The sequence below is a fragment of the Candidatus Baltobacteraceae bacterium genome, from assembly GCA_036488875.1.
Lineage (GTDB): Bacteria > Vulcanimicrobiota > Vulcanimicrobiia > Vulcanimicrobiales > Vulcanimicrobiaceae > JAFAHZ01.
In genome coordinates this window covers 229873-285842 of record DASXGW010000002.1, presented here as the reverse complement: position 1 = coordinate 285842, position 55970 = coordinate 229873, and the positions used below count along the sequence as shown (strand labels likewise).

Genomic DNA, 55970 nt, shown 5'->3' with positions numbered 1-55970 from the left:
CAAGCGCAAGGGGCCCCCAAAAAATGCGCAGCATTTTTTGGGGATGTAGCTCAGTTGGTAGAGCAACGCCTTTGCAAGGCGAAGGTCAGGGGTTCGAGTCCCCTCATCTCCACCACGTCGTTTTGGGAGCGATCGAGTTACCGATGAAGCGTCACGCGTTGTTCGGTTTGGTTTTGGCGGCCCTCGCCGGCTGTGGGGGATCTTCGGGTATGCCGCTTCCGCCGCACCCGAACGCGACGCACGTCAATCGGTCCACCGCTTCGCCAATCCAGCACGTCGTGATTCTCATTCAAGAGAATCGCAGCTTCGACAACCTCTTTGCGACGTATCCGGGCGCGGACGGCGCGACGCACGGGAAGATGAAGACTGCTAGCGGCGTCGTTACGGTTCCCTTGACCAAGGGCCCGTTGGTGTCGCGCGACGTCAACCACCTTCACGCTGCCTTCCTGACCGAATATGACGGCAAGAAGATGGACGGCTTTGGCCTGGTAAACTTTGCCTGCATCGGCTGCGGAAAGACCGGAACGAACGCATATACGTACGTGGATCCAAGCCAAATCAAGCCGTATTGGACGCTGGCGCAGCAATACGTGCTGGCCGATCATTTATTTCAAACGCAGAGCAGCGGAAGCTTCACGGCGCACCAGGATCTGATTCGAGGCAACACCCACCTCAATGCCAGTGCCGCCGTCATCGATCTCACGTCGTCGGATCCCGCAGGCTGCGACGCGAAGGACCCGGCTACCACAACAGCGTTGATTTACAAGAAGACGAAAAACGTCGTTACGAAAGTTGGACCGTTCCCGTGCTTCACCTGGCCCACGCTTCGAGATTTGCTCGATGCTAAAAGCGTGTCGTGGAAGTACTACGTCGAGCCGATCTGCTGCGACGGCGGCCCAATCTGGAATGCCTTCGAGGCCATTCATGCGGTTCGGTACGGCCCGGAATGGGGCACCAACGTTTCGATGCCGGAAACCAACGTGTTCTCCGACATAACGAAGGGGCAGCTGCCGGCCGTATCGTGGGTCATTCCTAAGGTGGGCAACTCGGATCACCCCGGCTCACCGCCAGATCACGGACCCGCATGGGTTGCCCAAGTCGCCAACGCGATCGGGCATTCGCCGTACTGGAAATCCACGGCGATAATCGTCGTCTGGGATGATTGGGGCGGCCAGTTCGATCACGTCCCTCCACCGCAAAAGTACTACGACGGTTTGGGCTTCAGGGTTCCGATGCTGGTGATCTCGCCTTACGCGCGTAAGAGCTACGTCTCGCACACGCAGTACGAGTTCGGAAGCATCCTACGGTTCGTCGAGGACAACTGGGGCTTGGGACATCTCAACACGACCGATGTCGGCGTCAGCAGCATCGACGACGTCTTCAACTTCTCGCAAAAGCCGCGCGCCTTCAAGACGATTCCGGCTCCGCAGTCGCTCGAGTTCTTTCTGCACGAACCGATTTCGACCGAGCCCGTCGACACAGAGTAACCGGCCGCACGCTTCGCGAAACCCCTTCCATGACCCAGCAACTTCGCGTCGCCCTCCTCGCGCTGTTCCTCGGCGCCACGGCGCTGGTCGGCTTTAACTACGTCGCGCAGCGCGATCGGGTCAACCAAAGCAACGTGCCGGGAATCGACCCCGGCAACCCCTTGGCGCAGTTCGGCATCGAGAGCGCCGAGCACAAGGCCTACGTTGCGGCGCGCATTCGCAACGTGGAGTATCAAACCGTGATGCTCGAAACCGGCGTTCTGACCGTCATGGTGTTTCTGTGGCTGCTGATGCCGGTGTTTACGCGCGAGGCGCGGGAGAGCAAGTAGGCCGGCGAAAGGGCGCGAAGCGCCAGCTTCGTATATCGTGATGGTGAAAACGCTGGCTAGCTCACTCGCCGTCTGCGCCGCACTGATCGTTGCCGGCTGCGCGCGCTCGGTGACCGGGACAAACGCGGACGGACCGGTGCTTCCCACGGTCGCAAGCCCAAATCCGTCGCCGATCAAGCATATCGTGATTCTGATCCAAGAGAATCGCAGCTTCGACGACTTCTTCGCGACGTTTCGGGGTGCCGACGGCGCCACGCACGGGAAGATGAAGACCGCCACGGGCGTGGTTACGGTGCCACTGGTCAAAGGCGATTTACTCACCCGTGATGTGGCTCACGTCCACGCGACATTCGTCAAAGAGTACGACGGCGGCAAAATGGACGGTTTCGCGAATGCCAACGCGGGCAGCAATCGTGGCCAGATCGGCCAATACGTCTATCGATACGTCGACCCCGAGCAGATACAGCCGTATTGGGCGATGGCCAAACAATACGTGCTGGCCGATCACATGTTCCAGACGCAGTCCAGCGGCAGTTTCACGGCCCATCAGGACCTCGTTGCCGGGGGAACGGCGATCGGCAAGTGGGCAAGCGTGATCGACGATCCGATTCCCTCGAACCCTCCATGGGGTTGCGACGCCTCCGCGCACACGGCAACGAATCTCATTAACGTCAAGCGTGAGGTCGAACGGGGCGCCGGGCCATTCCCGTGCTTCAAGTGGAAGACGCTGGCGAATCTCATCGACCGCGCGGGACTGACGTGGAGATATTACACGCCGAACGTTTGCTGTGCGGGAGGCGCGCTTTGGAATGCGTTCGACGCGATCGATGCCGTACGGTATTCAGACGAATGGAAAGACAACGTCATCTCGCCGCCGAGCGGCGTCTTCGCGGTTGCGCGCCGCGGCATGCTGCCGTCGGTCACGTGGGTCGTTCCGCAAGTGCACGACTCCGATCACCCTGGCGGAGGTCCCGATACCGGCCCGCAGTGGGTCGCCCGCGTCGTCGACGCCATCGGTGAAGGTCCGCATTGGAACTCAACGGCGATTATCGTCGTATGGGACGATTGGGGCGGACTGTTCGACCACGTCCCGCCGCCGCAGCTCGATTATCAAGGGTTAGGGTTTCGCGTGCCGATGCTCGTCATCTCGCCGTATGCGAAGAAAGGCTACGTCTCGCACACGCAGTACGAGTTCGGGAGTATCTTGAGGTTCGTCGAGAACACGTTTTCGCTCGGCTCGTTGTACGCGACCGACGCGCGCGCTACGAGCATTGCGGATTGCTTCGACTTTCATCAAGCTCCCCGTAAGTTCGTTCCGATCGCGGCCAAGCTTCCGCAGGCGTATTTTGAACGCGAACCGATATCAAACGAGCCCGTCGACGATCAATAGGCGGGGGAGGCGTGCCGAGTGCATGTGGCGATGGGGCGACGGGGACATTTCTAGCCTGAGGCCGTAGTATCGGGCACGATGAGACGCTTGCTTGCAGTCGCGGGGCTAATGCTATCGAGCTGCTCGGGCAGTTTCGGACCCGCGCCGCTGCGCGGCGTCGCCGACGCGTCGCATGCGACGAGCTATAAGCGGGTGCATGCCTTTGCCGCCCCGCCCGATGGCTCGCAGCCGTTAGCCGGACTCACGACGCTTAACGGAAGACTTTACGGCACTACCTCGCACGGGGGCTACAACTATGGCGTGGCCTTCGCAATCGACGGAAATGGAACGCACGAAAGCATCGTGCACAAGTTCGGATCGGTGTACGACGGCGCGGCGCCCGAAGCTGCTCTCGTTGTATACAAAGGGGCGCTGTATGGCACGACGGCGGCGGGCGGCGCCAACGGGAAAGGATCCGTCTTTGCCATCGATTCGACTGGAGCAGAGCATGTCGTGTACAGCTTTAAGGGTGGAAAAGACGGATACGATCCACTTGGCCGCCTGACGGTCTATGGTGGCGAATTGTACGGCACGACGTATTTCGGCGGCGCAAAGAATAAGGGAACCGTTTTTAGCGTGACCTTGGGCGGCACGGAACGCGTGCGCCATAGCTTCACCGGAGCGCCCGATGGCGCAAATCCCAAAGCCGGGCTAATCGTCGTTAAAGGCCTACTCTACGGCACGACGCAAGGCGGTGGTAACCAAACGCGTGGCTTCGGAACCGTCTTCAGCATCACGAGCGGTGGGAAAGAGCGCGTCGTCTACGCGTTCAAACCGATTTACGACGGCGGAGATCCTATCGGCGATCTCATTTATGTCGACGCTGCTTTTTACGGTACGACCTATAACGGTGGAATGAACAACGACGGAACCATTTACCGCTTGACACCTTCGGGGAAGGAAAGCCTACTTTACAAGTTCGCAAGCGGTAAGGACGGAGCCAATCCGGCCGCGGGCCTCGTCAACGTCCACGGCGTGTTGTATGGCACAACCGTCAACGGCGGTGCGCATCAACAGGGTATCGTGTTCAAAGTCACGCTAAAAGGAAACGAAGCAGTCGTCCACGCTTTTGCAGGTGGAACCGACGGAGCGTGGCCCTTTTCCACGTTAACGCTGTTAAGCGGCAAACTCTACGGCACCACGCAGAACGGCGGCGGATGCAGCGCGTACGGCAACGGCTGCGGAACGATCTTTTCTCTCGCGCCCTAGTGTAGGACGCGCACGGCCGCCGGAGTCACCGCCCCTGAATCGCGACACGCCTCCAACGTAGCATCGAAGATCACGCCGATGCCGCAGCGCGACGTGAACATTCCACGGTTGTCGTGGTGAACGTGGGGAACGAACGCATACTCCTGGTTCGTGCCCTCGGGATGACGCCCAGCGATATACTTGATAAAGTATTTCGCGCGGGCGAACCGATACGGACCTTGCGCCTCGCCGCCGCAGCTTCGATCTAGATCGTCTTCGTGCGGGTTGGTATCGGCTTCGCCCATCAAGTACGTGACGCTGCGTTTGACGTAGCGCGCCTCGAGTTGTGCCGGCGTTCCGGTGACGTAACGGGGTGCGCCCCGCAAGCCGTAACGCCACTGGTCGAAATCGGCGCAGTTGTGCGGCGGGAACGGTCTCCAATCCGTAAAGTACAAATACGACGATGGGTTCGAGATAATGAGTCGCACCGGTACGCGCGAGCCGGGGTCGAGTTGCGGAGCTTTACCGACGATTGCGTATCGTTGGACGATCTGTCCGCCGGCCGAATGGCCCGCGATGACGATGTCGCGCATGTGTGGAAAGCGCCGGCTGTCGGACAAACGAGCGACGATCGCATCGAAGACGTCGTACGTACTGATGGGCGCCGGCGCGATCGCGTCAGAACCACCCGGCCACCGGCCGCTCCAGCGCAGCGTGTTCGCCGGAAGCGGACGCCCAGCGATATCCTTTGGTTCGACAAACTGCGGTGCGATGACGAGCGTGCGATCGAGCCGGTGTGCGGCCGCGGCGGCGATGATACCGGTATCGTAGTAGTAGTCGGCGTCGCGCAGTACGCCATGCACGATGATCAGCGCGCGCGTGGCGCCGGCGCTGCCGTCGAGCGAGCCGTTGCTAAAATACAGCGCGTAGCCGCTCCCTTGCGGCGTTCGCACGAGAAACTGCCGGTTCGCCAGTTTTCCGTAGTGATCGGGCTGCGGCGTCGTGGAGACCGGCACCGGGACGACGAGCGAGCTTGCGAGTAGGGCTACGAGCACGCGTGTGAACATCGAGCTTAATAACACCCGTTGATGCCGGCTTTATAGAAACGCACGAGTTCCTTTGGATGAGATCTCGCGCAATACCCCTTGAAGCCGTCGACGGCGAGTTGGGTCTTGTGGGGTGCGGTAAAGGTCCACTCGATTTCCTCGACGAGGTTACCGGAATGCAGCTCGTAGTAGTCCGTAGCGAAGTTGGCGATGTGCTTGCACGCCTGCGAGCCCCCTTTCGTCGCGATGCCCGCGATCAGCGTTCCTCCGGCGCCTAAGAAACCTTGAAGCTTCGTGCTCGTGCAGTAGGACCAGACCGTCTTGCCGACGAGATCGATGCCGGTCCGGTTGTCGATGCGAAGGGTGAACGTCTGAGGTCCTTGCGACTTCGCAATCGTTCCGCCACCACCACCGCAGCCACTCGTGGAGATATAAAGGACGGCCGCCTCGGGGTCGACATTGGTGCAGACGCCCGTGTAGGGGACCGAGGTCGATCGGACCTTCGCTTGCGAGAAGATCCCGCCCGTCGTCTCGTAGTTCGCCGAAAAGTAGATGGATTTGCCGGCTGCGACATCGCGCAGCCGGACGTCGAAGGCCGCCAGAGTCAGACAGCCCGACGCGACACCGACAATTTCAATCGTCGTGCCCGGCTTGACGTCTCGAGCGGCCATTGTTGGAACGCAATAGCCGCCGAGCTCGCCCTGTTGGAACGTCTTCGCTGTGGAGTTGTAAACCCAGAACCGAACGCTCGACTCTGGGGTGCGCTGCGTCCGGTCGACTGACGGCACCGCGAACGAGGGGGTTTCATGTGCGGCTGGGCCGCTGCAAGCTGACGGCGCGGCTAGGATAACGAGTACAAAAAAGCGACCGAGGTTCAAACGCATGCGATGCCTCCTCGCCGGAACGTCGACGGATTGCGCTTTGTTGCGGCGGTTGAGTTGGCCTGCGATGTTGTCGTTTGGTCGGCGTGTCAGTCGGCAGGCAAGCATGCTCGCTCGCCAATTGGGAAGCGGTGGATGCAACCAGGGGATGGCTCGGTGGCGACGGAACTTTGAAGGTCATAGCCGGGAGTTTTATTGGAGGGACATATTGGACCGCCGCCGTTTTATCATTACGGGATTTTCTGCTGCCGCGATCGCGGCGTGTTCGTCCACCGCCGGACGTTTCGGGCCATCGCTCATTACGCAGGGCGAAGAGATACTACTCCCCAACGGAAAGAAATCGTTTCTGCTCAACGTGGAGTACGTCACGACAACGTTCTCCGGCGGCTACAAGCTGCGTGGGCGCACCTATGGCGACATGGCCAATCCCAACACGACGGTTGGGCCGTCCTGGACGGTGAAGCCGGGCGACACGCTTAACGTTCGTATGGTCAACAAACTTCCGCCGAATCCAAAGGTTACGCAAGGCCCCCCGCAACTCGTTCCGCAGCCGCAGAACATGATGGAGGCCATGGACCCCGACTTTCACGGGCCGCATCGGCCCGCGACTGCGCTCAACGCGATGAACAATCCTCACGATTTCAATACGACAAACCTGCACGTTCACGGACTTCAGACGGTCCCGCACCTTTTCGAACCGCTTGGGACGAGCAACCCAAACGCCGAGATGATCGCGATCGAGCCGGGCCAAACTTACGACTACAGCTTCCCGATCCCCAAGGATCACCCGAGCGGCCTGCACTGGTATCATCCGCATCACCACGGATCGACCGACGTGCAAGTGAGCAACGGAATGGCCGGGCTGATTTACGTTCGCGGGCCAATCGATGAGGTACCGGAGATTGCGGCCGCACGCGACATCACGCTCGTCGTGCAAACGCTGGACGTCAACCCCGTGAGGGGGAAGCGCAAGACGTATTCTCGCGATTACATCGCCTATCGAGCCCCGAAAAACGGCGGTTACTTCCTGTCGACGAAATTTACGATGATGACCGTTACCGCGCTCGAAAGGAATCGGTCAACGGGTAACATCGAGGTCATTCAAGCGGGCGGCAACGCGGGGCGATACTGGGTCGATAACCGCGCTAAGGGAGGCGCCACGTACACGCCGGTGGACCCAGCTCCCACGTTTTACGTTTCGCCGGGCGAGGTAGTCCGGTTGCGCTTTCTCAACGGAACAAACTATCTGACCCTGCCCTTGATCTTGCCCGGTTTCGAAAGCTGGCTTATTGGGTTCGACGGCGTCAATCTTCTAAAGCCCCAAAGTAAAGACATGAGCGGCAAGGGCACGACGGTGGTTACCCACGAGAATCTCCTGACCGCCCCGATGATGATCGCGAGCTCGGGCAACCGTGTCGAGTTTCTGTTCAAGGCGCCTGCCGACCCCGGAACGTACACGTTTGCGTCGATGGCGAACGAGGGTCTCTATTTTAGGTTAATCCCCAAGCTGAACTTCGCACGTTTCGTGGTTCGAGGGAACGCCGTAGATATGAGCATCCCGAAGAAGCTCCCGAAGCCGTCGCGCGAGTATCCCCTCATTCCCCAGAGCCGCGTTCGCGAGTATCGCAAGTTCGTCTTTGCAGAGCAGCTCAATCGAACCGATCTGCTCTTCGGCGTGGCGTTCACGATTAACGGAAAACTCTACGATGAGATGGACATCGAAAGCGCGCCGAAGGTCGGAAGTTGCGAGCAGTGGCGCATCGAGAACGCGCACGACGAAATCCACCCGTTCCACTTGCACGAAAACTCGTTTCAAGTGATCGCGATCAACGATCAGCCCGTCGATCCCCCGGAGATCTGGGATACGTTCATGGTGCCGCCCGCAAACGGCGGCGTTAACGGGAGTATTACAATTCGCGTTCGATTCAAACAGTGGTACGGCAAGACCGTCTGGCACTGCCACGTGCTGCCCCACGAAGACACGGGCATGATGCAGAACATCTTGATGGTCTAGCGATCGAATCCGGTAAAAAAAAGAGCCTTGCCAAGCAAGGTTCTTTTAATGGTGGGCCATCCTGGGTTCGAACCAGGACCTCATGCTTATCAAGCACGACGGTACGCGATTTCGGCCCTTATTTTGCAGGGGTTTTCTTGCGAGCAGTCCAGTCTGACCCCTCATTTGACCCCTCAAGCGACTGAGGACGCCGTCTTTGGGAGGGCTGGACTACGGCGTGACTGACCCGCCGCAAAGAGGAACCGAGGTCGCTACAGCCGCACGCCTCCGCCAATGGAGTTAGACCAGGGTGTTATCGTTGGTGGCTTTGCCCACGCTTACGAGGCGAGAATCATCCCCCATTCGGGAACGTCTGTAGTTCGTACGATTGAAGCCGCGACGGGAGTAGACCCGGACGCCGTCGTTCAAGTGGAAGTTACGACTGACGATGGCAAAGCCTGGAAGCGTGGATTTACCGGGCGTTGGAGCACGGGGGCGCCTTGCATTTTTACTACGCCGAATCGCCACGTCATGGGCGTCAGGGTTCGCGGTGTAGGCTACGTGCTCGACGTTCGTAATCCTGAGGACGTGTCGGAGTTGCCGGCGTTGCCGCTAACTTGTGCAGCGTCCGACGTTGTCGGTGGCAAAATGTTTCTCGCCGACGAAACGGACGTGTGTGCCTTCGACGGCACCAATATCCTTTGGATCTCCGATCGCGTTTCGTTAGACGGCATTCGCGATCTCAGCTACTCGAACGGGATCGTTCGTGGAATGGCCTGGGTTCCCAAAGGCGGCAGCCACGAGGAGTTGGGTCCTAATACTCCGTTTGAAATTGACGCGACGACGGGGGAGGCGAAGGGCGGCCTCATCGGGTTCTTCCGCCCGGCGTGAGTCCACGAGCGCCTAAATGCAATCCGAGATATTCGATCAGATGATGGACGAGCGCAGCGAGAATATGCGCGGGGTCGATACGCAGCGCAACGTCGATACGGCGCTGCGAAAAGCCGACAGTTCCATCACCAAGATGGTCTGTCGCGGACATGCGGCTTTCTGACGAAGTTTTGACCCCGCGTTTGACCCCTGAGCGGGTCAAGAATGAGAAAACCTCCGAGCACGCCGGAGGTTTGTTTTTCATCAAATGGTGGGCCATCCTGGGTTCGAACCAGGGACCTCATGCTTATCAAGCATGCGCTCTAACCAACTGAGCTAATGGCCCGGGGCGCGGAACGAAGGCTGGATTATAGCATATTCGCGGGGCGGAGTCCTCTTGGCCGCCTCAGATGAGCGCGATCCACTTTTTCATGATCTCGTCTTCGTTCTTGAGCTGCTCCATCATGAGGGCTTGGAGCGCCTCATGCTCGCGCAGCATCTCGGCCGACTCCGCCGCCTGGAAGTCGAAGGCGGCGTGCTGCGCGGCGACTTGCGCCTGCTGCTCGGCGGTGAGGTCAGAAGGCGGCGCGCCGGCCGCCGGACGCGCCGCCGCGGCGCGCACCGCTGTGGTGCGATCGCCGCGCGGCGGAAGAAGCGGCGCGCTCATTCGGTGATGCTCTGAATGAACTTCTTGGTGATCGAGTCGTCGGCTTTGCGTTGGGCCATGTCGACGTTGCGAAGCGTGTCGACCTCACGCATGTTTTCGCTGCGCTCGTCCATCATCTGATCGAAGACCTCCGACTGCATCTGCAGTTGCTCTTGATTCTGGATCTCGGACGCGTAGATCCCGAGCTGGAAGCTCTCGTCCTGTGAGTTCAGCGCGTTCATTGCGCCGTTTTCGGCCGCGCCGCCGGCACCGCCGAAGAGTCCGCCGACGGCGTTGCCGAGCAGCCCGGCGCCCGCGCCTTCGAGGATCGGAAGCAAAAATGCCATGGTCTGCCCTCCTATACGGTGGTGGAATCGTCGGAATCGAAGAGGCCGGTGTAGTCGGTCTCCTGACGGTGGTAGCTTTGCGGCTGTGACGGCGCCGGCAACTGCGGCATGGCCGGGGACTGAGATGCTAATGCCTCGGCGGTCTCGGGCAGCTGCGCAGGCGCGGGCCCGGCCGGCGGCGGCACATCCCCGGAGATTTCGTCGTAGTGGCGCATCACGGAATCGGCGTAGCCCAAACGCTGCCCGTCAGGCCATTGCGTCTGCGTGCCCGTCGCAGCCGGACTCCCGGCGTTGTAGGCGCTTAGGGCCTGGCGCACGTTGCCATAGCGGCCGATGAGCTCTTGGAGCATCCCGGCCGCGTAATCGGCATTTGAGGACGGGTCCATGGCCTGGGGCGTCGAGGCGAAGGCGTGCCACCGGTCGTCGATCTGAAACAGCCCGTGACCGTGGCCGCCGTCGCCCACCACGTTCCGGCCGGCATTAGCGCCCGGGCCGCCCGTCTCTTGAGCCGCCACGGCGGCGAGCAAGTCCGGATCGAGTCCGTGCCGCGCCGCGGCGGTGGCGATTTGGGGAGCGTAGGCAACGCCCGCTGCGGCGAGCTGTCCAGCGGTGAGATCGACGTTCATACGCCGCTCTATCCCTCCGACTGCCGTGTTTGACAAGGCCAACGCACGGGCTCTAGAATGTCGGGGTCGTAGTTGAGGGCCCCGCCTCGAGGTGGGGCCCTCATCCTGCGACCGCATTGGTATCATGGACCGCAGTCATAAAGTGGATATCGGCGGGCTTCTCGGGGGCGGGCGCCAGCTTATGGCGATCGACGACGAGGTGCCGATCGAGCCGTTCGAGGGGACCAGCTTTCCCGAACCCGCCCGGGTTCATCTCGAGCTTCGATATGCCGACCGTATTGTGACGATCGAGGGGACGGTCGACGCGGCGGCCCGTGGTCAGTGCGTGTCGTGTCTGGAAGACACGAGCCGGGACGTGCACGTCGACGTCGACGAGCGTCTCGACCCGGTGGCCGGACGCGACGGAGATCCTTTCGGCGAGGGCAACGTCTTGGCCGGTGACCGGCTCGACGTTGCAGACTTGGCGCAGCAAAACGTGCTCAGCGTGCTGCCCATGGGTTTGCGGTGTTCGGAAGAATGCCGCGGTCTGTGCGGGACGTGCGGAGCAAACCTCAACGCGGGCAACTGCCCGTGTATCAACGGAGACTCACGTGGCAAATCTAAAATGGAAGACGCCGCGCAGTAAAACGCGCAGCCGCCGCGCGGCGAACTGGAAGCTCGAACCGGTCACCACGGTCGAATGCCCACAGTGTCATCAACCCAAGCGTCCGCACTTCGCTTGCGAGTCGTGCGGAACGTATGACGGCCGCCAGGTCGTCGAGGTTCGTAACGAGCACGCAGGCCACGACCACGACTAGCGCGCGATGACCCTAACCGGCGTGAAGATCGTCGGCGTCGGACATCACGCGCCGGCCCGCGTCGTGACAAACGAAGATTTGGAACGGTGGCTCGAAACGTCCGACGAGTGGATTACGACTCGCACCGGAATGAAGCGCCGCCATTGGGCGTCCGATCGGGAAGCGACGAGCGATCTCGCGGTCGTCGCCGCGCGCAACGCGCTGGAATACGCCGGGCTCACGCCTCGCGACATCGACTGCTTCATCGTCTGCTCGGTTACGCCGGATTTCTACTTTCCGGCGACCGCGTGCCTGGTCGCCGCGCGATTGGGATCGCGGGACAAACCCGCCTTCGACATTTCGATCGCCTGCAGCGGCTTCATCTACGGCCTGACCGTCGCGTCGGGCCTGATCTGTTCGGGCATCTACCGCCGCGTGATGCTCATCGGTGCCGAAACGCTTTCGAAGATTCTCAATAAGGAAGATCGCTCGACGGCCATCCTGTTCGGTGACGGTGCCGGCGCCGTCGTCCTCGAGCGCTCCGAGGAGAACTCGTTTCTGGCCTCCGAACTCGGCGCCGATGCCACCAAGCCCGACCTGCTCTACGTCGAGGCAAGCGGTTCGCGACATCCGATCGACGGCGCGGCAATCGAAGAGAAACGCAATCTCATTGCCATGCAGGGCCGCGAAGTGTTCAAGGTCGCCGTCAATAAAATGATCGAAGCGACCGGTACCGCGCTGGCTAAAGCCCAGATCACCAAATCCGACGTTGCCTATCTGATCCCGCATCAAGCCAATAAGCGCATTATCGACGCCGCCGCCCACTACTTGCAAATGCCCGAAGAGAAAGTCGTGACGAACATCGCCGAATACGGCAACACGTCGGCTGCGTCGATTCCGATCGCGCTTTCGGAGTTCGTGCGGGCCGGAAAGCTGCGCGACGGCGACGTGATCGTTTTCGTGGCATTCGGCGGCGGGCTTTCGTGGGGTGCCGTCGCGTGGAAATGGCAGGCGGCCGCGTGAACCCTTCGACTTCGCTCGCTACGCTCAGGATGACAAGATGCGAATAGGCGCATTGTTTCCTGGCCAGGGTTCGCAGGTCGTCGGGATGGGCGTCGATGTTGCCGCGCACAATCCGGACTCGCGTGAAGTATTCGAGCGCGCGTCGGGCGTGCTTGGTTACGACGTGCTGAAACTGCAGCGCGAGGGGCCCGAAGAAAAGCTCCGTGAAACGCAATACAGCCAACCCGCGATCTTTACGACCAACGTGGCGCTCTATGCGGCGCTCGGCAACAGCCTGCAGCCGGTCGTCAGCGCCGGACACTCGTTCGGCGAGTTCTGCAGTTTGGTCGCCGCGCGCTCGCTGGAGTTCGAGGACGCGCTCCGCATAGTCGACGAGCGGGGCAAGGCCATGCAAGCCGCAGCGGAACGCGCTCGCGGCGGCATGACCGCCGTTTTGGGATTAGAAGCGCCGGCCGTTCGCGAGATCGTCGAGCAGTCGCGCGGTAAGTCCGGCGGCAGAGTGCAGCTCGCAAACTTCAACTCGCCGACGCAGATCGTCATCAGCGGCGATCTCGATGCGGTGACGGCGGCGTCCGAGGCGATGCTCGCCGGGGGCGCCAAGCGCGTCGTCCCGCTCAACGTCTCCGGGGCTTGGCACAGCGAGCTGATGCAGCCCGCGGTCGAACGCTTCGCCGCCGCGGTTGACGCGGGCACTTTCGCGCTGCCGGAGTTCGACGTCGTTTCCAACGTCGACGCGCACGTGTATCGCGACGTCGAAACGATAAAGGTCAATCTCGTGCGTTCGATCGTTCAAGAAGTGCGTTGGCACGAGACGGCCGAGCGCGTGGTTTCGTACGGTCTCGATCTCATCGTCGAATTCGGTGCGTCCGGTGTGCTCGGTCCATTGATGCGCCGCATGGAGGGCGCTCCCAAAGCTATGGTCGTCAGCGACTTCGCCGGTGTCGAAAAGTTACGCGACGCGATGGGGGCCAAGGTATGAGATTCGAGGGAAAGAGCGCGCTGGTTACCGGAGCGAGCCGCGGAATCGGACGCGCGATCGCCGTGGAGTTCGCGCGGCGCGGGGCCGACGTCGCCCTCGTCGGACGCGACTCGGCCGCGCTGGAAGAAACTGCCGCTCAATGCGCGGCCGAACGCCCGGGAGCAGTGGCGCACATCTTCACCGGCAACGTCACCAACCAGGCGTCCGTCGAGCGCGCGGTTGCTGAGACCCTCGAGCGCTTCGGCCGAGTCGACTTCGCGATCGCCAATGCCGGGCAATCGGTCGACGCATTGTTGCTGCGCCTCAAAGCCGAGACGATCGACCAAATGCTCGACGTCAACTTGAAATCGGCGTTTTATCTTTGCGGCGCGGTCGCAAAACCGATGATGAAGCAGCGCTCGGGGGCGATCGTGCTCGTGACCAGCATCGTCGGAATCATGGGTAATGCCGGACAAGCCGCGTACGCGGCGTCGAAAGCCGGGCTCATCGGCCTCTGCAAGTCCGTCGCAAAGGAGTTGGGTTCGAGGAATATAAGAGTCAACGCCGTTGCACCGGGCCTCATCGAGACCGCTATGACCGAAAAAATGCCCGACGCCGCAAGGGAGTTCTTGATCAAAAATGCCGCTCTCGGCCGGCCGGGAAGACCGGAGGACGTCAGCGGGGCAGTCGCCTTCCTTTGCTCCGATGCCGCAAGCTATATTACGGGGCAGACGCTCGTCGTTGACGGCGGCGTACTGATGTAAACCAGACAAGGAGACGTAATGTCAACCACGTTAGATAAAGTCAAGAAGATCATCGTCGAGCAGCTCGGCGTGGACGAATCCGAGGTAACGCCCGAAGCGTCGATCACCGACGACCTCGGGGCGGATTCGCTCGACCAGGTGGAGCTCGTCATGGCGTTCGAGACCGAGTTCAACATCGATATTCCCGACGAAGAAGCCGAGAAGATCAAAACGGTCGGGGATGCCGTCAAGCGTATCGACGAAGCGACGGCCGGATCGTCGGCGAACGCGTAATTGTTCGATCAGCTCACCGAGCGTTTAGGCGCGATCTTTTCGCGCCTGAGCGGACGAGGAAAGCTTAGCGAAGGCGACGTCAACGAGGCGCTGCGCGAAGTTCGCGTTGCCTTATTGGAGGCGGACGTCTCGCTTGGCGCTGCCAAGTCGTTCGTCGCTCGCGTCAAAGAGAAGGCCATCGGCGCCAACGTTCTGGAGTCGCTGACGCCGGCGCAGACGATCGTCAAGATCGTTCACGAAGAGCTCGTGGATCTGCTCGGCGGAGCCGAGGCGCGGCTGCACTTCTCCGACGCGCCGCCGTCGGTGATCATGCTCGTCGGTTTGCAAGGCTCCGGGAAGACCACGCAGGCTGCCAAGCTCGCGCTGCGTCTGAAAGAGCAGGGACGGCGTACGTTGCTCGTCGCGGCCGACGTCTACCGCCCGGCCGCTATCGACCAGCTGGTGACGCTGGGCAAACAAATCGACCTCCCGGTCTACGAACGCGGGAACCAAGACCCCGTCAAGACGGCACGCGAAGCCGTCGCCGAGGCGCGCCGGCTCGGGCTTTCCACGGTGATCGTCGACACGGCCGGCAGGCTCCACATCGACGACGCGCTCATGGAAGAGCTCGAGCGCATCAAAGCAGCGGTAACGCCGAAGGAAATTCTCCTCGTTGCCGACGCAATGACCGGTCAAGAAGCGACCAACGTCGCCAAAGGCTTCCACGACCGGTTGGGAATCACGGGCGTGATCCTCACCAAGATGGACGGCGACACTCGCGGCGGTGCCGCGCTATCGATTCATGCCGTTACGGGGGCGCCGATCAAGTTCGTCGGCGTCGGTGAAAAGGTCGCGGCGCTCGAGCCGTTCTACCCGGACCGGCTTGCGTCGCGCATTCTCGGTATGGGCGACGTTCTGACGCTCATCGAGAAGACGCAGGGACTCTATTCGGAGGAGCAGGCAAAGCAGCTCGAAGAGAAGCTCCTCAAGCAAAGTTTTACGCTCGACGATTTTCTCGATCAGATGCGGCAGATGCGCAAGCTCGGGTCGATGACCGACGTCTTGAAGATGGTGCCCGGTCTCTCGCGGGCGCTTCCCAAAGACTTCGAGATCCCCGAGAAAGACATCAAGAGGATCGAAGCGATCATTTGCTCGATGACGCGGCGCGAACGCCGCCATCCCGACATGCTCAACGGTTCGCGCCGCAAGCGCATTGCGTTGGGCTCGGGTACGCAAGTTTCCGACGTGAACCGGCTCGTCAAACAGTTCGAGCAGTCACGTCAGTTAATGAAGCAGCTCGGGGGCGGCAAGAAAAAACGTTTCTTGCCCAAACTGCCCGCCGGAATGCTTCGGCCATAATCACCCAACACCAGAAAGTACATCATGGTTAAGATCAGACTGCGCCGCATGGGCGCAAAGAAACAACCGACGTACCGCTTCGTCGTTGCCGACGCACGTGCACCGCGCGACGGACGGTTCATCGAAATTCTCGGACACTACAACCCGCGCACCGAGCCCAAGACGATCGTCGTCGATGAGGGCAAAGCCAAAGAATGGCTCTCCAAGGGCGCGCAGCCGTCGACGACGGTTCGCCGGCTTTTCGCTGAAAAAGGCATCATGGACCGCGGTCCGATTTCCACGGCCAAGCGCAAGCCTAAGAGCGAAAAGGCGGGTTCGTAATGAGCGCGTTCGACGACGAATTCGGCCTCTTCGGGGAAGGCTCGGACGAGTTCGAGCGTCGACCGACGTTAGGCGCTCGCAAGATCGCTTCGGGCGAAACCGTCATCGACGACGTCGAACCGGAAGACGAACAGCCGCGCCGTCAGCCGCGAGGCGATCGGCCGCAGCAGCGCGGACGCGAATACGGCCCCCGCACCAGACCCAAAACCGCTTCGGACGATCCCTGGGCGGGGCATCGCCGCGCGTCCGACTTGCTCGGTTTCGTGGCGCGCAAACTCGTCGCCAAACCCGACGAGATCGCGGTCGAGCTTTTCATGGATGAAGAAAGCAAACCGGTCATCGAACTCGTCGTCGATCCGGAGGATCTCGGCAAGGTCATCGGGCGTAACGGACGCGTCGCGCACGCACTGCGCACGATCGTCCGCGCGACCGCAGAAGGTCGCGTCTCGATCGATATTTTGGACACCGAAGAAGCCGCCGACGGTACGCAGGAGCAAGAAGAAGACGAGCAATGAGCTGCCGGTAGGACGCATTGCCGGCGCGTTCGGTATTGCGGGCGAGCTCAAATGCGATCCGAGCAATGCGGGTCGCATCGTCTTTTCGGCGGGTACGGAGCTGCGGTGCGAGATCGGCGGCGAATCGCGCGTCGTGCGTCTTCGCACGGTTCGCGCGCATAAGGGGCGGCTGCTCGTCACTTTCGAGGGCGTGGCCGATGCCGACGCGGCGGAACGCCTTTCCGGCGCGGTGCTCTACGCTCCGCGCGAGCGCATTCCGCTGGCCGATGGTGAGTATTTCGACGCCGATCTCGTCGGATGCACCGTCGTGGGCGCCGGCGGTCAGACGTACGGCGACGTCGAGCGCGTCGAGCACTATCCGGCTAGCGACATGCTGGTCGTGGGCGGACGCCTGGTCCCAATGGTCGCGGCAATCGTTCGGACGATTGACACGCAAGCACGGCGCATTGTCGTCGATGCGCCGGCCGGACTGCTCGACTAACTAGCTATTGTCGGGGTGAGCGGTAGTGTACGCGGTGACGGCCTTGTCGATCGCCGCTTTGATGTTGTCACCCTTTCCGATCTGGGTATCGAGCACCGCGCCGAAGCACGTGTACACCGAGAGCGTGAAGACGACTTCATGCCCGTGTTTTTGAATGTTTTCTGCTAGGGTACCGCCGGCGATCGTATTGTTGCGACGCGTCCCGCAGATCGAATCAGCCGACGTCGCGACGCTGCTCTTTACCGGGGTGATCGACGCGTTGAAACGGCGCGACATGGCGAAATACAGCTCGTTGGTCGCGTTGGTGAGGTCCGCGGCCGGAACGTTCCCGTTCGGCGCAAGCGGCGCGATGATGACGCCCCGGGCTGGTTTGGCTGAGGCCGGGATCGGGGTCGGCGTGGCGGCACCGCGGCGATGGAAGACCGAATCGACGATCGCACTGATGCCGCCGAGCTTAACCTGAGCGCCGTTGGTGACGGCGGGAGCGGGCGTGTTCGCAGTCGTCGACGCAATGTTCTGCGTGTTGCGGTTCGCATAGGCGATAATGAACGAGCGCGCCTGCAGCGACTGCGAGGCGACGTCGGCCACACTGTTGACCTGCGCGGTTTGGGAGAAGAGCACGATGCCGTCGTTGACGCCGACCAGCTGCTCGACCACCGATGCGGTTTCACCGATTGGGGTCACGTAGCCGCTGATGTAAAACTCCGCGTGCTGCTCACGCGCGTACGTTTGGTAGTCGGCGCGCGCTACGTTCTGCGGAATCGGCAGGACGGTGAGGCCGCCGGCCTGCGCCATGCCCTGCGAGAGAATCTGCGAGATCGCGGCGCCGATCTTTGGATCGGCTCCCGATTGCGTCTCGAACGGGAAGACGAGTACGGTGGGCGTCTGCCCGAAGCCGGGCTTGGGCGCCGCAGAGGCCGCAGGCGACGGTGTGGGACTGGGTTTCGGGGACGGAGCCGCGGCCATCAGCACGAGCGAAGCAACGACGAATAACATCGGGAGAAACCGGCGCACGAGGGTCCTTTCAACGAGGGAGGAGTCGTTCTTCGAACGCTCGCAGCGCGGCGTTCGTTTCCTCCGGCCGCTCGATCATGGCGAAGTGGCCGGCGTCGGCCAGTATTCGCGCTTGCGCACCCGGTACCCGGTCGGCGAACCATTGCGCGAATTTGGGCGGCGTGAGCACGTCGCGGTCGCCCGTCAACGCGAGCAGGGGAACGCGCAGGTCTGCAATGCGCTCGCTCGCGTCAAACGCGTCGCAAGCGCGAAAGTCGCGTGTGGTTTGCGTCTGCCCGACGCGCAACATCGTAGCGACCGACGCGTCGACGAGCTCGGGACTCGGCCGAGCGAAGAACATTGCGGCCAACTCGCGCGCCGCCGCGGGGAAGTCGGACTCGAGCCGTTCGAAAATTGCCGGTGCGACGCGCAGCCGCACGCCCGATCCGATCAGGACCACCGCGCGCACGGCGGCCACGTTCCGAAGCGCAAGCTCCAATGCGATCGCACCGCCCAGAGAGTTCCCGCAAACGACGACCTCGGCGATCTCTCGTTCGCGCAGTTCGGCGTCCACGGCGTCGGCAAACGCGGCGACCGTATCGGGACCTTCGCGGCCGTCGGCATGGCCGGGAAGCGTCGGCGCGAGAGCATTCTGGAAAGCCGCGAGTTGCGCGGCGAAGACGTCGCCGGTGCATCCCGATCCGTGAAGAAACACAAAGCGCACTATCGAGCCTCCGCCGGAATCGCCGGTACGTGGTCCTTGCCGCGCATTGCCGACATCGCCGCGCTATACTCGGCTCCGTACAGAAAGATGCAGCCGATCAGATAAAACCAGAGGAGCAAAACCAGCGGCGCGGAGAGCGCGCCGTAAATATGCGTGAAATCCACGTGCGTCGTGTACTGCGCGAAGGCGAGCTGCACGACCGGCCACGCGATTGCAACGACCGTCGCGCCGCGAAACGCAAAACCCCATGAGACGCCGCGATTGGGAAGCCAGCGGTAGAGCGCGACCGTGACGATGAAAACGAGCGCGATCGATATGAGATATGCGAGAACGTGCGTGAGCCGCGCGGGATCGTTGACGCCGCTTGCGGCAAACAGGATTGCGATAATGACGGGAAGCGATATTGCGGCGATCAGCAACAGTCCCACGAGAGGCAGCATCACGAACGACAGCGCGATGTTGTGCACGAGCGGACGCCCCTTCGGCACGCCGAGCGCGCGGTCGAGGGCGTAGGCAAGTCCCATGAAAAGATTCTTGCCCGACCATAAGAGTACGATCGCCGCGATCGCGCTCGTAATCCCGCGGCTGTAGATATACGAACTGAGATTGGCGGCGACGTAGTCGTGCAGCGCCGGTGCCAGGGTGTCGAAAAATGCCAAGGTGCGATGCTGTGCCGATGGTAAAACCAGCGTCGCGGCGCTCAGCGACAGCACGGTAAGCGGAAACAGCGCGAACAGTGCGTTGAACGCGAGCGCTTGCGCGAGAAAGGCGCAGCCATCGCGGGAAAAACGTATGCCGCCTTCGCGCAACGCGGAAATGAATCGCGCCATTCGATGCGGTATATCGCGCAATGGTGCCGGTATTCCCACCGCCCGCTCCGGTCACGATGCTCGTCGATGGGCGTCCACTACCGGCGTACTTTCGCGCATACGTCGTCGAAGGACGCGTCTTCGCTCCGCTGGAGCCCGTTTTGCTACGGCTGGCCGACCGTGCTTGGATCGAAGGCTCGACGTTAGTGATCGAGCGCGACGGGCGCAGCGTCCGCGTGCTCTTGCCGGGCGGCAAACGCAGTGAGGGCGCGTACGTGGCGGTCGGCCCCCTGGTTCGGCGCCTCGGCGAGGCGGTCGCCTACGACGGTCACCGGCGGGTTCTCGAGGTTTGGACCGAGGCGCCGATGGTCACCGCGCCGACGCCGTTCGACGCAACCACCCCCACGGTTCCCCCGCGCCCGGTCTTTACCCCGCAGCCCGAGGCCACGCCGCGACCGGTCTGGAGCGGGCCGCCGCTCCCCCGCCGAACGCCGCTTCCCGTGGGTAAGAGCCCACCGGCATGTTCGACCACCGCACGATCGTTGCATTAGGAATCATCGCGGTAGACGCCCTCATCGGCCTTGGGGCCGAGTATCTCGTTCGGCGCTTTCGCGCGCTGGCGCCGCTGCGATTCGTCGCATTCGCGTTCGTCTTCGCGATCGGATTGTACGCTGCGTCGTTGACCTTGCAGGACCACCACGTCAATCCGATCACCCACCGCGCATTCGTCGCGCTGCTGATTGCGCTCGCCACGGTGGTCGCGGCGCGAATCGCGGCAAACCTGGTCACTCGGCACAGCCAACGCGCCGCGGGCGCCATCGGCTCGATCACACTCTTCGTCAGCGTCACGGAAACGCTCGTCGCGATCGTCGGGGGCCTCGTCGTCCTGCAGTATCTCGGCATCTCGGTCGCGCCGATCCTCACGGCCTTCGGCATCGGCGGTCTTGCGGTGGCGCTCGCGCTGCAGGATACGCTGGCCAACTTCTTTTCAGGCATTCAGATTGCCGCGTCGCGACAAGTACACGCCGGGGATTTCGTTCGTATCGACGCCGATAACACCGGTACGGTCGTCGATATCAACTGGCGTACCACGGTGCTGCGCGACGCCGACGGCAATCGAATTATCGTTCCGAACCAGAAGCTGGCGCAAGCGATCTTTACCGCCTACCGCTTGCCGTTGCGCGTCCCCATTACCGTTACCCTCGATCGTTCGGCCGACTTCGGGCGCATGAGCGATGCCGCGCGAGAGACGGCGCGCGGCGTCTCGCACGCATCGCCGGAGAAAGAGATCGACGTGCGCTTCAACAAAATCGCGGACGGCGCGATCGACATGGTGGTGACGGTGCCGGCGAGCGACGCGGCGGATCGGCGCCGCATCGGCAGCGAGTTCGCAGAAGCGTTCCTCAAGCGCGTTGCCGGCGACGATCCGAAGGGAGAAAAAGTCAAGGCGGTGGCTACGTAGCCGCCGAAGAGGGGATATCCCTAGGATCCCCGCGCCCCGCCTTTTTTATTAACGTCATGCCGCTAAGCCGGTCATCCGAACTCGAGCAGGTCTCTGAGGAGACGCTGCAAGCGGGATTATGCCCGCGCTTTCACCGTGCGGTGGAGCTCATCGGACGACGTTGGACGGGCGCGGTCATTCGACTGCTCTTGCCGGGGCCCAAGCGCTTCAACGAGTTGCTCAGCGGTATACCGGGGATTTCGGACCGGCTGCTGACCGAGCGGCTGCGCGAGCTCGAAGCCACGCAGATCATCCGGCGCGAGGTGCAATCGGGAGCGCCTATCCGCGTGCTCTACCAGCTGACGCAGCGCGGACGGGAGCTGCAAGAAGCGCTCGACGCGTTAGGGCGCTGGGCGGAACGCTGGATCGAAAGCGACGCTAGCGAGGATCGCTAGAAACCAGGTCCCTCGCTAAGACGAACTCGATACCCGATGCCTGCAGCTGCGGGATCATATCGCGCACCGCTTGCAGCGTCGTCGGACGCGGATGTCCGATCGCGATGGCGCTGCCGTTCTTGCGTGCGATTGCCGCCGCTTCTTTGAGTTGTGCGACCGTGTAGTCGACCGACGCCTGATTATCGAGAAAGACGTCGCGAGACGCCGTTGGAACGCCGCGGCTCTCCGCAACGCGTTCGCCGACCGAGGCCGCGTTCGTGCGCGAGTCAATGAAGAAGAGATGGCCGTGCTTGGCTAAGACGTCGACGACGTCATCCATGACCCGCTCGTCCGCCGACGCTTTACTCCCCTCGTGGTTATTGACGCCGGCTGCAAGCGGAATTTGCGCGAGGTCCGCCTCGACTTGTTGCGCGATTTGCGAGTCGGACATCTCGGTCGTGACTTTTCCGGGTCCCGGATTGAGGCCCGATAACGTCTCCATCGGCAAATGCAGCATAACGCCCTTGCCGGCGCCCGCGGCTTCGGTTGCGATCGTCGACGTGTAATGCACGTCCGGCAGCACCGACATCGTCAGCGGAATGGACAATGCGAGAAAGCCGCGCTCGGTATCGATCCATTGTCCGCAGTCGTCGACGATAAGCGCCAATCTGGGTGCGCCGGCGACCGCATGCGGCGTCGTCGTTGGAAGCGGGGACGGCATCAACGTCGCCGGGGCGCTCGTCGGAACGGTCGTCGCCGGAACGGCCGGCGCGCTTGTCGCCTGCGGGAGCGACGGGGCGGGCGTTACGACCGAGACGCTCTTCGGGTGATGCGCGCGTCGTGGAGCGAGCAGCCACCACCCAAGCGCGATGGCGGCAAGCAAGACAATTGCGAGCGCAATGTAATCGACGCGCTTTTCATCGCGGGCGTTTCTCTTGGGCACGCGGGTGCTTTCTGCACGCGCGCGCAAGAGTCCTGAAATGAATGACGGATCGAACGCGCCGCTCCAAGGGGTCCGCGTCGTCGCCGCGACGACGAACGTGCCCGGACCGATTGCCGCCGCACGTTTGGCCGAGCTGGGCGCGACGGTGTGGAAGGTTGAGCCGATGCGCGGCGATCCGTTGGAGACGGCGGCACCGCAATGGTACGCGCGCCTGCGCGAGCACGTCGACGTCGCGAGGCTGGATCTTTCCGCGTCGCGCGATCGGGACGCGCTGCACGAGCGAATCGCTGCCGCCGACGTGCTGCTTACCGCAATGCGCGCGCGCGCGCTCGAGCGAGCCGGTATAGCAAATGAAACGCTTGCCGGCCGCTATCCCGCGTTGGTGCAGGTCGCCGTCGTCGGCGAAGCCGCACCGCACCGCGACCGCGCCGGACACGATTTGACGTATCAGGCCCGCGCGGGACTCCTGTCGCCGCCCTCGATGCCGCGGACGCTCATCGGCGATTTGGCCGCGGCGGAGCGCGCCGTGTCGGCGACCTTGGCAGCGTTGATCGCGCGCGCCCGCGACGGTCACGGCCGGTATGTCGAAATCGCTATCGTCGATGCGGCCGAGGAGTTTGCCGCGCCGTTGCGCTACGGATTGACGACGGCCGACGGTGCGCTTGGAGGAAGTCTCGCGACGTATCGCGTGTATCGCGCGAGCGACGGCTGGGTGGCCGTGGCGGCGCTCGAGCCGCATTTTATCGAAGGGCTGCGCGAGATACTCGAGATCGACGGGGTCGATGCGGATTCGATCGCGGCGGCAATCGCGCGCCGTCCGGCAAAAGAGTGGGCGCAGTTGGCGCAGGCGCGCGACGTGCCGCTAGCCGAAATTAACGATAGAAGGGAATCGTCAGCGTGAATCTATCCGAAAAAGTGTTTTTGGTCACCGGGGGGAGCTCGGGATTGGGCGCTGCGTGCGTGCGCGAGTTTTCGTCGGCAGGCGCGCGCGTCGTGATCTGCGACGTCAGCGACCGCGGCGAGACCCTGGCAAAGGAACTCGGCAGCTCGGTGCGTTTCGCGCGAACCGACGTGACCGACGAATCCCAAGTCAATGGCGCGATTGCGCTTGCCTTGCGGGAGTTCGGTGGCGTTCACGGAGCGATTAACTGCGCCGGCATCGCGACGGCCGAACGTGCCGTGGGACGCGACGGGCCCCAACCGCTGGATCACTTCACGAAGGTGGTCATGGTGAACTTGATCGGAACGTTCAACGTCGTCCGCCTAGTAGCGGCGGAGATGATGAAGCGTTCGGTCGAGCCGGGTGAGGATCGCGGCGTGATCGTGTGCACCGCGTCGGTGGCGGCATTCGACGGACAGATCGGCCAAGTTGCGTATGCGGCATCGAAGGGCGGAGTGGTCGGCCTGACCTTACCGCTCGCGCGCGAGTTTGCGCAGCAGCAGATCCGAGTCGTCAGCATCGCCCCGGGAATTTTCGACACGCCCATGCTCGCCGGTTTGCCCGAGGCGGCTCGCGAGTCTCTCGGAAAACAGAATCCGTTCCCGTCGCGCTTGGGCAAACCGGCCGAATACGCGGCACTCGCGCGTCACATCGCGGAAAATCAAATGCTCAACGGCGAGGTGATCCGGCTCGACGGCGCCCTGCGCATGGCCCCGAAATAACTCTTTTAAATCTGAGGGTTTCCTAAGAATGCGCGATAGGAGCATGATGGAGGGCGTGCTTAAGAAGAAGCGTGTGAGAACGCTTTTCGGGTTGGCTCTTGCTTTGCTGGTCTGGTTGGCCATAACCCCGCCGTCGCACGCGGTCGCGGCCAAGCCGATGCCGGCCGCGACTCCCATCGCGTTGCCGTCACCGGAGCGCCTGCTGTTTCTGATTCGGCGGCAGTTTCGCTCGCATCGCCCGCCGCCGCCGTACGAGACCTACACGCTGGTTCGCAAACAGACCCTCGACGACGGCTACCCCGATCTGGTCAATAGCTACACGTACCACATCTGGTGCCGTACGAGCGATCGCGCGGCGCTGGGCCGCCGAGTGTATCGCGGATCCGCGCGCGGCCAGCTCGAGTTTTTACGGCCGTCGTTCAACGAGCCGTGGGATCCGGGGCCGCCGACCGCCGATCTGTTAGAGCCGGCGCCGGTTCATCCGCACACCAACCCCGAAACGTTCGTTCCAACTCCCGAGCCGAGCGGGTCGCTGCCTCCCACCATCGCGGTGGTGACGGCGCTCGGCGAGTTCGACTACAAAGTCACGAAGGTAGCGACCGAAGGGAATCTCCTGCACGTGAGTCTGCAGGCACGGCGCGATCCCGATCGCAACCGGTTGCGCGAGCTCTACGTCGATGCGAAGACGCTCGAGCTCCAAGAGGTCGTTGCGACCGACAAGCTCTACGACGAAGGTGAGGGTCACGTCTACGCGATGCTCTTCACAGTGACGCTCGGGTGGATGAACAACATGCCGGTGGTAACGCACATTCACGGTACGCCGACATACGCGCAGGACGCGCAGTATCTGGGCGTGGACGCTACGGTCGACTACGATTTCAACGACATCACGTTTCCCGCGTCGCTTCCGGACTGGTACTTCGACAAGCATTCCTACGCCCAGCACGTCAACGAAGCCCCGAGCTAACGACCGCGCCTTAACTACATCTTGGATATTAGGGGCGCGTTCGGCTTGACGAGGGCCGGATAGGTGTCTTTGAGCTTGTGCAGCTTGGGCAGATCGTTGATTACGATATACTCGTTGTCGGGGTTGTGAACGGCGAAGTCTTGATGATAGCCTTCCGCTGCGTAGAAGCCGGGTAACGCTTCGAGCTTCGTGACGATGGGAGCGTTATAAACGTGTTTGCTTCCGAGCGCTGCGATGTACGACGCCGCTTGCGCGTGCTGCGCCGGCGTGGTGTAGAAAATCTCGGATCGGTATTGCGTGCCTTCGTCTGGTCCTTGCCGGTTGAGCTCGGTGGGATCGTGTGCGACGAGAAAGTAGACGTCGAGCAGTTGTTTGAACGAGATTTGCTTGGGGTCGTAGGTCACTTCAACCGACTCGGCTTGACCCGTCATTCCCGTGCTCACGATCTCGTAGTGCGCGGTGGCAGCGTTGCCGCCCGCATATCCGGCAACGGCCGACGTGACGCCGCGTAAGGACTCGAAGACGGCCTGCATTCCCCAGAAGCACCCGCCCGCCAGGACGACGCGCTGCTCATTGGCGGCACGGGCAGGGGCCGCGGCGGTCGCCGCGAGCAGGCAGGCAAGGAGAAGGGCGATTGGCGATTTCATATCTCAATAACGACCGGAGGGCATCGACCGGATGAGATACGTCCTTCTCTGTTTTCTCGCGGTATGCATTGCAGGCGCCCCGGCGGCGGCGCGCGAGCTTCGCACCTCCGACGTGCGGCGGATCGCGGACGTGGAGCAGCCGGCGATATCGCCCGACGGCTCACGCGTCGCCGCGATCGTCGTGCGCCCCGACTTCGCGCAGAATACGTACCTGCGCGAGCTGCACGTTATCGACACGTCGAACGGAGACGACCGCATTCTCGTCGGCGATGCGGACGTCGCTCTGCCGCGCTGGTCGCCCGACGGCCGGCGCTTGGCATACTTGGACCGCAGCGGCGGACGGATCGCGGTGATGCAGTACGGAACGCCGCCGCGACTACTCGCCCGCGCCGGGGGCGACGCGACCGACTTTGCGTGGCGTCCCGACGGCGGCGCTATCGCCTTTTCCGCATCGGACCAACCGTCGACGCGCGATTACTTCGAACCGGGCGACAACGACTATACGCTATCGGCGCTCGTCCCACCGGTGCACCTGTGGCTCGAGGAAGGCGGCGCGGTGAGGCGGCTCACGCACGGAAGTTGGACGCTCACGCCGACCGATTCGGGAGGAATCTTCACGCCGGCGTTCACGTGGTCGCACGACGGGCGCACGATCGTCTTGGCGCGTCTGCCGAACACATTTAGCGGCGACGACGAGCGCTCGACGCTCTACACGCTCGACGTCGCCTCGGGCCGGCTCTCGAAGCTGACGTCGCATCCCGCGGTGGAGATGGCGCCGCAGTTTTCACCCGACGGCAGGCATCTGACGTACTCGTATCCGCGCGGCGGTAATTTCTTGGCGCTCAATACCGTTCGCATACGCGATGGCGCCGCGGACGTCGACGCGACGCGGGGTTTCGATCGCGACATTGGTGGAACGGTCTGGATGCCCGACGGGCACTCCCTGCTCGCGTGCGGCAACGACGAAACGCACTCGCGCATGTATCACTTCGTGATGGGCGCGACTCCCGCGCGCGTCGACCTGGGGGATCTCGAGCTCACGTGTGACGCGTATCAGAGCAGCACCTTCGATGCGGGAATCGCGGCCACCGTTTCCAAGCGGGGAGCGGTCGCCTTCGTCGCGACGACGGCGCGCAGCTTACGCGAACTCTACTACCTGCCGTCGCTGGGCGCGCGTCCGCGGCGTTTGACGAACTACAACGCGTTTTTCGAACGCTTGACCTTGGGGCGCATTCAAAGCGTAACGTGGACCTCGTCGGATGGATACCAAGAGTTCGGCGTCGTCCATTTTCCGCCAAACGCCGTGGCGGGGCGAAAGTATCCGGTCGTCATCGACATTCACGGTGGTCCCGGCCTCGCGGAAATCCAGAGCGCGGCGGGCAAATCGTACGGCGGCGATTGGCCGATCGAGCAGCTCATCGCGGCTCGCGGATACGTGGTCTTCGCGCCGAACTATCGCGGCAGCGACGATACCGGAAATGCCTTTTTGCTGGCGATCGTCGGCGATTCCGTGCGCGGGCCGGCGGCGGACATTCTCACCGGGCTGGCCGCCGTCAACGCACTGCCGCAGGCGGACACCTCGCGCGTCGGCGTGAGCGGATGGTCCTACGGCGGATTGCTCACTTCGTGGCTCATCACGCACGACCGGCGGTGGAAGGCAGCCGTCTCCGGGGCGGCGGTAAACGTCGAGGCGCAAGAGTACGATCTTTCGGTCTCCAACGTGCAAGATCGATATTACCAAAACGGCGTCTCACCGTATGTCGGCGACGGCATGAAGCAGTACGTCGACGTTTCGCCGTTGACGTACGCGCAAGACGTTACGACGCCTACGTTGATTTGGGGAACGACGGGTGACCCCGTGGTGCCCGTCACGCAGTCGTACGCGTTCTATCACGCTCTGCACGACAATCGCGTCCCGGTGAAGTTCGTCGTGTTCGACGCCCCCACGCACGGCCCGAACGCGCCCCGGACTACCGAGGAACTCACCAACCTCTGGCTCGACTGGCTGGACCGCTACTTGCACGGCACTAACGAAAGGTAGCCGGGCAGGCGAGAGGAAGCTTAGAGCGTGCAAACGGCGCGTGTTCTATGCGTCGGGGGTAACGACGCCGACTTCGAGGTCTTGGCCCATGCGCTGCGCGGCGCGGGCAATACCGAGGTCCGCAAAGGTGCGCCCGACGAAGCGCTGGCGGCAATCGCCGCGCGCACTATCGAGCTGATTCTGCTGGACCTGTCGCTTCCCAGCGCCGACGTCGTGCGGGTGCTGCAGTCGGCTGCGCCCGGCGGCGGAGCCCGCAGCCGCGTGCCGGCGATCGTTATGGCGCCCGCTGGGATGGAACAGCGTATCGAGACCTGTCTCCAGCACGGTGCGGAAGACTTTTTGACGACACCTCTGGACGCCGCTCGCAGCTTGCAGATCACGCGCCGCATATCGCTGTGCTTGCAGCGGCGCTGGCTGCGCGAGGCCACGGTCCGCATGCAAACGCGCGGACCCGCACGGCTCGACGAAACGGCGGTGATCGAACTCTACACCAACGCGTCGAGCCGGTTCGTTCCGCGGGAGTTTCTGGAGCATCTCGGGCGCAAGGCGATCACCGACGTGCGGCTGGGCGATCACGTCGAGCGCGAGATGACGATCCTTTTTACCGACATCCGCGACTTCACGGCCTTATCCGAGACGCTGACGCCGCAGCAAAACTTCGACTTCCTCAACTCGTATCTGCGTCACGTGACCCCGATCGTGCGCGCGCGCCACGGTTTCGTCGATAAGTACATCGGCGATGCGATCATGGCGCTCTTTCCCCGCAGTCCCGCCGACGCTCTGCAGGCAGCCGTCGAACTGCAGCGCCAGGTCGAGCTGTATAACTTAGGGCGGCGCAGCGCCGGATACGCGCCGATCGAGATCGGCATCGGCGTGCACCGCGGAACGCTAATCCTGGGGACGGTCGGTGAAGAAGAGCGTATGCAAACGACGGTGATCTCCGACGCGGTCAACGTCGCGTCGCGAATCGAAGGACTCACCAAAGCATACGGCGTTTCGCTGCTCGTCAGCGGACCCGTCATCGAAGGCATCGAGCCGGAGCAACGCCGCGGACATCGCTTACGCAATCTCGGCGAAGTCAAAGCCAAGGGGAAGACGCGCAGCGTCGAGATCTTCGAATGCTACGACAACGACCAGGAGTCGCTACGCGCGCACAAAGATCGAACGGCCGAGGCATTCGCGGCCGGCATGATCGAGTTTCGCCGCGGCATGTTCCTCACCGCAGGCAAGATCTTTGCGCGCATCGCGCAGCTCGATCCATCCGATAACGTCGCGGCCCACTTCCGGGACAGCTGCGCGCTCACGGAGATGCGCAAACTGCCCCCGGGCCACTTCGACGGCGCCGAACGGATCGTGGTAACCTAACCCTCAGGTCGGGCGCGAGCTTCCGCGCAACCCGATCAGACCGATCAATCCCAGCAGGCCGAGAAGCCCCCAGGAGCCGCCGCCGCCGCCACCGCCCGTCGCCGTGCTGGAAGTCGACGTTTCCAGCGGAGTTGCGGTGGCCGTGGCGAGCGGGTTGACGGTTTCCGTGGGATTGGCGTTTCCCATCGAGCCGGCCGTCGACGTCGCCATCGGGTTGACCGTCGCGGTATCCATCGGATTCGCGCTGGGCGTCGTCGTCGCATACGGCGGCATCGTTGCGGCCTGCGCTCCCACTTGTTGTGGAAGAAGGGCAAGGGAGATTGCAAAGGCAGCCACCGCGGCACACGGTACCAACAACGTCAGACGCGTCATGCCACGCTTTCTTCCCTGAGGAGGGGCGAATTAATCGGATCGCCTGCTTCCTTGAAGGAATGCCCGTTTGCTTTCCGGCAAGACAGCGCGCGTGTCCGGACCAGCGAAAGTCGTCGCCGCAGCTACCGGTGTATATGCCGTGGTGTTTTCGGTGTTGGCGGCGGACCGCTACGCAACGTACCACGCGGGCGCGGACCTGGGGTTGTTCGCACAGTCGATCGACACCGCGTTCCACGGCTTCCACAATACGTTCGAAAACGGGAGCCATTTCGCGTACCATTTCTCGCCGATTTTATATCTGTGCGCACCGCTGTTATGGGCGGCGCGCTCCGCGGTCGTTCTCGGAGTTCTACAGGCCGTGGCGACGTCGCTCGTTGCCCCGGCGCTCTACCTGATCGCGCGCCGCCGCACCAGCGAGCGTAATGCCGCGGGCCTGGCGTGCATCGCGCTCATCTACCCGCCGCTCCAGGGCGTCACGTTCACCGACTTCCACGAGGTTGCGTTCGCGCCGGCGGCAATTGCGTGGCTGCTGTGGGCGCTCGACGCGCGACGCTTTTCCTTGGCGTACGTCTTTCTGGCCGTCGTTCTATCGATCAAAGAAGATCAGCCGCCGGCGATGGCCTTTCTCGGGATCGCGGCCATCGCGTACTTCTGGAAACCCCGCGAACGCGCGGGCGTCGCTTTCGGGATCGTCGCGATCGCCGCATCGACGGCGTGTTTCGCCGCATATTTCTTTCTCGTGCGACCATTGGCCGGGGCGACGACCGCGTGGCATCCGCAGCATTTTTACGACTGGATCGGTTACTCGCAAGCGTTACCGCTCGACCGGCAGATCGCGGGACGGCTCACGTACCTGCTCGAAGCGTTCGTGCCGCTGGCGTTGCTCCCGTTTCGTTCCCGAGTCCTCATCTTGTCAGTGCCGGGGTTTGTCGAAGTCTTTGCTTCGCGAGAACCGTTAACGTACACCATGGGGCAGCACTACGCTGCCGTGTGGGTTCCCTACGTGCTAGCGGCGTTCGTCATCGCGGGCGCACGCGTGCTCGCGCCGGGGGGTAAGGGTATCGCGTGGGTGCGCAGCAGCGCGGTTTTATGTGCTATCGTTTCGGTGTTTTTCAGCCCGCTGCATCTGGGTCACTTCTTGCGGATGCCGCAGCCGCAGGACGCGGCCACCAACGCACTCATCGGGCGGCTTCCCCGCGACGCAGCAGTTGGAACGTACGACGAGATCTACGCACATCTCGGACTCTTTCCGAGCGCTCGCGTCGGTATCGCCGGGACGCCCGAGTACGTTCTCATGGATAGCCGGTACGTATCGGCCGCGTGGAACGGCAGCTGGCTGCCGCTGCTGCAGCGCGAGGTTCGCGCCGGCGTCTACGCGCCCGTCGTCATCGACGACGGCGTTATTCTGTACCGGCGGACACGGTCGACGTAAAGGCGTCGTACACCAGCTTGGCCGTAGCGATGTCTTCGACCGCTAGGCCCATCGACTTGAAAACCGTCGTCGCCGATGGCGGCGGCAGGGCGATCGTGCCGGCGAAGAGTTCGCCGGCTTCGGCGTAAATCTGCGCCTTGGATCCGATAACGTCGCCCGATTCTTGCAACGCTGCTTCGCGCGAGTCGACGACGATCGTGTTGCACATCACTGCATCGTCGAGCTCGCGCCAGTTAAAGCGGTTTGCACCGACGGAGTTCACGTGCGCACCGGGCTTGAGCCACGAACCCTCGAGCACCGGCTCGCGGGCGCTGGTCGCGACGACGACGACGTCGGCGCCCGTGACCGCGTTTTGCGCGCTGGTTGCTCGCGCGCCGTGCTGGGTCGCGAAACGCTCGGCGTGTTCGGCGTTGCGGCTCCAAACACGAATCTCGTCAAATTCTGCGACGCGCGACAACGCTTCGACGTGCGACTGAGCCTGGACGCCGCTGCCGAGCAGACCCAGAACGCGCGATCCGGGCGGCATCAGACGTTTGGTGACGGCGGCCGAGACCGCAGCGGTGCGCATCTCGGTGATGAGCCGGGCGTCCATCGCCACGAGCGGTCTTCCGGTGCGCGTGTCGAGAAGCAGAATCGATCCGTCGTGCGTGGGGTATTCGGTGCCTTCGTTGGCGGGATAGAAGGCGACGATCTTCGCACCCATGACGTCGGGCGTCGCCGCCGGCATGACGCCGAGAAAACGGGCGTTCTCTTCGATCGTCAAAACGCTTCGAACCGGCTGCACGACGCGTCCGGCGGAAAACGCTGCGAGGGCGGGCTCCATCGCCGCAATGAGATCGTCCCAGCGCAAGAGCTCGCGGACGCGGTGTTCTTCGAGATACATCATGGCGATACGTCCCACCGTGCGTTGTTGCCGTATTGGAAGAGCATGTTCGGCGCCAAGCCGGTAACGCCGTCGCGGTACGCGGTGTAGAGCGAGCTGTAGACGAGAAAAATCGAGGAGCCTCCGCCGGCGACCGCGCGCTGCATCGCCGAAAAGATCGCCGCCCGTCGTCGAGAGTCGAGCGTTTCGGCTTGACGGGCGTAGAGCGCATCGTAACCCGGATCGCACCAGCGCGCCGTGTTGGGGCCATTGGGAGCTCGGTTGTCGCAGCTGAAGATCTCCGACGCTTCCGGGTCCGCGCCGCCGAACCAATCCGTATACGCGAGGTCGAAGCGACCACCGCGTTCGATACCGCCTGACGCCGCCGACCCGAAGAACATCGTTGAGGGGTAACCCTTGACGGTCGTTTCGATACCGACGCGCGACAGGTCGTCCTGCACCACGGTCGCGAGGCGCCGTGCCGGTATCGACGTGCTGACGTAGGCGAAGAGCAACGTCAAGGGCCGGCCGTTCTTCGTGCGTACGCCGTTTTCGACATGCCAGCCAGCGCGATCCAAATCGGCCGCGGCCTGCTGCGGATCGTATGCGGGCTGGCTTACGTTCGGATCGTGCGCGGCGAAGATCGTCGGAATCTCGGTGGTCGCAAGTTGCTGAAGATTCAAGAAGATGCTCGTGCGAATGCGTTCGCGGTCGATCGCTTCGACGATTGCGCGCCGAACGAGCGCATCGTCTACCGGGAAGCGCTGCGTTTGAAACTCCATGTAGACCGTATGGTTCTGCGGCGTCGCGATCGTGCGAATGCCCCGCAGCCTGCGCGCTTGGGCGATCTGATCCTCGGTAAGGGCCGCGGCGTCGACGCTGCCCGTCTGCAGCGCGACGAACAGCGTCGTCTGGTCCGGCAGAATCCGAAACGTCAGGCGGCGCAGCCGCGGGCGGTTCCACGCATACGGATTCGGAACGAAGACAATGCCGTCGCCGTGATTCCAGCGGTCGACGCGAAACGGCCCGCTTCCGAAAGGCCGCTCGTTCCAGGGTGCGCGGGAGATGTCGGTGCTCGAGAACGCGTGCGCGGGCAAGATGCCGTAGATGAAGTCGGAGACGGCGAACAACTCGGAGACCGCCGCGGCCCAAGGAGACTTCAGCCGAACGATCACCGTGTGGGCGTCGGGTGTCGACAAGGACGCAATACGGCGATACGGCTCCGTATCGGTCACCGGATTGCGCGGATCGAGGATCGCGCGATACGTAAACGCCACGTCGTTGGACGTGACAGCAACCCCGTCGGCGAAACGCGCCTCGCGCCGGAGGTGATAGACGATCGTTTTTCCATCGGCCGAGATACCGCCGTTGGCGCGGCTGGGAACCGGATCGGCGAGCTGCGGCACGAGCTTATTGTCCCGCGACAATCCGACGAGCGTATCGGTCGTGAGCTGGGCGAGATCGACGTCGGTCTGCGCCGTGACGAATAACGGATTGAGCGAACGCGGATCGCTGACGATGCCGACGCGCATCTCGTGCGGCGCACGATGCGACGACCCGGCGGGCGCGCAGGCGGCGAGCGTCCACGCAAACGCCAGCGCAGCGCACGTTAGACCAAGGTGAAACCGCACGCGCTGAGCTTCAACGCGGTCACACGCGCACCTCGCCTCCTCGGCGCCGGGTTAGAGCGTAAAGGAAACGACGTACCCCGCTTCGCGATCGGCCGTGTACCACACCGAGCCGTCGTACGCGAGGGACCTCGCGCCGAACTCGATCGGAGCGAGTGCGTTCATCTTCCCCGCAAAATCCAGCGTGGCGAGTTCGAGGTTGTCGAACTCCTCATCGGCCGAGATCATATACAGCATGCCGTCCGGCCCGAAGCCGAAGCCGCCGCAGCGGGTGGGCAACGGAATCTCTCGCGTGATGCGCGTCTGTGCGTCGAGCGTGACGATCCGCCGGTTATGCATCTGTCCGAGGAAAAGTTCTTTACCGTCGGACGCCAGGTGCGAGCCTGTCATGTCGGGGCACGGCGTCTGACTGTTCGCATCGAAGCCGCGTCCCGGCGTGAAGCGGAAGAGGTAGCGATCGTCGTCGTCGCCGCCGAGCGATACGACGACGTGCAAGACGTCGTCGAGGGGGGCGATTCCGTACGGTTGACCGGGTGCGGCGACGTCTTCTTTAACCGTCCAGCTTTTCGGGTCGACGCCGTAGATGTGATTGGTCTCCCAGGAGCCCATCCAAAGCAGGCCCTCGTGGAGAGCGATCGGTTGTATGCGGGGCGCCGGCGACGGGCGGCGCGTGACTTCGTGAATGCGTTGCGTTGCGTGTTGCATGGAGCGCAAGACGCGCGCAGACCGGCGAGGGTTGCGCCTAATCGTGACTGTTGCGAATGTCGTCGAGCGGAAGCGCGTAGACGGCGCCGGTCCGGCTGCCGATGATGAGCGTTTTCCCGACGACGATCGGCGATCCGACGTTGAAGCCGCTGCCCATCTTCTTGTCGCCGAGCACTTTGCCGGTACTTGGATCGAGGGCCCACAGATAGCCTCCGAGGTCTCCGAAGTACAGCACGCCCTCGACCAGGACGGCGCCGCTCTTGACGACGCCGTGGACGTGCGTCTCCCAAAGCAGATGGCCGGTCGCGGGGTCGAGCGCGTGCATGTAGGCGACGACGCAGCTTCCCAGATACAACCGTCCGTCGTAGAGTAATGGGATCGCGGCTTCGTTGCGCGGCGGAAGAACGGCCGTCTCGAGCGGAACGTCCCAGAGTAACTGCCCCGTTTTGAGGTCGAGCGCATAGGCGCGTTCCTGGGCCTTGTTTCCGGCGATGGTGTACGTTTGGCCGGGCGCCGGCGACATATAGTCGCAGTACACTCGGGTGCCGTCGGTCACCGGCGGACAATCGCCGTGTCCGGATGCCTCGGGGGAGAAGGCCGTGCGCCAAACGGTGGATCCGTCGGACGCTTTGAGTTTCCATACCGCGTTGTCGAGCACGCCGGTCGTGATGAAGAATCCGCCGTCGAGCGGTAAAATCGCGGTCATTGAAGCGAGCGAACGCAGGTTGCGCGCGTACCTGACTCGGCCCGACGCGGGATCGAGCGCGGTGATCCAACCGGCGCCATTGTGGTTGAGCAGCGTGCCGTTAACGATCGCTGAGGTCGTCATCGCCGAACCGGCGACGGCGGTGTGCCATTTGAACGTACCGGTGCGCGCTTCGAACGCGTCGATCGCACTGGGGCCCGTTCCGACGAAGACGGCTCCGGGTCCGGAACCGTTGCTGCTTTCGTCGCCGATGCCGACGTAGACCATGCCGTCGTACAGCAACGCCGCGCTCATGACCGCATTGCGCAAATGTCTCGTCCAGACCACGTTTCCGGTTTGCAGGTCGATCGCGTTGAGATAACCCGCATTGTTCCCGACGTAGAGCAACGTGCCGTCGGTGGTGGGGCTCGCCGAAATGGGTGCGCCCGTGACCGTCTTCCACGTCGCCTGCAACGGCGGATCGGTCACGAGGGCATTGTTCTCCGGTCCGAGACGAAACGTGAGCCAGTTCGCTGCCAAGACAAACACTACGACGATATGCGCGCACAACGGCATAAATCGGTTATTCCCGCGGTAGCGCCGTCAACCCGCCGCGCCGGCTAAGAACATAGCTGGGAAAACTCTGAGAAAATCGGGCCGGCGCGGTCGCCTTGCGGAAGCCGCCGCCGGTCACGACGGGGAAGCGAAAGTGGCGGTAACCGGTAAGCTCCGTCGATCGCAATGCTCGCTAAATCGCATTCTGCGTTTCGGTCGTCATCGTGTTGCGCGCGCGGGCCTATAAAGGTTTGTCCGGTAGGAGAGACAACATGCTTCGAAATCGGAGGTGTAGTGTATATCTCTCGACGCGACCTCATGCTTGGCGCCGGAGCCTTTGGAGTCACCGCTCTTGCGGCGTGCTCGGGTGCCTCCAGTTCCATTCCCGCGCCGCATCCGACGGCCCAGCCCAACCCAGTCGATGTCGTGATCGTCGGCTGCGGCGTCGCCGGCATCGGCGCTGCGCGAACGCTGATTTCGTATGGTAAATCGGTACTGCTCCTGGAGGCGAAGGATCGCGTCGGCGGTCGTGCCTATACCGACAACACGACCTTTCCGCAGACGCCGTTCGATCTGGGTGCGCAGCTTTTTCAGCAAGTGCTATCGGGCAACATCCTCTACCAGATCGCTCGCGCACGCAAGCTGACGGGGCTTCACAACTTTACGCAATACCCCAACGTTTTCTACGACGGAACGCAAACAGCGAGCGATGCGGAAGTCGCCGCCTTCGTCAACACGACCAGCTCGATGCTGGCTGCGATTCTCGCGGCCGGGGCCACGATATCTTCCCCGTCACAAGATGCTCCCGTTTCGGTCGTTACCGATGCCTTCCGGAAGAAACCGTATTACGATAACGCGCTATCGATCAACGTGCTCGGGATTAGCGGCGTCGAGCCGTCGCAGTCATCGCTGCTCGATCTGTACAATTTTCTCGTCGTTTCGCCCGCGCCGTTCGTAGTACCGGGTGACAGCTACTTCGTTCAGAGCGGCGTCGGCAATTTCATCACGAGTCTTGCCTCCGGACTTCCGATTCGTCTGGCGAGCCCGGTGGAGCGAGTCGTCCGCGACGGGTCGGGTGTCACCGCATACTGGCACGGCGGCAGCGTGCGGGCCGGGAGCGCTATCGTTACGGCGCCAACCAGCGTCCTGGCGGCTGGCGGAATTACATTTGCTCCGGCGCTTCCCGCCGATGTCGCGCACGCCATCGCGGAGATTCCGCTCGGTCACATTTATAAAGCCGCTCTGGGATTTAAGGCCGACATCGTCCCCCAGTTCAAAGGCATGACGCTACCGATTGCATTGTCTAATGTTCCCGGCACAAACTTCTTCTTGAAATACTTCGGTGCAAATATCGTCGAGTTTCTGGCCGATGCCGACCTTGCGATAACACTTGAAGCAATGAATAAACCGCAACAGGCGAAGTTTCTCTTGGGCCAACTGGAATTAAATCTTCCGGGTGTCGCGGCAGCTTACGACGGCAGGATTACGTCGAGTTCCTGGTCCTCCGATCCGTACGCGATGGGAGCCTACAGTTACGCCAAGGTCGGCGGCGTCGCAGCACGCACGACCCTACGCAAGGGTGTCGACGGCAAACTGTTCTTCGCGGGCGAATCGCTCGCTTTGGGCGGACTGCACAGTTCGCTCCACGGCGCATACACGTCCGGGATTTCAGCAGCCAACGCTTTGCTCAAAGCGAATGGAAATGCAGTACGATCGAGTTAGACCCCGATCATAGACGAGTCCGACCTTCCGATCCACGATCCAGTCGCTTGAAACAAGCCTTGATCGAAGCACGTACCCAAGGCGGAGGGACGCATGACGGACAAGAGCGCATACCGCCTCGACTTCTACGTCATCGCATTCGCGGTGTTTTTTGCGAGCGCGTATCTCGCCTGGCAAGCGACGCACGGCGGGGTGGTTAGTCATCACCTGCTCGACCAACGCGACCTGCCGGCTTTCTCCAATTGGTGGGGCCTCGCCATTATTCCGTTGACCGGCGGTCTTGCAGCGTGGTCGGTGCGACGCCGCGCTGCCGTCAAGCCAGATGCGCTAAGCAGTGCGATGGCAGCCGCTTTTTTCGCACTCCTCGCCGGAGTGATACTATCGGTGGCTTTCATGGTCGACGAAGGCGGGAGCGCTCCACTCTTCGTATTGCTGGCAGTCCTCGCGTCGGGATGCATATGGCCGACCTATCGTGGAGAATATGTCTTCGGTTTTGTTGTCGGGATGTCGTTTACTTTCGGCCTCGTGTTGCCGGCTATCATCGCGCTCCTTGCAGCCGCAATCTCGGCAGCCTTGTATTTTCTGGTACGACCGGCATTGGTCTGGGCGCTCCGGCGAGCGCGCACCTAGCCAGCCCTAAAAATGCTGCGGGCCTTGTGAGGCCCCCCGTATTCGCTTTTATCCGTGAGCTTTATGTTCCTAGATGACGCTCGATCCGCCGAACCAGCATGAGTAGTTCACGTGATGAAACGTTCTGAGGATAGCCCTGGTTGGATGACGAAGTTCAGCCCATGAGCCGGGCGGTACTTCTCAGCCTGGGTGCGCTAGGTCTTGTCGTAATGTTCGCCAATCTAGCCGACGTATTCGGTCTAGGCGGGCAGCCCTGGTACGGATATTGGGACGCGAACGTCGCGATGACCGAGCAACCGTTTACGGTCTCTGTAGTCGAGCCGGTACCGGGTGGTGCTGCCGATCGCGCAGGGTTACGCAACGGAGACCGCATCGACCTTCGACTACAGAGCCTGGAAGGACGGACGCGGATCAGCACCCAGCCGGTTGGAGCGCAACCGACATTGCTGATAGTCACGCGTGGCGCGAGAACGTTTGCCGCTCGCGTTGCCGGCAGCACGCTATGGGATGGTCAGACGGCGTGGAAGACCCTCAACGCAACGCTAGGCTCAATCGGCGGCTTTTGGTTTCTAGCATGCGCGTTTCTGATCGCTACGCGGCCGCAAGTGTCGCGAGACGCACGAATGCTGACCTTGATTCTCATCTTGCCTAGTTTTTTCGGACTCGGGCCCGGGGCTTTCGTCGTTCCCGACGCCCGGCTGAATCAAGGCTTGAGTCTTATCGCGTGCATCTGCGGTGCGACCGCCAGCGTATTGCTTATCGTTCTGACGTCGCGCTTTGGACGTCGCAGCCTCTGGCGCGGAGTATTGGAGTGGAGCGCGTACGGAGCCAACGCACTCAGCCTTGCCGGGTGCTTTGCCATGGTCATTGGGATCCTGACGCTCTGGTTCGATCCGCTGCCGTATCTCCTGGGTGGGCTTGGGCGCATCATTTTTGTCGTCACAAACGTAGCGGTCGCTGCGTGTGCGATTGCAGCGGTGGCAACCACGCCCATCGCCGAGCGGCCGCGTGTTGGGTGGCTGCTCGTGCCTCTACCGCTCGCGTCGGCGGTTGCGACCGCGTTCGGCAGTCTGTACGGGCTTATCCCCGACTGGTACCTCGCACTTGCCGTTACGGCGGTTTCACAGACGTTTACGCTCCTGGGTGCCTTGGCCGTCACCTACGCTTTGCTGAAGCGTCGGGTTCTCGATTTAGGCTTCGTTGTGAGCCGAACGATCGTCGTGGCGATCGTTTCGCTCATAGTATTGGCTGCCTTCGTGATTCTCGAATCGTTATTGAACACGGTGTTGGCTGGACTAAGTCACCCAACCGGCGTCGTCGCAAACGTGGCGCTTGCGCTCGTGCTCGGTGTATCGCTGAGCTACATCCACAAACGCGTCGATCGATTCGTCGAGACGATCTTTTTCCGTAAGCGTCACGACGACGAGCGTGCGTTGATCGATTTCTCAAAGGAAGCCGCGTACGTGACGGATTCGGCGGCACTGCTCGATCAAGCGATTGGGCGCATCCGAACACATACAGACGCTCGGAACGCAACGATATTCGTTGAAGATCGCGGCTCGTATGCGGTGGCACGCTGGTACGGTGACGGCTCCCCCGGGGCAATCGGAGAGAACGACGGTGCGATTCTTGCGTTGAAAACCTGGCACAAACCGCTCGATCCGCATCATTGCGACACGGCTGTACCGGGAGCACTTGCGCTCCCGATGCTCGCGACAGGCCGGTTATTTGGGGTCGTCGTTCTCGGCGAACGTGCGGGTGGAGAGGCCTACGCACCCGACGAGGTCGCGGCGCTCGCGCAGTTCGCACACGGCGTCGGCACCGCACTCGATTCGCTCGCTTCCCGTGACGCGGGCTCCATGGAGGCGTGGCGAGAGACCGTTAGCGATGCGTTGGTATCGCTAAACGACGCCGTGCGCGCGCTTCCGGACGCGATCGCAGCGCGGCTGCGCGACGGCCTCCCGTCTGGATAAAGAGTATCTGAATGAAGAAGCGGCACCACGCGGCGCCGCTTCTCGACCTTGGAGCCGCTGATTTAGCTATCTAGCTGTTTTCAGCTACTCACGAGCTCACGAGTTTACTGGCAAGGCGTACTTATTCCAATTGCCCTGTATTCTGGAGCATCTAGCGGTTTTTCACGCGCCCTAAGCCGGCGTTGGCTCGGGGCTCGGAAACGGACAGTTGCCGGCGGGTGCCGTGCCACTGCATCCAGGCAATGACTCTTGCGCCTGGTAGAAGGGCATGATACCTTCGACGGCGCTCGTTTCACCGGTCTCACCGTAGAGGGTCCCCCCAGCCGACTTAAAGACCGAAGGAGCGAAGATGAGCGCTGCAGCGACGAATATGAAGGTGATTGGTGTCGACAGGGGCGTTTGGGTCTTGTTTTCGTGCGCGAGGATGGCCGCAACAGCGAACGTCAAACCCGCGACATAATTTCCCGCCATAATTAATTGCGAGAGACTGCATAGCTTCGCGGCAACTTCCGGAGACAACGTACACGTTGCTGCACTGTAGGCGGCCTGGACCGCATCCGCGTTGCGTAAGCTACACGTGCCGCCTGCGTTTGCGGTTTGCGTTAGCGGTGTGGCGTCATCGAGCGCGATGCTCGAGACCGGAGAAAACTGGGGATCGCAGAGCGTGATAGCCGTCCGCTGCGGTGAATCGTGCACGATCGCCAGCGAATAGCCGCTGGCGTCGTCGCGAAAGAGAACCGGTTGCATCTGGCTATCGAAGAAGATGTGGGCGCTCAGACCGTCGTTGCCGCCGAAAACCTGCGCCTCGGTCAGGGCCGCAAAATCTCCCTTCGCGTCGCGCGTTCCCCACAGCACAATCCCGAACGTCCCTTGGTTTGTTTCAATGTTGGGAAGCTCGGCGAAGACCCGAACCGGCTTCGCCGCGTAGTACGCAAGCACCGGTGCCCGAGTGAGCTCGTTCACGCTTTGCAACGGCGCAGTCACTTCGACCTGAGGAAGCGTGCCCTGCTGCGTCGCGGGAGGCTGAGCCACCGAAGTGCTACACCCCCCAACCGCCAATGCCAGAATTAACGCCAGCAGCGGCCTCATGTATCGAACGCTCACTTACGGACTGGTCTTGGCGAATTCCGGCCTCGGAGCCTTTCTACCCAGGCAAGCGTAAGCCGGATTTCAACACGTCCCTCTCGCGAGCTACTCAGCGCTCTCCGATGCCTGTTTAGCGAATCATATTTGAGCACGATAAACGCGCATCGAGCACGATGACGCGATAGTGCGGTGAAAGCGCCGGAACGAGATAAGCGAAGTCGTGAATCGTGTCGCCTCCGCCTTCAAGTAGTACGACCGGGATACCCGTTTTGCCGTATCGCGCATAGAATAGCCACACGTCATTTACGGCAACGTATCCGTGCGCCGATGGAACGCCAGTGGCACCGGTATCGGAGGGACGGCGCGCACGGCTGTCAGGCCGAGCATGGCGAGCGCAGCGACGAACAATCCAAGTCGCGATTTCATCTTCGGAGGAGCTCCACGAAACGGAAGAGGAACGGGCTTGTATTCGGCCCGTTCCTCATTTACGGTTTGCTCGGTGAAAAGTCTCCGTTTTTAGCTATTTAGCTACAGCCACTCGTCGAACCGCAAGAATCACACTTCTCGCAGGCGCCGTTGCGGACCATGGTGAGCTGACCGCATTCGGAGCATGCGTTGCCCGTGTAGCCCTTGGCCTTAGATGCGTTGATCGCTTCGGTCTTCGATAACGTGGCCGTTGCGGTACCACTGGACGATCCGTAGGAGACGGGCGCTGCCGGCGCATCCGCGGTGGCACTTCCCATCGGCTGCGCTACCGCCGGCGACGTTTGACCAGGATGTAAGTGCGTGCTGACGGGATGGAGTTTCTCGACGACGCCAGCGGGACGCACGTTTACGCCACCCTCTTCCTCGGCAATGTACTCTTCTTGCGCTTCGGGTCCCATAGCGTCCATCTGCATTGAGGGCTGAACGTGAGCGAGATCGTAGCGCCCGAGATAGCTCACGGCGAGTTCGCGGAAAATGTAGTCGAGGATGGAGGTCGCCATTTTGATGTGATCGTGGCCGACGACCGGACCGTTGGGCTCGAAGCGCGTGAAGGTAAATGCCTCAACGAACTCCTCGAGCGGCACGCCGTGCTGTAATCCCAGCGAGATCGCGATCGCGAAATTGTTCATCAAGGAGCGGAAGGCCGCGCCCTCTTTGTGCATGTCGATGAAGATCTCACCGAGCTGGCCGCCTTCGTATTCGCCGGTGCGCAGGTAGACTTTGTGTCCGGAAATTGTCGCTTTTTGCGTGTATCCGCTGCGACGCTGCGGCATCGAGCGTCGCTTTGCGATGTAGCGGTAGACGATCTTTTCGGCAACCTGCATCGGCGTAATGAACGGCTGCTGTTGTGTTACCGTTGCGCCCTCTTCCTCGCGCGCGTCGCTACCGAGGTCGTAGCTTGCCGCCAGCGGTTGCGAGAGCTTCGATCCGTCGCGGTACAGTGCGACCGCCTTGATCATGCGCTCCCACGAATACCGGTAGGCCTCCTTGACGTCCGCGATCGTGGCCGTTTGCGGAAGGTTGATCGTTTTTGAAATAGCACCGCTCACGAACGGCTGCGCCGCCGCCATCATGTCGACGTGAGCGAGCGGACGGATATAACGTGTCCCGTACCGTCCGCACGGCGTCGCACAGTCGAACACCGCGAGGTGCTCGTCTTTCAGATATGGGGCGCCTTCAACCGTCATGCGGCCGCAGATGTGCGCCGACGCCTCTTCGATCTGCAGCGTCGTGAACCCGAGCCCGTCGCGCAGAATCGAGAAGTTCCAATCGTTGAGCTGCTCCTCGGTGAGCCCGAGCTGGGTTTTGCAGAACTCTTCGCCCAGCACGAACTTGTTGAAGACGAAGGGCAGCTCGAAAGCCCCGGGCAGGACCGCTTCCACCTTCGAGATTGCGTCCTCGTCGAAGCCTTTGGCTTTTAGTGTCGCTCGGTTGATATGCGGCGCTTCGAGTAACGTGCCGGTGCCTTTGGCATAGGTTTCGATCGCGTCGATTTGATCTTGCGAGTAGCCGAGCTTATGCAGGGCGGCATCGACCGACTGATTGACGATCTTGAAGTATCCGCCGCCGGCGAGCTTCTTGAATTTCACGAGTGCGAAGTCGGGTTCGATACCGGTCGTGTCACAGTCCATCACAAGGCCAATGGTTCCCGTAGGTGCGATCACGACGGTTTGCGCATTTCGGAAACCGGCCACCTCGCCGATGGACAATGCATCATCCCACATGCGGCGCGCCAGCGCCCACGTCTCCTGAGTGAAGAGATTGGGTGTGTGCGTGACCGGCTTTACCGAGAGGCCTTCGTAATCGTTCGGATCAGCAGCGTATGCCGCGCGCCGATGATTACGAATTACGCGCAACATCGGTTCGCGATTGGCTTCAAAGCGCGCGAACGGTCCAAGTTGCTGCGCCATTTCGGCCGAAGTGCGATAGGCCGTCCCCGTCATCAGCGCGTTGATCGCGGCGCACCAGCCGTAGCCTTCCTCTGAGTCGTACGGCAGGCCCAAGCGCATCAATAGCGTGCCGAGATTCGCATAACCTAACCCGAGCGTGCGATAGCCGTGATTCTTCTCGGCGATGGTCTTAGACGGCATCTGCCCCATCGTGACAGAAATCTCGAGAGTCGTCGTCCAGATCCGCGAGGATTCGGCGAAGCGCTTCGCATCGAAGTTTCCGTCATCGTTAAGGAATTTGACCAAATTCATGCTGGCCAAATTGCATGCAGTATCATCTATGAATACATACTCTGAGCAGTTGTGAACCACGATGCCATTGGCAACGAAATGGTGCGTGTCATTTTCAGTTAGATCGTAGACCTGTGCCTCACCGATGGGCTCAAGTGAAACCAGCCGCTCTTTCCTCGATCCCGCGCCGGGGCCGTTGCCGGCAATTGCCAATGGCGAAAAAGCGGGCATCGTGATGATGTCGTCGTCTGGCGTAAGCTGCGAAACCGGCACGTCGCCTCTGTTTGCCGTTAATATGCGATGATCGGCTGTGACTTCAACACGGTATCCATTAGTAAGCTCTAACGCGTAGACCGGCTTTACGCCAGTGGGGAAGATTTTGTTGACGAAGTGCGGCTTTCCGTCGCCGCCAATGACAAACGCAGCTTTGCCGACGAGTTCCGCGATGCGCTTCGGCCCATCGGCCGTAGCGACCAGTGTGTCTCCGGTAACGCACGGGTTAGTAGCGTTGATACGATCGTCGGCAGCGCACGTGTGCCACTCTTGAATCGTATCGTCGAACTGGAGGCCTGGATCGGCCGATTGCCACGCAGCCAGACCGATCTGTTCCCAGAGGTCGCGCGCTTTAATGATCTTGGCAGTGCCGCCATTGGTCCGCCATTTCAGCTCCCAATCTGCATCGCGATCGACCGATTCGAAGAAGCTGTTCGTCAGACGCACCGAGTTGTTCGAGTTCTGGCCCGATACCGTAATGTAGGCTTCTGAATCCCACGCCGTATCATACTTCTCGACCTCGAGGTGCGTGTAGCCCTGGCGAGCATAATCGAGTGCGCTTTGCGTCGCACCAGTCGGAATGCCAAGGGCAATCGCTTCGCGAATTGCGTTTCGCAACGACGCGTTCAAAGCGGGATCCAGGCGCGCGTGTTCTGGTATGCGCGTGTCGTGAGCGGCCGAAATAATCGCGTTTAAGTGCTTCTCGAAAATGCGCGAACCGACGACTAAATCGGCAACTTTCCGCTCTTCGCGAACCTTCCATGTAACGAATTCTTCAATGTCGGGATGATCCGCGTTGAGTACCACCATCTTGGCCGCGCGGCGCGTCGTGCCGCCTGATTTAATAGCACCTGCAGCTCGATCGAACACCTTGAGGAACGACATCAGGCCACTCGACGTACCGCCGCCCGTGAGTTTTTCACCGGCTGCGCGGAGTTTCGAGAAGTTTGCACCGGATCCCGAACCGCCTTTAAATATGCGCGCTTCGCGCATTACGCCATCGAAGATGCCGCCTTCATTGACGAGATCGTCCTCAATACCGAGGATGAAACACGCCGAGACTTGCGGATGTTCGAAGGTGTTGGCTGACGGCTTAGCTACGGCTGCGGCCGGGTCGACAAAATAGTGCCCCTGCGCCGGCCCCGAAATACCGTACGCCCAATGCAATCCGGTATTAAACCATTGGGGTGAATTGGGGGCGCCGACTTGGCGCGCGAGCATCGAGCACATCTCGTCGAAATAGATCCGCGCATCGTTCTCGGAGTCGAAATAGCCGTATTTCCAGCCCCAATAGGTCCAGCAGCCGGCCATGCGATTGAAGACCTGGCGGGCGTCGCGCTCGGCTCCAAACTGCTCGTTGCGCGGCAGGTCGTTGAGCGCAGTGTCGTCCGCCGCCGAGCGCCACAGCCACTCGGGCACGCCGTCTTCCTCGACCCGTTTCGTAGCCTTCGGAACGCCGGCTTTGCGGCAATATTTCTGGGCCAGCACGTCGACGGCGACCTGGCTCCAACTGGTCGGCACCATGACGTCCTTAGCCTCGAAGATCACCGAACCGTCGGGATTGACGATACGGGACGTCCGGGGCTCGAAGGTGAGTCCGGCGTAGGGATCCTGGGCGGTGGAATACACGCGGTGAAATTTCATGCGCAGCTGCTCCTTGCCAAGCGCGGTCGAGTGCCGGTTTGGGGACCCGAAATCTTCGGTGTTCTCTATGCGAACACCTGTTCGATAGACGGCGATGCCGACGCCGGCGTTAACACCTATTGTGCCACTCGGCGGCGTTGGACACAATATGTTGGGGTAGCTAAAGTGGAGTCCTTGTGGTCGACCTGTGAGTATCGCGAGATTTTTGGGGATTCTCGGCCCAGGCCGCAGGAAGCGAGTGGAGGCCGTGTGGAGAGCTCCGAGGATACCGGGGATAACCCGTGGGAACGGACTCTCCTATGATGGGTCCCGATCGTTACGCTCCGCGCCTTCACGACGTCCCTCACGAGGAGCTCGAGGCCGCCGGCATCCGGGGGCTGATCGTCGACCTCGATAACACCTTGCTCGGCTTTCGAGAGACCGAGCTCGGGGAAGAACATGTGGCATGGGTCGAGCGTGCGCACGAGCGCGGCTTTCGAATGGTCATGCTCTCGAATAACTTTTCCCAGCGCGTCCGGACGCTTGCGGCACAACTCAACGTGCCGTGCATCCCCAACGCGCTCAAACCGCTGCCGTTTGGTTTCTTGCGGGCCAAACAGCGTTTGCAGCTGCGCCGCAAAGAGATCGCCGTTGTCGGAGATCAACTCTTTACTGACGTACTCGGCGGTAAGATGTGCGGGCTTTACACGATTCTCACCGAGCCGATCGAAGCTAAAGACTTTGCGATCACGCGCGTTTTCCGGTTTTTTGAGCGCATCATGCTGCCCGAGCGGCGCACGCCGTGAAACTCGCCGTCGTCGGCGATCCCGTGGCGCACAGCCGTAGTCCCGCGCTCCATCGCGCGTTTCTCAGCGATGCCGAAATTGACGGCAGTTACGTTTCGATCCGCGTTCCGAGCGGGAACGCCGTTTCGGTGCTGCGTCGCATGCGACTGGACGGCTACACCGGTTGCAACGTCACGTTTCCCTTGAAAGAAGAAGCGCTGCAAGCGTGCGACGTGCTGACGACGGAAGCCGAAGAGTCGCAGGCGGTCAATACTATTTTTTTCGGACGCGACATTATCGGCACGAACACCGACGGCATCGGTGCGCGCACCGCCGTCGAGGCGCTTATCGACGAACCGATTGCGCTCAAGCGCATCGGCGTGCTCGGCTATGGTGCCAGCGCGCGCGCGATTCTCGCGGAGTTGCACGACAAGGACGCCTACGCTTTCGTTTGGGGGCGTGATCCCAAGCGCGTGCGCAAGGCCTGCGAGCGTTTCGAAGCTGAGGTGTGGCCGGGGGCAAATATCCCGGAGATCGTGATCAGCACGCTGCCTCCCGACGTGCGCCTGCCCAACGAGCTGCTCGCGGATCTGCAGGCACCCGATCTCGTGATGGACGTCAACTACGGTGAACGCGCCACGTTATCGCGTCAGCTGGATCGCGAGGTGGTCGCAGGCGACGCGATGCTAGAAGCGCAAGCGCGCGCGAGCTTCGATTTTTGGCTCGCGCACATCGATGCGATCGTAGAAGAGGTCACCGAGTGACTTAATTCCCGGTCGTCGACGGTCGATAATCCTTATGGAGCAATTCGCAAGCGACGCGCATATGAGCGTCGCGGGTTTCGCGTTGTCCTACCAGCGGTTTTTCGATAGGGAGAAAACGTGATCAAACGATCGGCACCCGCTGCCGCTCTAACACTTGCCGCAATCCTATTGCCGGCCTGCAGCGTCTCCACCGCTCACATCGGCAGCCTGCAAATGGCCAAGGACAAAGACATGTCCGCGCCCACCACGAGCTTTGGCGTCCATGACGCCGTATACGCAAAAGCGTCCGCGGACAACCTGCCCGGTAAAGTTTCGCTGAACTGGCAACTCATCGCTGAGAAGGTGGCCGGCCAAAAACCGAACACGGCGATTCCGCAGCTCGACAAGTCCTACAATCTCGATTCCGACGGCACCACGACGTACGATTTGACGCCTCCCGACGCCGGCTGGCCGGTAGGAACGTACAAGATCGTCGTTACGATGACGGACAACGGAACACAGCGAGATACGAAAAGCACAGAATTTACGATCGCCCAATAACGCTACTCGGAGAAAGGGACTCGACTATGAACATCCGGCTTGGAAAGTCGCTGGCGGTTGCCGTTGCAGCGACCCTTTTATTCGCGATTCCGGCTGTCGCCGGCGATCAGGACTTCACTCTGCACAACAATACGAGCAAGACGTTGAAGGAGCTGTACGTCTCGCCCCATTCCAGTGACGACTGGGGTGACGATATTTTGGGAGAGGACACCCTGGAGTCGGGCAAGAGCGTCGACGTGAAGTTTCCGCGCGCGGAAGACAAGTGCCATTGGGACGTCAAGGGTGAGTTCGAGGGCGGCGGCACGGCGGAAGTCGACGACGTGGATTTCTGCAGCGTGAGCGAAGTGAATTTCCACGACTAAAGCGTCCTAGCAGTCCAACAAAAGGAGGCTTCGCACGTGCGAAGCCTCCTTGTCTTTAAGGTCCGGAGAGGGAGGGATTCGAACCCTCGAGACGCTTATCACGTCTGCTCGCTTTCCAAGCGAGTGCCTTCAACCGCTCGACCACCTCTCCCGGCGGGGGCTATCTTACGATGCGGTACGTTCGGCGGCCCGCTGGTCGGCCAGAAGCTCCTCAAATTCGTCGCCCGGAAGGGCGCGGCCGAAAAGGTATCCCTGCGCGTACTCGCAGCCGCAGTCTCGCAGGAACTCCATCTGCGCCTCGGTCTCGACGCCTTCGGCCTGGACTTTCAAGCCGAGCGCGTGCGCCATGGCGATGATAGCGGAGACGATCGCCAGATCGTTGGCATCGTCGGGAATGTCGCGCACGAAGGTGCGGTCGATCTTGAGTTTGTCGATCGGAAAGCGCTTGAGATACGCGAGCGACGAGTAGCCGGTTCCGAAATCGTCGAGCGCGAGCGCGATGCCGATGCTCTTGAGCTGGCGCATGATGCCGATCGAATCCTCGGCATTGTGCATCGCCACGCTTTCGGTGATTTCGAACTCGAGCGTCTTGGGATGGTACTGCACTTGGCGCATCGCGTCTTCGATCGACTTGATGAGGTTGTAATGCAGAAACTGCCGCCCCGACAGATTGACCGCGAGCAACAAATCGATGCCGAACCGCGTCTGCCAGCGGCGCACTTGTTCGACCGCCGTGCGCAGCACCCAATCGCCGAGCTGCACGATGAAACCCGACGTTTCGGCTTGCGAAATGAACGTCTCGGGCGGGGCCCACGTATCGTCCCGTTGGGGCCAGCGGCATAGCGCCTCGAGCCCGACGACTTTGGTCGTCTGGAGGTCGACGACCGGCTGATAGAAGATGCGGAACTCGCCATAGCTAAGCGCGTTCGCCATCCTCTGATGCATGGGCAGCCGGTAACTCACAACGGACCCCCGTCTTCGCTGGTGTGAATGTTCTTCCCGCTAGTAAGCGCCTGTAAACTTGCCCGCTTTTCCAATGCGGGCGAAGTACGCGACGCGCGCCCCCTCTTCAGCTTGATCGACCAGCACGAACGCATTTTCCAGCTCTGGGCCGATCGCCGAGAGGCCGTGCCGCTCCATTAATACGACGTCGATGCCGCGTGCGAATGCATCGCCGCACAAATCCGCCAGTTCTTGCGAGCCGGGCGGCTGAAACGCGGTCCAAGCAACCGCGCCGAGCGTCTCGCGCGCGCCGACCGTCTCTTGCGGAAAAACTTCGCCCAAGAGCGACCACACCACGCAAAACGTCGGGTGTACGTGCACGACGCAGCGCGCGTCGGCGCGCCGGCGATAGGCGACGAGATGCAGCGGCAGTTCGCTCGTCGGACGCCCGGTAGCATCGCGCGGTGTTCCGTCGGCGGCGACGCGAACGACGTCGTGCGGCTGCAATCCGCCCAGACATCGGCTTGCCGGCGTCGCCAAGACGTCGCCGTCGTCGAGCCGTACGCTGACGTTGCCGCTCGTGCCGCTGACGAGGCGGCGATCCCATAAACGTTGCGCGTACGCCGTAATTTGCGCGCGCGCTTCCTCCTCGGTCATCGGCCTGCGACGTACGACGCAAGGGCCGTTGCGCCCTCGGGCGAAGCTGGCCGGAATGGTAAGCCTGCCCAAGCTCGGACGCGTCGTCGTTGCCGAGCCGTTCGACGAGCGCGGCCTCGCGGTCTTGTCGCGCGCGGGCATTGAGATCGTTTCGTGCGTGGGTTCGTCTCGCGACGCGCTGCACAGCGCGCTGGGCGACGCTCGCGGTTTGATCGTCCGCTCCGAGACCCGCGTCGACGGCGAGCTCCTTTCGCGTGCGCCGCAGTTGGAAGTCGTCGCGCGAGCCGGCGTCGGTGTCGATGCGATCGACGTCGATGCCGCGACCGCGGCCGGGATCGTCGTCGTGAACACGCCGAGCGCGAACACCATCGCCGCGACCGAGCACACGTTCGCGGTTTTGTTAGCAACCTTTCGGCACGTGCCGCAGGCGCATGCGTCCCTTCGCGAATCGCGTTGGGAACGCAAGCCGTTCGTCGGCAACGAGCTCTACGGGAAAACGCTCGGTATCGTTGGCCTGGGCCGTATCGGCAGTAACGTCGCCTCGCGCGCGGCGGCGTTCGGCATGCACGTCATCGCTCACGACCCGTACGTGCCGGCTTCGCGCGCCAGCGCACTCGGCGTCGAACTCGTCGAACTCGAGCGCCTGCTTGCATCCGCGGACGTTATCACGCTGCACGTACCCTTGACGCCGCAAACGCGCGGCCTCGTCGATGCGCACGCACTATCGCTCGTCAAACCCAGCGCCATGCTCGTGAACTGCGCGCGCGGCGCGGTCGTCGACGTCCCGGCGCTCATCGACGCGCTCGACGGCGGGCGCCTTCAGGCAGCGGCCATCGACGTGGTTCCCGACGAGCCGCCCACGGAAGGATCGCCGTCGGCCCGAATACTGAGGCATCCGCGCGTCGTCGCGACGCCGCATTTGGGCGGCTCCACATACGAAGCGCTCGAGCGCATCGCGCTCGAACTTGCCGAAGACGTCGTGCGCGTTTTAGGCGGAAGGCCGGCAACCGGCGCCGTCAACGCGCCCACGCTGGCAGGCGGCGCGCAAGCCGCCGGCGGTTTCGTCGATCTCGCGTTTCGGATGGGCGCGATGCTCCCGCAGCTTTTCGACGACGCGCTGCGGCGCGAGATCGCGCTCGTGCTTCACGGCGACATCGCCGAGCTCGACGCCGAACCGTTCGTTGCCGCCGCGTTGGCCGGAGCGCTCCCGTTCATGAGCGATCGTCGCGTCTCCATCGTCAACGCGACGGCGATCGCGCGCGACGTCGGCGTGCGTACGATGGTTCTGCGCGAAGGACCCCACGGTCCGTTTCGAGCCTCACTCTCGATCGCGGTGGAAGAGCATCGCTTGGTGGGAACCGTGTTGCCGAACGGCCCGCGCATCGTGGAGATCGACGGCTTCGAGGTCGATGCCGTCGCGGACGGCACGATGCTCGTGACGCGTCACCGTGACGTTCCCGGCATGGTCGGCCGCATCGGAACGATTCTCGGCGACGCAAAAATCAATATTTCGACGATGCAGGTCGCGCGCTCGCTGCGGGGCGGCGGTGCGATGATGGTTCTCGACGTCGACCGCGAGGTCGAACGCCAAGCCCTGGCGGCAATCGCGGCCGCCGACGGCATCGAATCGGTTCGTTTGGTCCGAGTGTAGCGATGCGTCTCTACGTCGCGCGTCACGGCGAGACGGACTGGAACTTCGCGGGACGCTACCAGGGACAGCGCGAGTCAACGCTCACCGAACTCGGGATGCAACAGGCGCGCGCGTTGGCGGGCGACCTGTCCCAATCCGGGGCTCGCCGCGTGATCGCTAGCCCGCTGCAGCGCTGCGTCGAGACGGCGCGCCCGCTCGCCGAGTCTCTTGAGTGCCCAATCGACACCGACGCTCGTCTCTTGGAAATCGCGCACGGCACCTGGGAAGGCCGGCTGCGCGAGGAGATCGAGCGTGCCGACGGCGAGCGCATGCGTGCCTGGCGCACGGCTCCTCATACCGTGACCTTCGCCGGCGGCGAATCGCTAGCCGACGTGGATCGCCGCTGGCGCGCGTTTGCCGGCTCGTTGCCGGGGGAAAATGACGTCGTAGTCGTGACGCACGACGTGCTCGTGCGGCTCGCGATCCTCGCCGCAACGCACCGGCCGCCGTCGCAACTGTGGCGGCCGCGCGTACGCAACGGGGGATATGCTCTTTTCGAGAAGACGTCCGGCGGCTGGGACCTTGTAGAAGAGTGTCACGACAGTCACCTCGACGGTTTCCTGGCCGACACGAGCCGCCAAGCGTTATGAAACCTCGCCACGAGGAAGGAAAGACCGTGACAACTGCAACGAAACCGTTTTTGAGCGACGTCACCGAGCTGCGCCGGCGCGCGCGCGAGAATATCGACCGCGGTGCGATCACCGATAGCTACGGGCTCGACACGGAGCAGGCGTGCGATATTCTCAACGCAGCGCTGGCAACCGAGATCGTTTGCGTCTTGCGCTATAAACGCCACTACTACATGGCGACCGGGCTGAACAAAGACGCGGTCGCCGCCGAGTTTCTCGAGCACGCAAACGAGGAACAGGGTCACGCCGATCGCATCGCCGAGCGCATCACGCAGCTCGGCGGCGCACCGAACCTCAACCCCGAGGGGCTCGCCACGCGCAGCCATTCCGAATATAAGGAAGGCACGTCGCTGGTGGACATGATCAAGGAAGACCTGATCGCCGAGCGGATCGCCATCGAGTCGTATACGGAGATCGTACGTTTCTTCGGCGAGCGAGACGTCACGTCGCGGCGCCTGATGGAAGAGATCCTGGCCGTCGAAGAAGAACACGCCAACGACATGCGCGATCTGCTGGAGAAGGTCAAGTAGAGCTGACGCTGGTCCGGCACGGATCGACCGCGCTCAACGCGCAGCGCCGCTTTCAAGGCCAGACCGACGTTCCACTCTCCGACGAAGGCCATCTGCAAGCCGCGCGGTTGTCCGCGCGGCTGTGCGACGAGCGCTTCGAGCGCATCTACACGAGCGATTTATTACGCGCCCAAGAGACGGCGCGCGCGATTGCCGAACCGCACGGACTCCAACCGATCGCCGATGCGCGATTGCGTGAGTTTGCGTTCGGTGCCTGGGAGGGACTGACGTGGGCGGAGATTCTCGCCGCACGTCCACACCTCAACGAGGCCAACTGGCATCACGCACGCCTGTACGCGCCCGAGGACGGAGAGAACTTCGACGCCGTCTGCGCGCGGGTACGCTCCTTTTGCGACGACCTCGCGGCACGCAACGTCGGCACCGCGCTGGCCGTGACGCACGCCGGCACGCTTCACGCGCTGCTGAGCGTGCTCGACTTGCCCGAATCGAGGCAAGCAATACCCGTGAACTTTTTTCCGGCCAGTATCACGCGCGTCGTCGGCGACGGCGGCACCTGGCGTCTTAGAGATGGCCCAACAGTTCCGCCATAATGCGCGCCGAGTCGAACAGACGCGGTCCGGGCCGATTGACGTACGCGTTTCCGTCCATCAGCAGTACGCGAGCCTCGCGCCGCGCGCGCAGCTCGCGCCACTGTGGTATCGCTTCGAGTTCCGCCGTCGCGGTGTGCGTCTTCTCGAGATCGAATCCGCACGGCACCACGATCACCGCGTCGGGATCGGCTCCTGCGATCGCGTCCCATTCCAGCGTCTGCGAGTTTGCGTGTGGGTGTGCGAGGATCGGCCTGGCGCCGGCGTGCTCGACCAGCTCGGGCGTCCAATGGCCGCCGCTCATGGGCGGATCGGTCCACTCCAGCACGAGCACGCGCGGCGGTTCTGCCCGTTGCGTACGCCGGTGCAAGGTCGCGAAGCTTGCGCGCAAGGTTTGCTCGACATGCCGCGCCTCGTCGCGATGGCCCGTCACCTCGCCGAGAAACCCGATCGTCGCAAAGACGTCGTCGAGCGACGACGGTTCGAGCGAGACGATGCGTGGATCGCCGCGCAGCCGTTTGGCGGCCCGGTCGACGATGTCGTACGACACGGCGCAGACGGCGCAGAGCTCTTGCGTGACGATGAGATCGGGTGCCAGACGTTCCAACAGTTCCGCGTCGAGGTGATACAAGCTCGAGCCCGCGTGCAGACTGCGCCGCACGTGCCGGTCGATCTCGCCGGCGTTCGCTGCGTGCGGCAAAGCCGACGAGGTGAGTTTCGGAAGCGCGAGTGCCTCGGGTGGAAAGTCGCATTCGTGCGTGACGCCCGCGAGTTCGTCGCCGGCGCCGATCGCATAGAGAATTTCGGTCGCGCTAGGGAGTAGGCTGACTATTCGCATCGGGCGGCATGCGGCGCATCACGCCCTTGGCCATTGCAGTCCAGGTCTTGCCCGCATCCAGCGAATACTCCGTGCGCCAGTCTTCCACGCCGGGCGAGGGAAACGTGTTGACCGTCCGCATCGTCACGTGCTTTCCGTCGCGATCGGTAAAGCTGGAGTTCCAGATGACGTCGCCCGCGTTCGTGACCACGAGGTCGACATTGCGCTGTTTACCGTCGGGGTCGACGCCCGTAAACCGATAGGTCGATCCGGTTCGCGTAAAAATCGAAAGGCCGCGGCCCGGACCCTTGGGTCCGGTGAAGTCCTGCCGGCAGACGAGATAGGTCGTTTCCTCAGCCCACGTGCAGATCGTATGTCCGCTCGACGCACCGGCCGTGCTGTACGGCGTTGAGTAGAACGTGCCGGTGCCGCGCCACTCGCCCACGTACACGGCACGGGCGTCGCTATCGACGGCCACGACGCTAACGACCGACAGCAACAGTGGGAAAATCAGGAGACGATACCCAGCGTGGTCGCGTCGACGGCGACCATGCGCTCCGGCGTGTCGACGACCGTCAGCGAAAACGTTTCGTTGGACCCCTTGAACTCCGGCTTGTAGCGCACGAGAAACCCGTCGCGCAGTTTGATGGCGCCTTCATTCAACGTAAAGGCGCCCAGCGGATCCATGTTTTCAATCGTGAACGTGAACGAGTACGTCGCGGTGCCGTCCGGAGCGACCGCGATCTCCGTGTCGGCTCGCTTGGCGAACTTGGAAAGACGTCCGCTCGTGCCGCCGGCTCCGGTGAACACGATTTGCAGGTCTTCCCACGTCGCCGGAATCGCCTCCGAGAAGGAGATCGAGAACTTCACCATATCTCGGCGGCGAACCGTAAGCTCGTGCGGCGTGTCGCTCATCGAATCACTCTCCTTGTGCGAGCGAATAACCGCGCTCGCCGTTGAACGTATAGAGTCCCTCGGTCTTGATGACGTCGAAGCCGGCGCGGTCGGCCGCTTCGAGGAGTTTAACGACGTGCTCGGCGGTAAAAAGCTCGCCCTCGCCTTCGAAGCGACACGACCAGTGATCGCTCCAGTAGGTATCCGGGTTTCCGTTGGGCCACACTTTCGTTCCGCGGTTGCTGATAACGGTGAGTTTGGTTCCAGGAACGTTGAACTTCTGCATCAGGTCGGCGATCATGTCCGGATTGCCGTCGCGGCGATCGATGAAGAGATCGACTCCCGCGCGCACTTTCATCGGGGGCTTGCCGGCGGGACGAATCGCGAGATTCATCTGGACGTTGGGGTCGTACTCGGCCGCCTTGAGGGTGTGCGGCTTCTGTCCCAAACGCGCGATCACCGCATCGGCAAACTCACGCGTACCGACTTTTTGCTTGGAGACGCCTTCCTTATAGATATCGTAGGTGTGAATGCCTTCCTCGATCGTCGTGAGCCATGCGTTATGCACGCGTTCGGCGGCCTCGGCTTGGCCGATATGGACGAGCATCAGCAGCGCACCGTGCATGAGGCCCGAGGGATTGGCAAGGTTCTGTCCGGCGCGGCGCGGCGCGGAGCCGTGAATCGCTTCGAACATCGAGCAGTGATCGCCGATGTTCGCCGACCCGGCCAGACCAACCGAACCGGTGATCTGCGCGGCGACGTCCGAGAGCACGTCGCCGTATAAGTTGGGCATCACGATGACGTCGAATGCTTCGGGCGTATCGGCCATCTTCGCCGCGCCGATGTCGACGATCCAGTGCTCGTGCTCGATGTCGGGATATTCGAGGGCGATCTCTTCAAACGTCCGGTGGAACAGGCCGTCCGTGATCTTCATGATGTTGTCTTTGGTGAAGCACGTGACTTTTTGGCGTTTGTTGGCCCGCGCGTACTCGAAAGCGTACCGGATGATCCGCTTGCTCCCCGGCCTCGAAATCAGCTTGAGACATTGCGCGACCTGATTGGTCTGGCGATGCTCGATGCCGCCGTAGACGTCTTCCTCGTTCTCGCGAACGATGACGATATCCATGTTCGGGTGCTTGGTCGACACATATGGGTGCAGCGACGCGCACGGCCTAACGTTCGCATACATGCCGAGCGTTTTGCGAACCGTCACGTTGAGACTCTTGAATCCGCCGCCCTGCGGC

General features: G+C 62.2%; 62 protein-coding genes and 4 tRNA genes (1 of these 66 running past the window's edge). 38 read left to right on the top strand and 28 right to left on the bottom strand.

Annotated elements, in window-relative coordinates:
* Positions 1–39 precede the first annotated feature (39 nt).
* From VGG89_04020 to VGG89_04000, 5 genes are all read left to right on the top strand, one after another.
* Positions 40–115 (top strand) — tRNA-Ala (locus VGG89_04020).
* Between the two features lie 28 nt (positions 116–143).
* Entirely contained in the window at positions 144–1487 is a 1344-nt protein-coding gene (locus tag VGG89_04015) for an alkaline phosphatase family protein (protein ID HEY1975686.1), read from the top strand.
* 29 nt (positions 1488–1516) lie between these two features.
* Positions 1517–1816: a hypothetical protein gene (locus VGG89_04010; GenBank protein HEY1975685.1), complete on the top strand. Its 300-nt coding sequence runs from the start codon at positions 1517–1519 to the stop codon at positions 1814–1816.
* Positions 1817–1856: 40 nt separating this feature from the next.
* Positions 1857–3206, top strand: coding sequence for an alkaline phosphatase family protein (locus tag VGG89_04005; protein ID HEY1975684.1), 1350 nt, complete (start codon positions 1857–1859; stop codon positions 3204–3206).
* A gap of 78 nt (positions 3207–3284) precedes the next feature.
* A complete protein-coding gene (locus tag VGG89_04000) occupies positions 3285–4454 on the top strand; it encodes a choice-of-anchor tandem repeat GloVer-containing protein (protein ID HEY1975683.1) in 1170 nt (389 codons plus the stop codon).
* On the opposite strand, the gene VGG89_03995 is transcribed toward VGG89_04000, so the two are convergent.
* Both VGG89_03995 and VGG89_03990 read right to left on the bottom strand, forming a co-directional pair.
* Positions 4451–5488: an alpha/beta fold hydrolase gene (locus VGG89_03995; GenBank protein HEY1975682.1), complete on the bottom strand. Its 1038-nt coding sequence runs from the start codon at positions 5486–5488 to the stop codon at positions 4451–4453. The genes VGG89_04000 and VGG89_03995 overlap by 4 nt on opposite strands.
* 17 nt (positions 5489–5505) lie before the next feature.
* Positions 5506–6267, bottom strand: coding sequence for a hypothetical protein (locus VGG89_03990; protein ID HEY1975681.1), 762 nt, complete (start codon positions 6265–6267; stop codon positions 5506–5508).
* 301 nt (positions 6268–6568) lie between these two features.
* Between VGG89_03990 and VGG89_03985 the strand changes: the two genes are divergently transcribed.
* The gene (locus VGG89_03985; protein HEY1975680.1) at positions 6569–8374 is read left to right on the top strand and encodes a multicopper oxidase domain-containing protein; all 1806 of its coding nucleotides are present in this window, start codon (positions 6569–6571) and stop codon (positions 8372–8374) included.
* Positions 8375–8423: 49 nt separating this feature from the next.
* Here VGG89_03985 and VGG89_03980 read toward each other — a convergent pair.
* Positions 8424–8546, bottom strand: a tRNA-Ile gene (locus VGG89_03980).
* Positions 8547–8884: 338 nt separating this feature from the next.
* Here VGG89_03980 and VGG89_03975 point away from each other — a divergent pair.
* On the top strand, positions 8885–9244 hold the full coding sequence (locus tag VGG89_03975; protein ID HEY1975679.1) for a hypothetical protein: 360 nt from the start codon (positions 8885–8887) through the stop codon (positions 9242–9244).
* 16 nt (positions 9245–9260) lie between these two features.
* Positions 9261–9407, top strand: a complete 147-nt coding sequence (locus VGG89_03970; GenBank protein HEY1975678.1) for a hypothetical protein — start codon at positions 9261–9263, stop codon at positions 9405–9407.
* Between the two features lie 85 nt (positions 9408–9492).
* On the opposite strand, the gene VGG89_03965 is transcribed toward VGG89_03970, so the two are convergent.
* From VGG89_03965 to VGG89_03950, 4 genes are all read right to left on the bottom strand, one after another.
* Positions 9493–9569 (bottom strand) — tRNA-Ile (locus tag VGG89_03965).
* A 60-nt stretch (positions 9570–9629) separates the two neighbouring features.
* Complete coding sequence (locus VGG89_03960; protein HEY1975677.1) at positions 9630–9890, bottom strand: hypothetical protein; 261 nt, start codon at positions 9888–9890, stop codon at positions 9630–9632.
* Complete coding sequence (locus VGG89_03955; GenBank protein ID HEY1975676.1) at positions 9887–10216, bottom strand: hypothetical protein; 330 nt, start codon at positions 10214–10216, stop codon at positions 9887–9889. Before VGG89_03955 ends, VGG89_03960 begins: the two co-directional genes overlap by 4 nt.
* Before the next feature lie 11 nt (positions 10217–10227).
* Positions 10228–10842 carry a transglycosylase SLT domain-containing protein gene (locus VGG89_03950; GenBank protein ID HEY1975675.1) on the bottom strand — a complete coding sequence of 205 codons (615 nt, stop codon included), beginning with the start codon at positions 10840–10842 and terminating at the stop codon, positions 10228–10230.
* 124 nt (positions 10843–10966) lie between these two features.
* Here VGG89_03950 and VGG89_03945 point away from each other — a divergent pair, with 124 nt between their 5' ends.
* The 10 genes from VGG89_03945 to rimM are packed head-to-tail and all read left to right on the top strand — an operon-like array spanning position 10967 to position 17291.
* Positions 10967–11467 (top strand): DUF177 domain-containing protein, encoded by a 501-nt coding sequence (locus VGG89_03945; protein HEY1975674.1) that lies wholly within the window; start codon positions 10967–10969, stop codon positions 11465–11467.
* On the top strand, positions 11433–11639 hold the full coding sequence (rpmF, locus tag VGG89_03940; GenBank protein HEY1975673.1) for a 50S ribosomal protein L32: 207 nt from the start codon (positions 11433–11435) through the stop codon (positions 11637–11639). The genes VGG89_03945 and rpmF overlap by 35 nt, the downstream gene beginning before the upstream one ends.
* Positions 11640–11645: 6 nt before the next feature.
* Positions 11646–12641 carry a beta-ketoacyl-ACP synthase III gene (locus VGG89_03935; protein HEY1975672.1) on the top strand — a complete coding sequence of 332 codons (996 nt, stop codon included), beginning with the start codon at positions 11646–11648 and terminating at the stop codon, positions 12639–12641.
* 52 nt (positions 12642–12693) lie between these two features.
* On the top strand, positions 12694–13620 hold the full coding sequence (gene fabD / locus VGG89_03930; GenBank protein HEY1975671.1) for an ACP S-malonyltransferase: 927 nt from the start codon (positions 12694–12696) through the stop codon (positions 13618–13620).
* Positions 13617–14363, top strand: a complete 747-nt coding sequence (locus tag VGG89_03925; GenBank protein HEY1975670.1) for an SDR family NAD(P)-dependent oxidoreductase — start codon at positions 13617–13619, stop codon at positions 14361–14363. The genes fabD and VGG89_03925 overlap by 4 nt, the downstream gene beginning before the upstream one ends.
* An 18-nt stretch (positions 14364–14381) precedes the next feature.
* Positions 14382–14636 (top strand): acyl carrier protein, encoded by a 255-nt coding sequence (locus VGG89_03920; protein ID HEY1975669.1) that lies wholly within the window; start codon positions 14382–14384, stop codon positions 14634–14636.
* The gene (gene ffh / locus VGG89_03915) at positions 14637–15974 is read left to right on the top strand and encodes a signal recognition particle protein (GenBank protein ID HEY1975668.1); all 1338 of its coding nucleotides are present in this window, start codon (positions 14637–14639) and stop codon (positions 15972–15974) included.
* Between the two features lie 24 nt (positions 15975–15998).
* Positions 15999–16295, top strand: a complete 297-nt coding sequence (gene rpsP, locus VGG89_03910; GenBank protein HEY1975667.1) for a 30S ribosomal protein S16 — start codon at positions 15999–16001, stop codon at positions 16293–16295.
* A complete protein-coding gene (locus tag VGG89_03905) occupies positions 16295–16810 on the top strand; it encodes a KH domain-containing protein (protein HEY1975666.1) in 516 nt (171 codons plus the stop codon). The genes rpsP and VGG89_03905 overlap by 1 nt, the downstream gene beginning before the upstream one ends.
* Entirely contained in the window at positions 16749–17291 is a 543-nt protein-coding gene (gene rimM / locus VGG89_03900; GenBank protein HEY1975665.1) for a ribosome maturation factor RimM, read from the top strand. The genes VGG89_03905 and rimM overlap by 62 nt, the downstream gene beginning before the upstream one ends.
* Here rimM and VGG89_03895 read toward each other — a convergent pair whose 3' ends face one another.
* The 3 genes from VGG89_03895 to VGG89_03885 are packed head-to-tail and all read right to left on the bottom strand — an operon-like array spanning position 17292 to position 19838.
* Positions 17292–18305 carry a hypothetical protein gene (locus VGG89_03895; protein HEY1975664.1) on the bottom strand — a complete coding sequence of 338 codons (1014 nt, stop codon included), beginning with the start codon at positions 18303–18305 and terminating at the stop codon, positions 17292–17294.
* 10 nt (positions 18306–18315) lie between these two features.
* The gene (locus tag VGG89_03890) at positions 18316–19008 is read right to left on the bottom strand and encodes an alpha/beta hydrolase (GenBank protein ID HEY1975663.1); all 693 of its coding nucleotides are present in this window, start codon (positions 19006–19008) and stop codon (positions 18316–18318) included.
* The gene (locus VGG89_03885; protein HEY1975662.1) at positions 19008–19838 is read right to left on the bottom strand and encodes a YihY/virulence factor BrkB family protein; all 831 of its coding nucleotides are present in this window, start codon (positions 19836–19838) and stop codon (positions 19008–19010) included. The genes VGG89_03890 and VGG89_03885 overlap by 1 nt, the downstream gene beginning before the upstream one ends.
* Before the next feature lie 20 nt (positions 19839–19858).
* Between VGG89_03885 and VGG89_03880 the strand changes: the two genes are divergently transcribed.
* The 3 genes from VGG89_03880 to VGG89_03870 are packed head-to-tail and all read left to right on the top strand — an operon-like array spanning position 19859 to position 21713.
* Positions 19859–20368: a hypothetical protein gene (locus tag VGG89_03880; protein ID HEY1975661.1), complete on the top strand. Its 510-nt coding sequence runs from the start codon at positions 19859–19861 to the stop codon at positions 20366–20368.
* Positions 20338–21279 carry a mechanosensitive ion channel family protein gene (locus VGG89_03875; GenBank protein HEY1975660.1) on the top strand — a complete coding sequence of 314 codons (942 nt, stop codon included), beginning with the start codon at positions 20338–20340 and terminating at the stop codon, positions 21277–21279. The genes VGG89_03880 and VGG89_03875 overlap by 31 nt, the downstream gene beginning before the upstream one ends.
* 56 nt (positions 21280–21335) lie before the next feature.
* A complete protein-coding gene (locus VGG89_03870; GenBank protein ID HEY1975659.1) occupies positions 21336–21713 on the top strand; it encodes a helix-turn-helix domain-containing protein in 378 nt (125 codons plus the stop codon).
* Here the strand turns inward: VGG89_03870 and VGG89_03865 are convergent.
* Entirely contained in the window at positions 21697–22635 is a 939-nt protein-coding gene (locus VGG89_03865; protein HEY1975658.1) for a divergent polysaccharide deacetylase family protein, read from the bottom strand. The two genes, VGG89_03870 and VGG89_03865, sit on opposite strands and share 17 nt — an antisense overlap.
* 37 nt (positions 22636–22672) lie before the next feature.
* Between VGG89_03865 and VGG89_03860 the strand changes: the two genes are divergently transcribed.
* From VGG89_03860 to VGG89_03850, 3 genes are all read left to right on the top strand, one after another.
* Positions 22673–23536 carry a CoA transferase gene (locus VGG89_03860; GenBank protein ID HEY1975657.1) on the top strand — a complete coding sequence of 288 codons (864 nt, stop codon included), beginning with the start codon at positions 22673–22675 and terminating at the stop codon, positions 23534–23536.
* On the top strand, positions 23533–24297 hold the full coding sequence (locus tag VGG89_03855; GenBank protein ID HEY1975656.1) for a 3-hydroxyacyl-CoA dehydrogenase: 765 nt from the start codon (positions 23533–23535) through the stop codon (positions 24295–24297). Before VGG89_03860 ends, VGG89_03855 begins: the two co-directional genes overlap by 4 nt.
* A gap of 73 nt (positions 24298–24370) precedes the next feature.
* Positions 24371–25264, top strand: a complete 894-nt coding sequence (locus tag VGG89_03850) for a hypothetical protein (protein HEY1975655.1) — start codon at positions 24371–24373, stop codon at positions 25262–25264.
* A gap of 14 nt (positions 25265–25278) precedes the next feature.
* Here VGG89_03850 and msrA read toward each other — a convergent pair whose 3' ends face one another.
* Positions 25279–25911: a peptide-methionine (S)-S-oxide reductase MsrA gene (gene msrA / locus VGG89_03845; protein HEY1975654.1), complete on the bottom strand. Its 633-nt coding sequence runs from the start codon at positions 25909–25911 to the stop codon at positions 25279–25281.
* A 31-nt stretch (positions 25912–25942) separates the two neighbouring features.
* Here msrA and VGG89_03840 point away from each other — a divergent pair, with 31 nt between their 5' ends.
* Complete coding sequence (locus VGG89_03840; GenBank protein ID HEY1975653.1) at positions 25943–27952, top strand: S9 family peptidase; 2010 nt, start codon at positions 25943–25945, stop codon at positions 27950–27952.
* Positions 27953–27979: 27 nt separating this feature from the next.
* Complete coding sequence (locus VGG89_03835; protein ID HEY1975652.1) at positions 27980–29317, top strand: adenylate/guanylate cyclase domain-containing response regulator; 1338 nt, start codon at positions 27980–27982, stop codon at positions 29315–29317.
* A gap of 3 nt (positions 29318–29320) precedes the next feature.
* On the opposite strand, the gene VGG89_03830 is transcribed toward VGG89_03835, so the two are convergent.
* Complete coding sequence (locus tag VGG89_03830; protein HEY1975651.1) at positions 29321–29689, bottom strand: hypothetical protein; 369 nt, start codon at positions 29687–29689, stop codon at positions 29321–29323.
* A gap of 91 nt (positions 29690–29780) precedes the next feature.
* On the opposite strand from VGG89_03830, the gene VGG89_03825 reads away from it, so the two are divergent.
* The gene (locus VGG89_03825; GenBank protein ID HEY1975650.1) at positions 29781–31121 is read left to right on the top strand and encodes a DUF2079 domain-containing protein; all 1341 of its coding nucleotides are present in this window, start codon (positions 29781–29783) and stop codon (positions 31119–31121) included.
* On the opposite strand, the gene VGG89_03820 is transcribed toward VGG89_03825, so the two are convergent.
* From VGG89_03820 to VGG89_03805, 4 genes are read right to left on the bottom strand one after another with little or no spacing between them, the layout of a single operon-like run.
* Positions 31090–32022 (bottom strand): ornithine cyclodeaminase family protein, encoded by a 933-nt coding sequence (locus tag VGG89_03820; GenBank protein ID HEY1975649.1) that lies wholly within the window; start codon positions 32020–32022, stop codon positions 31090–31092. The genes VGG89_03825 and VGG89_03820 overlap by 32 nt on opposite strands.
* On the bottom strand, positions 32004–33614 hold the full coding sequence (locus VGG89_03815) for a peptide ABC transporter substrate-binding protein (GenBank protein HEY1975648.1): 1611 nt from the start codon (positions 33612–33614) through the stop codon (positions 32004–32006). The genes VGG89_03820 and VGG89_03815 overlap by 19 nt, the downstream gene beginning before the upstream one ends.
* 51 nt (positions 33615–33665) lie before the next feature.
* Entirely contained in the window at positions 33666–34316 is a 651-nt protein-coding gene (locus VGG89_03810; GenBank protein HEY1975647.1) for a hypothetical protein, read from the bottom strand.
* A 37-nt stretch (positions 34317–34353) separates the two neighbouring features.
* Positions 34354–35577, bottom strand: coding sequence for a PQQ-binding-like beta-propeller repeat protein (locus VGG89_03805; protein ID HEY1975646.1), 1224 nt, complete (start codon positions 35575–35577; stop codon positions 34354–34356).
* A 273-nt stretch (positions 35578–35850) separates the two neighbouring features.
* Between VGG89_03805 and VGG89_03800 the strand changes: the two genes are divergently transcribed.
* The 3 genes from VGG89_03800 (at position 35851) to VGG89_03790 (ending at position 39881) form a co-directional block, all read left to right on the top strand.
* On the top strand, positions 35851–37278 hold the full coding sequence (locus VGG89_03800; GenBank protein HEY1975645.1) for an FAD-dependent oxidoreductase: 1428 nt from the start codon (positions 35851–35853) through the stop codon (positions 37276–37278).
* A gap of 93 nt (positions 37279–37371) precedes the next feature.
* Positions 37372–37908, top strand: coding sequence for a hypothetical protein (locus VGG89_03795; GenBank protein ID HEY1975644.1), 537 nt, complete (start codon positions 37372–37374; stop codon positions 37906–37908).
* Positions 37909–38117: 209 nt separating this feature from the next.
* Positions 38118–39881 (top strand): GAF domain-containing protein, encoded by a 1764-nt coding sequence (locus tag VGG89_03790; protein HEY1975643.1) that lies wholly within the window; start codon positions 38118–38120, stop codon positions 39879–39881.
* A gap of 171 nt (positions 39882–40052) precedes the next feature.
* On the opposite strand, the gene VGG89_03785 is transcribed toward VGG89_03790, so the two are convergent.
* The 4 genes from VGG89_03785 to VGG89_03770 form a co-directional block, all read right to left on the bottom strand.
* A complete protein-coding gene (locus VGG89_03785) occupies positions 40053–40913 on the bottom strand; it encodes a hypothetical protein (GenBank protein HEY1975642.1) in 861 nt (286 codons plus the stop codon).
* 184 nt (positions 40914–41097) lie between these two features.
* On the bottom strand, positions 41098–41265 hold the full coding sequence (locus VGG89_03780) for a hypothetical protein (GenBank protein HEY1975641.1): 168 nt from the start codon (positions 41263–41265) through the stop codon (positions 41098–41100).
* Positions 41266–41270: 5 nt separating this feature from the next.
* Complete coding sequence (locus tag VGG89_03775; GenBank protein HEY1975640.1) at positions 41271–41393, bottom strand: hypothetical protein; 123 nt, start codon at positions 41391–41393, stop codon at positions 41271–41273.
* A gap of 98 nt (positions 41394–41491) precedes the next feature.
* Positions 41492–45550 (bottom strand): hypothetical protein, encoded by a 4059-nt coding sequence (locus tag VGG89_03770; GenBank protein HEY1975639.1) that lies wholly within the window; start codon positions 45548–45550, stop codon positions 41492–41494.
* A 299-nt stretch (positions 45551–45849) separates the two neighbouring features.
* On the opposite strand from VGG89_03770, the gene VGG89_03765 reads away from it, so the two are divergent.
* From VGG89_03765 to VGG89_03750, 4 genes are all read left to right on the top strand, one after another.
* On the top strand, positions 45850–46335 hold the full coding sequence (locus VGG89_03765; protein HEY1975638.1) for a YqeG family HAD IIIA-type phosphatase: 486 nt from the start codon (positions 45850–45852) through the stop codon (positions 46333–46335).
* Complete coding sequence (locus VGG89_03760; GenBank protein ID HEY1975637.1) at positions 46332–47078, top strand: hypothetical protein; 747 nt, start codon at positions 46332–46334, stop codon at positions 47076–47078. The genes VGG89_03765 and VGG89_03760 overlap by 4 nt, the downstream gene beginning before the upstream one ends.
* 117 nt (positions 47079–47195) lie before the next feature.
* Positions 47196–47618: a hypothetical protein gene (locus VGG89_03755; GenBank protein ID HEY1975636.1), complete on the top strand. Its 423-nt coding sequence runs from the start codon at positions 47196–47198 to the stop codon at positions 47616–47618.
* Positions 47619–47644: 26 nt separating this feature from the next.
* Complete coding sequence (locus tag VGG89_03750; protein HEY1975635.1) at positions 47645–47980, top strand: hypothetical protein; 336 nt, start codon at positions 47645–47647, stop codon at positions 47978–47980.
* A 63-nt stretch (positions 47981–48043) separates the two neighbouring features.
* On the opposite strand, the gene VGG89_03745 is transcribed toward VGG89_03750, so the two are convergent.
* From VGG89_03745 to VGG89_03735, 3 genes are all read right to left on the bottom strand, one after another.
* Positions 48044–48131: transfer RNA gene (locus VGG89_03745), tRNA-Ser, on the bottom strand.
* Between the two features lie 14 nt (positions 48132–48145).
* The gene (locus tag VGG89_03740) at positions 48146–48943 is read right to left on the bottom strand and encodes an EAL domain-containing protein (GenBank protein HEY1975634.1); all 798 of its coding nucleotides are present in this window, start codon (positions 48941–48943) and stop codon (positions 48146–48148) included.
* A 39-nt stretch (positions 48944–48982) separates the two neighbouring features.
* The gene (locus tag VGG89_03735; protein HEY1975633.1) at positions 48983–49579 is read right to left on the bottom strand and encodes a class II aldolase/adducin family protein; all 597 of its coding nucleotides are present in this window, start codon (positions 49577–49579) and stop codon (positions 48983–48985) included.
* A gap of 55 nt (positions 49580–49634) precedes the next feature.
* Here VGG89_03735 and serA point away from each other — a divergent pair, with 55 nt between their 5' ends.
* Genes serA through VGG89_03715 form a run of 4 tightly spaced genes read left to right on the top strand, consistent with a single transcriptional unit; the run spans position 49635 to position 53018 of the window.
* On the top strand, positions 49635–51230 hold the full coding sequence (gene serA, locus VGG89_03730; GenBank protein HEY1975632.1) for a phosphoglycerate dehydrogenase: 1596 nt from the start codon (positions 49635–49637) through the stop codon (positions 51228–51230).
* Positions 51231–51232: 2 nt separating this feature from the next.
* Entirely contained in the window at positions 51233–51859 is a 627-nt protein-coding gene (locus tag VGG89_03725; GenBank protein ID HEY1975631.1) for a histidine phosphatase family protein, read from the top strand.
* Positions 51860–51885: 26 nt separating this feature from the next.
* Positions 51886–52428 (top strand): ferritin-like domain-containing protein, encoded by a 543-nt coding sequence (locus VGG89_03720; protein ID HEY1975630.1) that lies wholly within the window; start codon positions 51886–51888, stop codon positions 52426–52428.
* 2 nt (positions 52429–52430) lie between these two features.
* Positions 52431–53018, top strand: coding sequence for a histidine phosphatase family protein (locus VGG89_03715; GenBank protein ID HEY1975629.1), 588 nt, complete (start codon positions 52431–52433; stop codon positions 53016–53018).
* Here the strand turns inward: VGG89_03715 and VGG89_03710 are convergent.
* The 4 genes in view from VGG89_03710 to VGG89_03695 are tightly spaced (at most 32 nt apart) and all read right to left on the bottom strand, a layout consistent with a single transcriptional unit that may run on beyond the window.
* Positions 52990–53853: a cobalamin-binding protein gene (locus tag VGG89_03710; protein HEY1975628.1), complete on the bottom strand. Its 864-nt coding sequence runs from the start codon at positions 53851–53853 to the stop codon at positions 52990–52992. The two genes, VGG89_03715 and VGG89_03710, sit on opposite strands and share 29 nt — an antisense overlap.
* Positions 53828–54310, bottom strand: coding sequence for a hypothetical protein (locus VGG89_03705; GenBank protein HEY1975627.1), 483 nt, complete (start codon positions 54308–54310; stop codon positions 53828–53830). Before VGG89_03705 ends, VGG89_03710 begins: the two co-directional genes overlap by 26 nt.
* Before the next feature lie 32 nt (positions 54311–54342).
* Complete coding sequence (locus tag VGG89_03700; GenBank protein HEY1975626.1) at positions 54343–54747, bottom strand: hypothetical protein; 405 nt, start codon at positions 54745–54747, stop codon at positions 54343–54345.
* A 4-nt stretch (positions 54748–54751) separates the two neighbouring features.
* A protein-coding gene (locus VGG89_03695) for an NADP-dependent isocitrate dehydrogenase (GenBank protein ID HEY1975625.1) crosses the window boundary here: on the bottom strand, positions 54752–55970 show its 3' portion. Its footprint extends 254 nt past the window's final position; only the last 1219 of its 1473 coding nucleotides appear in the window; its start codon lies beyond the right edge, outside the window; it ends in the stop codon at positions 54752–54754.

Coding starts and splice junctions, on each gene's coding strand:
- VGG89_04015 (HEY1975686.1), top strand. CDS start 144: ATGAAGCGTCACGCGTTGTTCGGTTTGGTTTTGGCGGCCCTCGCCGGC.
- VGG89_04010 (HEY1975685.1), top strand. CDS start 1,517: ATGACCCAGCAACTTCGCGTCGCCCTCCTCGCGCTGTTCCTCGGCGCC.
- VGG89_04005 (HEY1975684.1), top strand. CDS start 1,857: ATGGTGAAAACGCTGGCTAGCTCACTCGCCGTCTGCGCCGCACTGATC.
- VGG89_04000 (HEY1975683.1), top strand. CDS start 3,285: ATGAGACGCTTGCTTGCAGTCGCGGGGCTAATGCTATCGAGCTGCTCG.
- VGG89_03975 (HEY1975679.1), top strand. CDS start 8,885: ATGGGCGTCAGGGTTCGCGGTGTAGGCTACGTGCTCGACGTTCGTAAT.
- VGG89_03970 (HEY1975678.1), top strand. CDS start 9,261: ATGCAATCCGAGATATTCGATCAGATGATGGACGAGCGCAGCGAGAAT.
- VGG89_03960 (HEY1975677.1), bottom strand. CDS start 9,890: ATGAGCGCGCCGCTTCTTCCGCCGCGCGGCGATCGCACCACAGCGGTG.
- VGG89_03955 (HEY1975676.1), bottom strand. CDS start 10,216: ATGGCATTTTTGCTTCCGATCCTCGAAGGCGCGGGCGCCGGGCTGCTC.
- VGG89_03950 (HEY1975675.1), bottom strand. CDS start 10,842: ATGAACGTCGATCTCACCGCTGGACAGCTCGCCGCAGCGGGCGTTGCC.
- VGG89_03945 (HEY1975674.1), top strand. CDS start 10,967: ATGGACCGCAGTCATAAAGTGGATATCGGCGGGCTTCTCGGGGGCGGG.
- VGG89_03935 (HEY1975672.1), top strand. CDS start 11,646: ATGACCCTAACCGGCGTGAAGATCGTCGGCGTCGGACATCACGCGCCG.
- VGG89_03925 (HEY1975670.1), top strand. CDS start 13,617: ATGAGATTCGAGGGAAAGAGCGCGCTGGTTACCGGAGCGAGCCGCGGA.
- VGG89_03920 (HEY1975669.1), top strand. CDS start 14,382: ATGTCAACCACGTTAGATAAAGTCAAGAAGATCATCGTCGAGCAGCTC.
- rpsP (HEY1975667.1), top strand. CDS start 15,999: ATGGTTAAGATCAGACTGCGCCGCATGGGCGCAAAGAAACAACCGACG.
- VGG89_03905 (HEY1975666.1), top strand. CDS start 16,295: ATGAGCGCGTTCGACGACGAATTCGGCCTCTTCGGGGAAGGCTCGGAC.
- VGG89_03885 (HEY1975662.1), bottom strand. CDS start 19,838: ATGGCGCGATTCATTTCCGCGTTGCGCGAAGGCGGCATACGTTTTTCC.
- VGG89_03880 (HEY1975661.1), top strand. CDS start 19,859: ATGGTGCCGGTATTCCCACCGCCCGCTCCGGTCACGATGCTCGTCGAT.
- VGG89_03875 (HEY1975660.1), top strand. CDS start 20,338: ATGTTCGACCACCGCACGATCGTTGCATTAGGAATCATCGCGGTAGAC.
- VGG89_03870 (HEY1975659.1), top strand. CDS start 21,336: ATGCCGCTAAGCCGGTCATCCGAACTCGAGCAGGTCTCTGAGGAGACG.
- VGG89_03860 (HEY1975657.1), top strand. CDS start 22,673: ATGAATGACGGATCGAACGCGCCGCTCCAAGGGGTCCGCGTCGTCGCC.
- msrA (HEY1975654.1), bottom strand. CDS start 25,911: ATGAAATCGCCAATCGCCCTTCTCCTTGCCTGCCTGCTCGCGGCGACC.
- VGG89_03840 (HEY1975653.1), top strand. CDS start 25,943: ATGAGATACGTCCTTCTCTGTTTTCTCGCGGTATGCATTGCAGGCGCC.
- VGG89_03830 (HEY1975651.1), bottom strand. CDS start 29,689: ATGACGCGTCTGACGTTGTTGGTACCGTGTGCCGCGGTGGCTGCCTTT.
- VGG89_03810 (HEY1975647.1), bottom strand. CDS start 34,316: ATGCAACACGCAACGCAACGCATTCACGAAGTCACGCGCCGCCCGTCG.
- VGG89_03805 (HEY1975646.1), bottom strand. CDS start 35,577: ATGCCGTTGTGCGCGCATATCGTCGTAGTGTTTGTCTTGGCAGCGAAC.
- VGG89_03795 (HEY1975644.1), top strand. CDS start 37,372: ATGACGGACAAGAGCGCATACCGCCTCGACTTCTACGTCATCGCATTC.
- VGG89_03790 (HEY1975643.1), top strand. CDS start 38,118: ATGTTCGCCAATCTAGCCGACGTATTCGGTCTAGGCGGGCAGCCCTGG.
- VGG89_03775 (HEY1975640.1), bottom strand. CDS start 41,393: ATGAAATCGCGACTTGGATTGTTCGTCGCTGCGCTCGCCATGCTCGGC.
- VGG89_03770 (HEY1975639.1), bottom strand. CDS start 45,550: ATGAAATTTCACCGCGTGTATTCCACCGCCCAGGATCCCTACGCCGGA.
- VGG89_03765 (HEY1975638.1), top strand. CDS start 45,850: ATGATGGGTCCCGATCGTTACGCTCCGCGCCTTCACGACGTCCCTCAC.
- VGG89_03750 (HEY1975635.1), top strand. CDS start 47,645: ATGAACATCCGGCTTGGAAAGTCGCTGGCGGTTGCCGTTGCAGCGACC.
- VGG89_03735 (HEY1975633.1), bottom strand. CDS start 49,579: ATGACCGAGGAGGAAGCGCGCGCGCAAATTACGGCGTACGCGCAACGT.
- serA (HEY1975632.1), top strand. CDS start 49,635: ATGGTAAGCCTGCCCAAGCTCGGACGCGTCGTCGTTGCCGAGCCGTTC.
- VGG89_03725 (HEY1975631.1), top strand. CDS start 51,233: ATGCGTCTCTACGTCGCGCGTCACGGCGAGACGGACTGGAACTTCGCG.
- VGG89_03710 (HEY1975628.1), bottom strand. CDS start 53,853: ATGCGAATAGTCAGCCTACTCCCTAGCGCGACCGAAATTCTCTATGCG.
- VGG89_03700 (HEY1975626.1), bottom strand. CDS start 54,747: ATGAGCGACACGCCGCACGAGCTTACGGTTCGCCGCCGAGATATGGTG.